This window comes from Streptomyces luteolifulvus, assembly GCF_008806595.1.
Taxonomy (GTDB): Bacteria; Actinomycetota; Actinomycetes; order Streptomycetales; family Streptomycetaceae; genus Streptomyces; species Streptomyces luteolifulvus.
Window position 1 is genome coordinate 339910 of record NZ_VZRB01000004.1, and the last position, 57671, is coordinate 397580.

Here is a 57671-nt window from a genome sequence, read left to right on the forward strand (position 1 = left end):
AACCCATTTGGCCTTCCCCTTCGGGGAAGCCCGGCATCGAGGAACCACAAGTGGTCGCGGACCTGGTGGATGGAAGCCGTCGTCCGACCCGGTCCGGTGGGACAGGATCGTGCTCATGGCGATCTCCGGAACGGATGCGTACGAGACGGCGGTCCAGTTGCCGCCGCTGGTCGAGCGGGCCCTCGCTGCCGCTCGGGACCATGGGTTCCCGTACTCGTGCCGTCCCGAGCAGGGGCGTCTGCTGTATGCCCTGGCGGGCGGGGCCCGAGCGCTCGTCGGGGAGACGGGGACCGGCTTCGGTGTCGGTCTGGCCTGGCTGGCGTCCGGTGCGGGCGAGGGGGTGCGGCTCGTCAGTGTGGAGCGGGATCCGGAGCGCGCCCGCGTCGCGGCCGAGGTGTTCGCCGACCGGCCCGGCGTGGAGGTGCTCACCGGCGACTGGCGGCGGATCGGGGAGCAGGGGCCGTACGACCTGCTCGTGCTGGACGGCGGCGGCCAGGGGAAGGCGGACGGCGATCACGCGGCCGGGGTCGGGCAGCTGCTCGCGCCGGGCGGCACGGTCGTCCTCGACGACTTCACTCCGGCGACGAGCTGGCCGCCGCTGTTCGAGGGGCGGCTCGACCGCGCACGCCGGTTCTGGATGGACCACCCGGACCTCCGGTCCACCGAGCTGCGGCTGGCGCCCGATCTGAGCGCGGTCGTCGGGACGCGGCGGCTGCCGGCCCCGGAGCGGCTGGGCGGGGTGGAGCCGGGCCGGATCGTGCGCGGCAGGGTCACCGGCACCCCGCACTTCGGTGTGTTCGTCGACCTCGGCGACGGTGTCCAGGGGTATGTGAGCCCGGTCGAGATCACCTGGCGGCGGTTCGAGGCGATCGAGGACGTCGTCCGGGTCGGGCAGGAGGTGACCGCCGAGGTGCTCGACGTGGATGCCGAGCGGGAGCAGGTGCGGCTGTCCCTCAAGGCTCTGGAGCCGGATCCGCTGTCCGTCTTCGCCCGGGGCGCCCTGGGACGCATATGCCGCGGTCCGGTCACCAAGGTCGTGCCGTTCGGTGTGTTCGTGCAGGTGGCGGACGGGGTGGAAGGGCTGGTGCAGAGGGATGAGCTCGTCGGGGATCCGCGGGTGGGCGACGAGCTGACGGTCGAGGTGACCCAGATCAATCTCCGCCGGCGGCGGATTTCGGTGACGCTGGTGTAGGAACGGTGATGTTGTCCCCAGGCCCCTGCGACCCCGACGACCCCGAGGAGTCCCGCGTGTCCTCCCTCTTCCCGGCCCTGACGCACCGCCCGGGCGCACTCGTCGCCCTGCGCTTCGGCGAGCGGTCCCTGACCTACGCGCAGCTCGCGGCCGCGGCCGGGTCCGCCGGCGACCGGGTCCGCGGGGCGGGCCGGGTCGCCGTCTGGGCGACCCCGTCCCTGGAGACCGCCGTCGGCGTCGTCGGCGCGCTGCTGGCCGGGCAGGCCGTCGTACCGCTGAACCCGAAGTCGGGGGAGAAGGAGCTCGGGCACATTCTGTCCGACAGTGCGCCGACGGCGGTGCTGGCGGCTCCGGACGACGAACTCCCGGCGGCGGTGAGGGGCTTGGAGCGTATCGACGTCGACGTGTACGGCTCCGGGCCGGTCCTCGACGACGGCTCGGCCGCCGACGACGACCCCGCCCTGGTCGTCTACACCTCCGGCACCACCGGCCCGCCCAAGGGCGCCGTCCTGCCCCACCGGGCGATCGCCACCACCCTGGACGCGCTCGCCGACGCCTGGCAGTGGACCGGCGACGACGTGCTCGTGCACGGGCTGCCGCTGTTCCATGTGCACGGGCTCGTACTGGGCGTCCTGGGCCCGCTGCGGCGCGGCGGCGCCGTCCGGCACCTCGGCCGGTTCGGCACCGAGGCGCTGGCCCGTGAGCTGAACTCCGGCGCGACCATGATGTTCGGCGTGCCGACGATGTACCACCGCATCGCCGAGGCCCTGCCCGAGGACCCCGCGCTGGCCAAGGCGCTCGGCGGCGCACGGCTGCTGGTCTCCGGCTCGGCCGCGCTGCCCGTGCACGACCACGAGCGCATCACGGCCGCGACCGGCCGGCGCGTGATCGAGCGGTACGGCATGACGGAGACCCTGATGAACACCAGCGTGCGCGCGGACGGGGAGCCGCGGGCCGGCACGGTCGGTGTGCCGCTGCCGGGCGTGGAGCTGCGGCTGGTGGAGGAGGACGGGTCGCCGATCACCTCGTACGACGGGGAGACGGTGGGCGAGATCCAGGTGCGCGGCCCCAACCTGTTCACCGGGTACCTCAACCGGCCCGACGCCACGGCCGCCGCGTTCACGGCCGACGGCTGGTTCCGCACTGGTGACATGGCCGTGCGTGATCCCGACGGCTACGTCCGGATCGTCGGCCGCAAGGCCACCGACCTGATCAAGAGCGGGGGTTACAAGATCGGGGCCGGGGAGATCGAGAACGCGCTCCTCGAACATCCGGGGGTGCGGGAGGCCGCCGTCACCGGCGAGCCGGACGCCGACCTGGGCGAGCGGATCGTCGCCTGGATCGTCCCGGCGGATGCGCAGTCCCCGCCGGGTGCCGCGGAGCTGGCCGATCATGTGGCGGGCCGGCTCGCTCCGCACAAGCGGCCGCGGGTCGTTCACTGTCTCGACGCCCTGCCCCGCAACGACATGGGCAAGATCTTGAAGCGGGCGCTGAGCCATGACTGACCGACTCTCCGCGCGCGAGACCCTCGCGCTCGTCACCGACGACTTCACCGAACTCCCCCGTCCGGCGCGGGACGCCAAGCCCGACGGACCCCTCGCATGGCAGGGCTACGACGCCTCCCGGGCCCGCGCCGCCGAGCGCACCGGCGAGACGGAGTCCGTCGTCTGCGGCACCGCGAGCGTCGAGGGCACGCGGGCCGTGCTGATCGCGTTCGAGTTCGGCTTCCTGGGCGGCTCGCTCGGCGAGCGCACCGGGGACCGGCTGGAGGCGGCGTACGCCTACGCCCGCGGGCACCGGCTTCCGGTCGTGCCGCTGGTCGCCACCGGCGGCAGCCGGATGCAGGAGGGCATGCTCGCGCTGACCCAGCTCCAGCGCGTGGCACGGCAGTCGGCGCTCACGAAGGAGGCGGGGCTCCCGCAGATCGCCGTCCTGCGGGACCCCACGACCGGCGGCGGCTGGGCCACGCTCGGCGCGGGCGCCGATGTGATCCTCGCCCTGCCCGGCGCCCAGGTCGGCTTCGCGGGCTCGCGGGTCCGGCCGCCGGACGCGGACCCGGCGGCGTACACGGCCGAGGCGCAGCTGGCGGCGGGCGCGGCCGACGCGGTCGTACCGCCTCGGGCACTGCGTAAGACCCTGGGGCGTTGGCTGCGGCTGCTGACGTCGCCCTCGCAGGCCGAGGCGCCGCCACCGCGGGCCCTCGGCGCCACGGACCTCCCGGTCTCCGGCTGGGACGCCGTCCGGCGGGCCCGTTCGACCGAACGCCCGCGCGCCGCCCGCTACTTGGACGCCTACTTCACCAGCCGGGTCTCGATCGGTGGCGACCGCTGCGGCCACGCCGACCCCGACGGCATGCTCTGCGGCTTCGGCGAGCACGAGGGGCGGACGGTGGCGTACGCCGCCCAGACGGGCACCTCGACCCGCCCGGCCGGTTACCGCACCGCCGCCCGGCTGATCCGCCTCGCGGACCGGCTCGGCGTCCCCGTGCTCACGCTGGTGGACACCCCCGGCGCGGCCAATGACGCCGAGGCGGAGCGGCAGGGGGCGGGTGCCGCGATCGCGGACCTGTTCCACGCGGTGGCGGCGGCGCGGACTCCGGTCACCACGCTGGTGATCGGCGAGGGCGGCTCGGGCGGTGCGCTGGCGCTGGCGGCCCCGGGCAACACCTGGGCCACGCCGGACAGCTACTTCTCCGTCATCGCGCCGGAACTGGCGGCCGCGATACTCAAGCGGCCGGCGGAGCAGGTGGAGGCGACGGCGGACCAACTCCGCATCCGGCCACAGGACTTGGTGGAGCTGGGAGTGATCCGCGGAGTCATATGACACAGCACCTCCCGTGCACGGCTCACACAGCGCTCTCCCCCGCAGCCCGCGGGTTTCGGCCAATCCGGTGATTCCGGCGCAATCGAAGGCGGACATCTCCAAGTACCGTCCGTAACAATGGGGTTCGGCGGAGTCACACACGGCACGGGGGAGCACGCAGCTCATGGACGGCTTGACGGAGTTCAAGACCGAGGACGGCGCGCTGGTCGTCGTGGAGGGGGTCGGCGAGGAGTCCGGGGCCCGTATGGTCTCGCGCGGCGACGGACCGGACCGGGCGGCAGGCACTTTCGAGGGCGCCCTCCACGGCGTACGGGCCGCTGCCGAGTCCGCACTGCGGGTCTTTCGGGACGGCTCGCTCCGGCCCGACTCCGTGGAGCTGGAGTTCGGGGTGAAGCTGAGCGCGGAGGCCGGGGCGGTGATCGCGAAGGGCTCGGCGGAAAGCCATCTGCTGGTGAAACTCAGCTGGTCACCCGGGCAGTCGCCGTCGGATCCGGAGGCCGCCCGCCGGTCATGAGCAACGCTGCCTGGCACGCCCGGATCGCCTGCGGCAACGAGGTGGGCGCGGGCTTCCTGGTCTCCGCACACCGCGTGGTCACCTGCGCGCACGTCGTCCGGTCGAGCGGTACCTCGGCGGTGACGGTGACCTTCCCCAACAGCAGGGGACTCGGCCCCGTCCCCGCCGTCGTGGCCGTCCACGGCGGCTGGTCCGGCGACGCCGCCGACCCCGGTGATCTGGTCGTCCTCGAACTGGACCGCGAAGTGCCCCTGCACCCGGCCGAGTTCGCGCCGCCGGGCGCCGAACTGGGCGAACCCGCCCCCACCCTGGTCGCCTACGGCTTCCCCAAGGGGTACGACGAGGGCATGCTCGCCCGCTACCAGGCCGTGCCCGGCGCCCTGGTCCTGGACGAGTGGCGGCAGCTGGAAGCCGCCACCGCCCACGGGCAGGCCCTGGCCCCCGGGTTCAGCGGCGCGGCGGTGGCCCTCGCGGACGGCAGGGTCGTCGGCATGGTGTCGACCGTCGCGGGCTCGCGGGACGGGCGTGTCGGCCGGATGCTGCCCACCCAGGTCATGGCCCGCTACTGGCCCGAACTCGGTGCCCTGGTTCCCACCCCGGACCACGGTCCGCACGCGGTACGACGGCTGTACGGGCTGGTGCGCCGGGCGGTCGCCGAGGGAGCGGACTGCGACCCCGACCGGCTGTACGTCGATGCCGTGGGCCCCTTCGGACCGCCGCTGCCGGAGGGCGGCTTCGCCTCGCTCGGGGCGGCGGCCGGATATGTGCAGTGGGAGGTTCCCGAGGGCGAGGCGGTCACCCGGTTCGCCGACCGGCTCCAGGAGGTGCTGGACGCGCCGCCGGTACGGCCCGCCGTGGCCGCGTCCTGGTCCCCGATCCTCGTCGAGCTCGACCACAGCGGCGCCGGCGCCGACCAGGTCACCGTGGAGGTGTCCGCGTACCGCGACGGACAGCGCAGACCCGTGGGCTCCCACCGGCTGCCGCGCGGGGCCGTGCGGACCTACGTCCAGGAGCGCATCGACGAGGCGTTCACCCAACTCGCGCCCGACGCCGACGAGCTGATCACCTTCGTACTGCCCCGCGAGTGGCTCAACGAGCCGGTCGCGCACTGGGAGTGCGGCGTCCACGACTCCACACCGCTGGGCTGCGCCTACCCCCTGGTCGTCGTGGACCGCTCCCGGCACCGCAGCGGACGGCTCCGCCATCAGCTGGCCAAGAGGTGGCAGAAGCTGGACGCCTTTCCCGGCGGGCGGCTGCACCGCGTCGACTGCGGCACCGCCGAGCGCCCGCCGAGCCTGCGCAAACGCCTGCGCGACGACGACGCCGACCTGGCCGGCTTCGCCTTCCCGCCCGCCACCGCGCGGCCGCACTTCGAGGTCGGCCTGAACACCCCGGTGCCGGTCCTGCTGTGGCCACGCACGGGCTGCACCGACACCGCCCACCACGGCCCCTGTTCCGGCTCGGCTTTCCTCGACGAGCTCGCCGGTTCCGTCACGGGCGTCCCGCCCGCCGAACTCCCCCGCCACGTCATGGCGTTGCGGGAGACCGCCGACGCCGACGACGACCCCGACCGGCACTGGGCGAAGGACGTACAGCTCCTGTGGGACGATCCGCGCTGCTTCCCCGAGCCCGCCGCCTCCCTCCACTCACCCGTCGCCTGAGCCGCCCCCCACGGAAAGAAGATCCATGCCCCTGTGGCCCGTCTACACCGGCACCAGCGAGCCGCACGACGGCATCACCCGGCTGCCCCCGCCCCCGCCCTGGCGTGCCTTCGACGGCACACCGGCGCTGGCCTCACCGGACGAGGGCGACGCCGCCTCCCCTGACCGCACCCACCGCGCCGAGACGTACCGGGCCACCCCGCAGACCGTGCAGCTCGTCAACGCGGCCCTCTATCTGCGCCGGCCGCTCCTGGTGACCGGGCCGCCCGGCACCGGCAAGTCCTCGCTGGTGTACGCGGTCGCCCGGGAACTGCGCCTCGGCCCGGTCCTGCGCTGGAACATCACCAGCCGCAGTACCCTCGACGACGGCCTCTACCAGTACGATCCGCTCTCCCGGCTCTACGCGGCCCGGCAGGCAGCCGGGCACACCGCCGAGGACATCCCGGAGACCGGCATCGAGGACCATCTGCGCCTCGGCCCCCTCGGCACCGCCCTCCTGCCCTTCGACCGCCCCCGCGCCCTGCTCATCGACGAGATCGACAAGAGCGACCTGGATCTGCCGAACGACCTCCTCAACGTGCTGGAGGAGGGACAGTACGAGATCCCCGAACTGGTCCGCACCGCGCGCCGCACCCCCACCGCCGAGGTGATGATCGACGGCACCGACGAGCGGGTCCCCGTCGAGCGCGGCAGGGTCCGCTGCCGGGCCTTCCCGTTCGTCGTCCTCACCAGCAACGGCGAACGCGAGTTCCCGCCCGCCTTCCTGCGCCGCTGTGTCACCCTGCGGCTGCGGCAGCCCGACGACGGCCAGCTCACCGCCATCGTCCGCGCCCACTTCGACGAGGAGCCCGACGCCTACGCGCAGACCCTCATCACCCGCTTCCTGTCCCGGGTGGGCGGCGGCGACCTGGCCACCGACCAGCTCCTCAACGCGATCTACCTGGCCCGTTCCTCCGACCTCGGCGCCGAGTCCCTGGACGAGCTCGCCGAGCAGCTGATGCCGTACCTGGGCGAGACACCGCAGGCCGATGCCTTCTGACCGCTCCGGCCCACCGGAACCCCTGGCCCGCCTCGCCGACGTCCTGGCCGAGGCGGCCTCCGGGGTCCGCCCGACCCCGCTGGAACTGGCCGAACTCCTGTGGCTGGCCCGGCACATGGAGGCCCCGGAGACCGAGCCCGCGGCGCAGGCCGCCGCCGAGGACGGACACCCCTGCGAACCCGGCGAGGAGACACCACCGCCACCACCGACCGAGCCCGAGCCCGAGCCGCGGGATGGCCGCCCTTCCCCGCCGCCGGAAACCCCGCGCGCACCGCTGCACCTGCCCTCCCCGCCGGGGACCCCCGGTCCGACGGACCGGCCCCACACCTCCCTGCTCGCCCCCGCGCCCCCGATGCTGCGCCACCCCCTGGCACTGCAGCGCTCCCTGCGCCCCCTGAAGCGCCGTATCGCCGCACCCGCCGGCCACGAACTGGACGAACGCGCCACCGCCGACCGCATCGCCCGCCTCGGCGCCGCCCCCGAGTGGTGGCTGCCGGTCATGCGCCCCGCCCGGGAGCGCTGGCTGCGGCTGAACCTGGTGTACGACGCCGGCCCCACGATGCCCGTCTGGCGCCCGCTGATCCGGGAACTGCACACGGCCCTGGCCCAGTCGGGCGTCTTCCGCACGGTGACCCCGTACCGGGCCGAGCCCGACGGCACCGTCCGCGGCGACGGCGCGCACACCCCCGCCGACGGCCGCACCGTCACCCTCCTGATCAGCGACTGCATGGGCCCGCAGTGGCGCCGGGGCCCCGCCGGCACCCTCTGGTACGGCACCCTGCGCCGCTGGGCACACCGGATGCCGCTGGCCGTCGTACAGCCGCTCCCGGAACACCTGTGGCGCACCACCGCCCTGCCGACGACACCCGGCCGGCTGACAGCACCGCACCCGGCGGCCCCCTCCGCGGCGCTCACGTTCTCGCCGTACGAGCCGCGGGAGCCGCAGGAGTCGAGTGAGTCGTACGCCGCCGTCCCCCTGCCCGTGCTGGAGCCCGGCCCCCGGTGGCTGGCGAACTGGGCGGCGCTGCTCGCGGCCCCGGGCGGCACCGAATTCCCCGCCGCCGTCGCGCTGCTGGACCGGCCGTCCGCCACCGCCGCCTCCGAGGACCGTACGGACGTCGGACGGCTGTCCGCCGAGGAGCTGGTGCTCCGCTTCCGTGCGACCGCTTCCCCGGAGGCGTTCCGGCTGGCCGGGCATCTCGCGGTCGGGCGGCCCGATCTGCCGGTCATGCGCCTGGTCCAGGCGGCCCTGGAACCGGACCCGCACCCCCAGCACCTCGCCGAGGTGATCCTCAGCGGCATGCTCACCAGCGCCCCGGGCCCGTCCGGCTCCTACGCCTTCCGGCCCGGCGTACGCGATCTGCTGCTGCGCGGGCTGCCGCGCAGCGCCCGCAGCCGCACCACCGAACTCCTCGACCGGGTGGGCGGCCTGATCGACACCCGGGCGGGACGGGCACCGGGCGAGTTCCACGCGTCGACACCGGCATCGTCCGGCACCCGGACCGGGGTGGACGGCGAGGCGTTCGCGACGGTCGCTCCGGAGAGCGTACGGCGGCTGGCGGGGCCCTCGGCGAACGGGCGTCCGGCGCTCAGCGACCGCTACCGCCTCGTGGAACGGCTCGGGCCGACCGGTTCCCTGTGGCTCGCCGATGATGTCGAGCGAGGGCGGCGCGTGGTGGTGCGGCAGCACTCGGCGCCCGGCGACCGAGAGGGCCTGCGGGCCTTCCTGCGGGCGGCGGAGGCGCTGACCGCCCTCGACCATCCGAATGTGGTGGCCGTCCACGACCACGGGGTCGAGGACGGAGCCCCGTACGTCGTCATGGAGCATCTGGACGGCATCCCGCTCAACTCCCTCGCCTCACCCGGCGGTTACCGCCTTCCGGCGCCGCTCCTGGTGTCGCTGGGCCGACAGCTCGCGCGCGGTCTCGGAGCCGTCCACGAAGCGGGCGTCACGCACGGCGGACTCGGTATGAGCCGTGTGCTGCTCCTGCCCGACGGGACGGCCAAGCTCATCCTCTTCGACCTCGGCAAGACGCCCGGGAAGGAGGGCAAACGGGACGATCTCCGGGCGCTCGGCCAGGTGCTCTTCCAGCTGTCGTCGGGGGTCACCGCTCAGGCCGGCACGCCCGTCACGGCCGACCGGCTCACCTCCCTGCCCGCCTCCCTGCGGCCCGCGTACGCGACCGCCGTCGCCCGGCTTCTGTCCCACCCCACGGAGCAGGAGGAAGGCGCGCTCATCCTCCTCGCCCGCAGCCTGCAGCGTATGGCCGAGGAGGCCTACGAGCCGCTCCAGTACACCCTCCTCGGCCCGCCCTCCGTCAGCCGGGGCCCCGGCCGCCCCCTCGCCGTCGGCTCCCCCGAGGAGCAGGCCATGCTGTGCATGCTGCTCCTGCGTCATGGCCGCACGGTGCCCCGTGCGGAACTCACCGAGGGCATCTGGGGCCGGCAGGTCCCCGCACGTGCCGCCGGTCTCCTCGGCACCTACGCGTCCCGGCTGCGCAACGCCCTGGGCCCCGGTGTGCTGGCCGTCCGGCCGGACGGCCACGCCCTGCACACCAGCGCGGACTTCGTGGACGCGGTCCGCTTCCGGAAGCTGGCCGACGCGGCCGGGGCGGGGCGCGCCGCGGGGAACGCGGAGTCCGCTCGCGCGCAGGCGGACGAGGCACTGGGCCTCTGGCACGGCACCGCCCTCGACGGCGTCCCCGGCCCGGCCGCGAGCGCCGCCCGCACCCGGCTCCTCCAGCTCCGCCTCTCGCTCAGCGCGACCCGCGCCGAACTCGACCTGGAACTGGGCCGGTTCGAGAGCGCCGCGGACGGACTGACCCACCTGGTCCGGGAGTATCCGGACCGCGACGACTTCCGCCGGCTGCTCGCCCGCGCCCTGGAGGCAGGACCGGACACTTCGCGGCCCACCCCACCGCAGCCGCTCCGCCCGGTGGTCCTGTTCGAGGCCGACGGCCTCACCGGCCGCCCCGAGGCCCGTATCACCCTCGAGTACGCGGTGCACCAGATCCTCGACCGGGCCGCCCTCGCCCCACGCGAGGTACAGGTGCGCGACAACGGCTACCTCGTCCTCGCCGAACCCGGCGCCTATGCGCTCCCGGTGCTTGTCGCGGCGATGCGCGGGCTGTCCGAGGCCCTTGCGGGACTGGACGATCCCCCGCGCTTCCGGGTGACGTTCTGGCAGACGCCCGGCGACGCCGAGAGTCCCGTCGTACCGCCGGAGGTGCACGCCCTCGGCGCGAACACGGCCGCCGACATCCTGGTCGTCGTCTCCCCCGCCTGGTACGAGGAGTTCGCCGGCAGCTCGGCCGCCCTCGACCCGCCGCGCTTCCAGCCGCTGCACGGCAACGCGCCCGACACCCCGCCGGTCGCCTGGTACTGCCCGCTGTCGGGGTCGGTCTCCGAGGCCGAGGACCGGGACCTCGTGCGGGGTCCCTTCATCACGCACGACCTCCACGAGCTGGGGATTCCGGCCCCGGGCCGCAAGGCGGTCGTCCACACCCGGCCGGACGGCCCGCTGACCCTGCTCAATCCCGCCCAGCCGCACGGCACCCGCCCGCCCCGCCGCACGACCTACTACGAAGTCGACCTCACCACCCACCAGGCCTTCCACACCGTGTCCCTGCCGAGCCACGGCAAGGGCGCCTTCGCCGCCACGGTCGAGCTGTCCTGGCACGTCGTCGACCCGGTCACCTTCGTTCGGAGCGAGAGCACCGACGTGGCCGGGCGGCTGCTCGACCATCTTCTGGACTCGGCGGGCCGCATCACACGCCGTCACCCCCTGCGCCGGGCGAGCACCGCCCAGCGCACGGTCAACGCCGGACTGCGCAGCTGGCCCGTGCCGGGGCTGGCGATCTCGTACTCGGTACAGCTCGCCCCGGAGGGCACACCACCGCCGGCACCGCAGCGGGCGGCCCCGGCCCAGCGCCGGCCCGCACCCGCCGATCTCCTCGGCGAGGCCGACGCCGTGCTGCTCGGCTTCGACGGGCCGGTCACCCGGCTGTTCTCGGCGAACACCGCGCGCGAGGCCGCGCTCGACCTGCTCTCCGTCGTCGTCGAGTACCGCGATCCCGAGGACGCGCTCACGGGGCGGCCGCTGCCCACCGCGGGACGGGACGCGTTCCTGCACCCGCTGGAGGTGCTCCGCGCCTTCGCCCACGACAGGCTCGGGCCCCTCCTGCGCGAACGTCTCGACGAGCTGGAGCTGCGGGCCGTCCCGGACGCGCCCACAACCCACAACTCCATCGCTCTCGTCCGCACCCTCCACCACTCCGGCCGCCGGGTCTGCGTGGTCACCGACGTCGGCGAACCTGCCGTGCACCGCTATCTGGAGCCCTACCGGCTCCCCCTGGCCGGCGTCCACGGCCGCGGCGCGGACCTCGGTCTGCTGATGCCCCACCCCGACTGCCTGGAGCGCGCCCTGCGCTCCCCCGCCGCACCCGCCCCCACGGGCGTCATGATCGGCTCCACGGTCGCCGAGCTCACCGCCGCCCAGCAGCTCGGGCTCCGCTTCATCGGTCTCGCCCGCAACCACACCGTCGAGCAGAGCCTGCGCGCGGCGGGCTGCGAGGTCACGGTCTCCTCGCTCGCCCCGCTCCTGGACGCGGCCCGCTCCCTCTGACTCGCCCGCTCACTCTCCTCCCCGGCAGGGGCAGAAACCCCCGTTCGGCGGCGCCCCGCCCGGCCCACCAGAAGACGCGGGCGTCCGGTCCTGACCGCACGATGCCAAAGAGGCCCGCCGCCCGGCGGCCCGCACGGTCTGCGCACTCGGGAGGATCTGCCATGACCGCCAGTCTGGAGCAGCTGCGCCGCTGCCACTTCGCCGTCGACCTGGGGGCGGCGAGGACGCGGGTGTATGTGAAGGGCGCCGGGCTCGTCGTCGACCAGCCGTCCGCCGCCGCCGTGAACACGCGTACCGGCGCGCTGATCGCGGTGGGCGAGTTCGCGGAGCGGATGACGGGGCGCACACCCCACTACATCCGTGTGATGCGGCCGGTCTCCGGCGGGACGGTCGTCGACATCGAGATGGCGCAGCGCATGCTGCGGCATCTGCTCGGCGACAAGATCCGCCGCAGTCTGCGCCGCAAGCCCCGGCTGCGTGCCGCTGCCTGCACCCCGCACGACGCCGACCCGCTGGCGCAGCGCGCCGCGATCGAGACCCTGGTCGGCCTCGGCGCCCGCCGGGTCGAACTCGTCGACACGCTGATCGCCGCCGCCGTCGGCTGCGGACTACCGGTCGAGCGCCCCGAGGCCACCATGATCATGGTGTGCGGGGCCGCCGCGACGCAGGTCGCCGTGCTCTCCCTCGGCTCCATCGTGACCGCCGAACGCGTCCCCGTCGGCGGCGAGGCCGTCGACCACGCGATCGTGCAGCACCTGCGCCACGAGCACGAACTGATGCTGCCCAGCCAGTCCGTACGACCGCTGCAGCTCGCCCTCTCCGGCAACGGGCTCACGCAGCAGGGGCCGGCGTCCACGGAGATCCACGGGCGGGACGTGGCCACCGGACTCGCCCGTTCCGTGCAGGTCGACACCGCCGCCGTGCGCGACGCGATCGAGACCCCGCTGACCGCGGTGCTCGACGGCATCGGGAGAGTGCTGCGGGACTGCCCGCCCGACCTGGTGGCCGACCTCGCCGACCGCGGGATCATGATGGTCGGCGGCAGCGCCCTGCTCCCCGGCCTCGACCAGATGCTCCGTGAGGCCACCGGCATGCCGGTGCACATCGCCGAACGCCCCGACGTGTGCGCCGTCCAGGGCCTGGGCTACATGCTGGAGGGCAAGATCGAGCCACTGGTGCTGGATCCGCTGGCGGACTGAGCCGAGCCCGTATATAGCCCGACGAGGTGTACTCCCCCTGGGTGAGGGGGAGTAGGCCTTCTCGTGAAGCCGGCCATCATCCGGATCGGTGTCACCGGGCACCGGTCGATTCCCGCCTCCGTCCTGCCGTCGGTGTGTTCCGGGATGCGCACGCAACTCGGCGTCGAGGGCGAGGTGGAGGCCCTCACGAGTCTGGCAGCGGGCGCCGACCAACTGTTCGCAGACATCGCCCTGGACAGTGGCATCCCGGTCACTGCCGTCATCCCCGGCATGGAGTAAACGAAGTCGCAGGCCTCCGGCGGTGCACAGAGATCACGTCACGGCGCACGGCCAAGGACCATGCGCACTGCTCAACGGCGCAATCGGGGGTGTGAACAGACGGACCATCACATCACGCAACCCTGCGAGGTCCTCGCGCAGTTGTCCGGCCGCGAACCGCGGGCGCGCCGGGTCTGTGCCGCTGGGTCTCGGTCAGTAGGGGAGCAGGCGGCCCGAAGGCGTTCTGCGGTCGATCGGCACGTCGCGGGGAGCGGCGGGACGGCGGATGACGCGAACGCGGGTCTGGCGGTTCATGGCCCTCCTGGTGCGTCGGGGCTCGTGCACGAGCAGCTCCTGGGGAGGACGTCCGCCCCTGCCGCGCTCTTACCCATCCGCACTCCGAGGCATGCCCACGTCAGGGATATGCCGCCGAAACATGCCGGAACATGCGGACGCCGTCGCGGCGGGTCCGGGGGGTCCCCCGTCGCCCCCGACTCCCCCGTCTCCCCCGGTTCCCCGGTTTCCTTGAAAGCGGGTTCTCACGCGCCCCGTTCGGCCGCGACGGCGTCTGCGACCCATGGTGCGCGGGCGGCCTGGCGAGAACCTTGGCAGAACCTTGTCGAGGTGACCCGCACCTGGTGTGATGAGGCGGTTCCTCGGTTTTGAACGTGCCTTCGGCGAACGGCGGAGGGGTGTGATGACGGAGTTTCTGCTGCTGGGCCCGCTGGAGTTACGCGTCGCGGGCCGGGCGGTGGAGCTGGGTCCGCCGCAGCGCCGGGCGGTGCTGGCGGCCCTGCTCGTCGACGCGGGCCGCCCGGTCCCGCTGGAGACCCTGATCGACCGGGTGTGGGGCGAGGACCCGCCGGCGGAGGCCCGGGCGTCGCTGTACTCCCATGCGGCACGCATCCGCCGGACGTTGGCGGCCGCGGCGTCTGCGGCGTCTGCGGAACGTGACTCCGGCTCTGGCGGGGCCGGGGAGGTGGCGGGTGACGGCGCGGGCTCGGGCAAGGCCGCGATCGGGGGCGGTGAGAGCGCCGTCGGGCGGGCGAGGTCCGGCGGTGACGGAGGCTGGGACGGCACCGACACCGACCCTGACACCGGCTCCATTGCAATCGGCGGGGGGCCGGGCTGGGCGGGCCCCGACACCGGTGACCCGGCGGCCGACCGCGCCGGCGACGGCCGGGCTGCAGCGGGCGGCCCCGCCGAACCCGGCGGAGACAGCCCCCGCCGAGGCCCCGGCCCTGTACCCCGGCTCCTGCGCGGTGCCGGTGGCTACCGGCTCGATGTGCCACCGGAGCAGATCGATCTGCATCGGTTCCTAAGGGCCGTGGAGCTTGCCGGGCAGCCCGGGTGCCCGGATGCCGAGCGGGCGGGGCTGTTGCGTGAGGCGGGTGCCTTGTGGCGTGGGGAGCCGCTGGCCGGGCTGGGCGGGGACTGGGCGGCGCGGGTCCGGGAGAGCTGGCGGCAGCGCTACCTGGACGCGGTCGTGCAGTGGGCGCACGCCGAGCTGCGGTGCGGCAACCACGCGGCGGTGACCGGACGGCTGGCCGAACTGGTCGGCGAGTATCCGCTCGTGGAGCCGCTGACCGCCGCCCTCATGACCGCGCTGAGCGCCTCCGGCCGTGCCCCGGAGGCACTGGCCCGCTACGCGGCGCTGCGCGAGCGCCTGGCCGAGGAACTCGGTACCGATCCGGGCCGGGAGACCCGGCGCGTCCACGAGACGATCCTGCGCGGGGATCCGGTGGACCGGCGTCCGGCCGTACGTCCGCGTCCGGCATCGTCACCACCGCTCCCGGAGGCAGTCCGCGCCCGCCCGGCCCGCCCCCTGGTGGGGCGCGCGCCCGAACTGGCCGTGCTGGAACGGGCGATCGCGCACTGCACGTCCTCCGCGAGAACAGCCGGCCCGGCCATCCGCCCCTGGATCCTCGACATCGCCGGCGAACCCGGCATCGGCAAGAGCCGCCTGCTGGACGAACTGGCCGAAAGGGCAGGCCGGCACGGGCTCCTGACGCTCGCGGGCCGCGGTGCGCAGTACGACCCGGCGACACCGTACGGCGCTTTCGTGGACGCGCTCGACGACCACCTCACGTCCGCCGCCACGACCGCCCGGCTGCCCCCGGCCACGCTCCGCCACCTCGGCGCCGTCTTCCCCGCGCTCGGTGACGGCCTGCCCCCGCAGCGCGGTGCCGCCCGCGCCGAGCGCTACTGGCTGCACGGAGCCGTACGGTCGCTCCTCGACGCCGTGAGCGGCGACCGCGGGCTCGTGCTCGCCCTGGACGATCTGCACTGGGCCGACGACGGCACCGTAGAACTGATCGACCATCTGCTGCGGCACCCTCCGAGGGCCGCGCTGCTCCTCGCGCTCGCCCACCGGCCGCGTCAGCTCTCACCGCGGCTGTCCACCGGTCTGGCCCGCGCGGAGGCGGAGGGCCGCGCGGTTCGCCTGGAGCTGGGCCCGCTGTCCGCCGAGGACGCCGCGCCGCTGTACGGCAAGGGCCTGGGCCCTGGACGCTGGCGGCAGTTGTACGAGGCCGGCGGCGGCAATCCCTTCTATCTGGAGGCCCTGGCCCGGCTGCCGTCCGGCCGGCTCACCACGAACGCGCCGCTCGCCCCGGTCACGGACGTCGGTGAACTGCCCCTCCCCGTACGGCACGCCCTGCTCGCCGAACTGGAGGGTCTGCCGGACCGGACCCGGACGGCCGCGCAGGCCGCCGCTGTGCTCGGCGACTCCTTCACGGCGGACGCGACGGCCGCGGTGGCGGACGGCGACCGGGGAGACGTCCTTGCCGCCCTCGACGACCTCGCCGAACGAGACCTGGTCCGCGCGGCGGGTGCCGCGGGCCGGTTCCGGTTCCGGCATCCGCTGGTGCGGGCCGCGGTGTACGAGGGGACGGGCGTCGGCTGGCGGATCGGCGCGCACGCCCGTGCCGCCCGGCATCTGGCGCAGACCGGGGCGCCGCTGACCGCGCAGGCGGCCCATGTGGAGCGCTCGGCCCAGCCGGGCGACGGCCGGGCGGCCGAACTGCTGGCCCGGGCCGCCCGGAGCGTGCTCACCATCGCCCCGTCCTCCGCCGCCCACTGGACCGCGGAGGCACTGCGGCTGCTGGGTGAGGAGGGGCGGCGGCGGACGGACCTGTGGTTCCAGCGGGCCACCGCGCTCGGCACGGCGGGCCGGCTGTCCGACAGCCGTGAACTGCTGCGCGCCCTGCGCCCCTTGCTGCCCGCCGACGCCGGGGCCGACCGCGTCAGGGTGGTGGTGGCCCTGTCCACCATGGAGTGGATGCTCGGCGGCTACGACGAGGCCGTACGACTGCTGCGGCACGAACTCGCCGACCACGGCCGCCCGGAGCTCGCCGGCCGCCGCGGCCCGGGGGTCCCCGGCAGCGCCGGCCCGGAACCGGCCGGCACCACGCAGCTGGAGCAGGTGCTGGCGGCCGTGGCGCAGCGCACCGACGACTTCCCCGCCGCGCTGCACTGGAGCGAACGCGCCCTGCGCTCGGCCGAGTCGGCCGGTGACCCGGTGCAGGCCGCGACCGCCCGCGGCCTGCTCACCCTGGCCTGCACCTCCGCCGGGCAGCACACCCGCGCGCTCCACGAACTCCGGACGCTGGACCGGGCGCTCGACGAGCCGGAACGCGACGAGCCGGGGTACCTCGACGCCCTGATCGTGACCGGATGGACGGATTACCTCCAGGGCCGGTACGAGTCCGCGCTCGTCCGGCTCGACCGCGGGCTCGAACTGTCCCGCCGTACCGGCAACAGCATGCTGCTCACCGACCTCTTCGCGGTCTCCGCGTACGCCCATCTCTCCCTCGGCAACCTCGACGAGGCGGACCGGTGCGCGGACGAGGCGCTGGAGACCGCCTCCTTCGTCGGCAGCGACGAGGCGTCCACGTTCGCCACCGCCGTACGCGCCGCGGTCCATCTGTGGCGAGGCGACGTCCCCGGCGCGCTGAAGATCTTCGAGGACTCGGGAATCGACCGCTACGCCGCCGAGGACGGCCCCGACCCGACCGGGGTGCGGGCCGTGGCGCTCGGGGTGCTCAGCAACACGCTGCTGCTCCACGGCGATCCCCACGCCGCCGTACGCACACTCGTCCGGGGCGGTGGAGGCCCCGCACTGCCCAGGATCGAGGCGCCGACCCGGTCCCTGTGGTTCGCGGTGCTGGTCAGCGCGGAGCTGGCCAGGGGCGACACCGGCGCCGCCGAGGAGTGGGCCGCACGGTCGGCGTCGGCGGTGACGGCGGACGGTCCCCGTCACCAGCGAGCCTTCGTGGACCTCGCGCGCGCCGAGATCCACCTGGCCCGGCGGGACTTCGCCGCCGCCGCGGACCGCGCGCACCGGGCGGCGGCGGAGATGGGTGCCTGCCGTATGCCGTTGTACGAGGCGATCGCCCGGATCCGGGCGGGAGCCGCGCTGGCCGGACTGCCCAGCGGCCCGGCCGCCGCCCGGGCCGAACTGGCCGAGGCCGGACGGCTGTCCGAGCGCTGCGGAGCGCACGGCCTGTCCGCGCTGGCGGAGCTGGAATCCCGCAGGATCGACGGGAGACCCACGGCCTGACCCAGGCCTGATGGATCTTGCCGGTGCAGGTGAGGTGCAGGTGAACAGGACCGCCCCTGCCCCCGGTACCGAGTTGCTACGCAGTCCGGTGACTGAAGGACGCGTCGGCCCGGCGGACCGCGAGGAGCGCCGCGCCGATGTCCGCCGCCGCTCGGGGATCGGAGAGGGAGCGGCCGGTCAGCTCCTCGATACGGCGCAGCCGGTAGCGGACGGTGTTGGGGTGGACGAAGAGACTCCGAGCCGCGTCCGTGGCGGAGCCGGCGGCGGCGTACCAGTGCTCCAGGGTCTCCAGGAGCCGGGCGCGCTCCGCTGCCGGGAGGTTGATAAGGGGCCGCAGGACCACCTCCACGAGGTGTGCGGCCTCGGCCGGTGCGGCGACGACGACCATGGCCAGCGGGTCGTCGTCGAACCGGGCGACCCCGGGGCCGGTGCCCCGCAGCCCGGCCAGGGCCAGCCGGGCGAAGCGCAGCGCCTGTGGGGTGTCCCGCAGCGAGGGGAAGCTGGGGCTGACGCCCACCCGGGCGCGGGCGCGGCGCAGGATGCGCAGGCAGGTGCCCTCCGCCGTGGGCGTGGGCAGGGCGATCAGTCCGATCTGCTGGTCGGGCAGCAGCCGCCAGGCGGACATGACCTGTGCGTGACGCAGCGCGGCTTCCGTTCCCGCCAGCGGCTCCTCGCCGGGTGCGCCGGCCGCGGCGGCGGCGACCACGTAGGGCCCGTGCTCGGGCAGGCCCAGTTCGGCGGCGGCCTCCCACAGGGTGCGGTCGGCGATGACGCCGGTGAACAGCGCCTCCACCAGTGCCGAGCGCCGGGCCTGGCGCTGCGAGGTCAGCTCGGCGGTCGTCTCCCGGTAGGCTGCGGCCACCGCCTCCGCGTAGCGGCCGAACAGCGCCCAGATCTCGGCGGACTGGGACACCAGTTGGGCGTCGGTGACCTCGGGGTGGGTGCGTGCCTCGAGGAGGATCTCCGTCCACAGGAGCTCGAAGCCGATCCGGTACGCGTGCAGGGTGTCCGCCAGGGGCACGCCCTGCTCGGCGCGCAGCCGGCCGGTCTCCCGGGCCGGGCTCGGGTCCTGGGCGACCGCGCGGCTGAGCTGGTTCAGCAGCAGGTCCGCGTTGGCGGTGCAGGAGCGGCGCAGCGAGTCGTACGGGATCAGCGACTCGTCCCGGTAGGCGTCGACGTCCGAGCGGATGCGCCGCGCCATCCGCTCACCCAGTTCCGGCAGCTTCGCATGGAGCGCCGACGCCACCCCTGAGAAGTCCATTCCCGCAGCTTAATGCGATGGTTTTGGTTTCACGAACAATCCGGGCGGGGAGACGCTGTCGTGCCGCACGTAGGCCGTCGCCGCCGACATCAGCACGATGTCGTCCACGTGAACGGCGGATTTCGACGGTGATATGCGTGGAGGCGGGTCATGGCCAATCTGGCGGAGTTCCTGGTGGAGACGGCACGGCGGCAGCCGGAACGTCCCGCGCTGCGCCTCGGGGAGCATGTCACCAGCTACGCGGAGCTCGACGAGCACAGCGCCCGCGCCGCGGCGCTGCTGCGGGCCGAGGGTGTACGACCGGGGGACCGGGTGGCCCTGATGCTGCCGAACGTTCCCGAGTTCGTCGTCCTGTACTACGGCGTGCTGCGCGCCGGAGCGGTCGTCGTACCGATGAACCCGCTGCTGAAGTCCCGGGAGTCCGAGTACCACCTGGGCGACTCCGGGGCGGTGATGCTCTTCGAGTGGCACCAGGCGCCGGGCGAGGGCGCGCAGGGAGCGGCCGCCGCCGGAGTGCGCCACATGGCCGTCGAGCCCGCCGCCTTCGCGGAACTGCTGGCCGGGCACGAGCCGCTGGCCGAGGTGAGCGAGCCGGACGGCGAGGACGTGGCCGTGCTGCTGTACACCTCCGGTACCACCGGCCGCCCCAAGGGCGCCACGCTCACCCACTCCGGGCTGCGGCACAACACCGAGGTCAACACGGTCCATGTGCAGCGGATGACGGCGGAGGACGTGGTGGTGGGCTGTCTGCCGCTGTTCCACATCTTCGGCCAGATCTGCACGATGAGCGTGGCCGTCCGCGCCGGTGCCTCGCTCACCCTGATCCCCCGCTTCGACCCGCAGACCGTGCTGGACGCCGTGGCCCGCGACCGGGCGACGGTCTTCGAGGGCGTACCGACCATGTACGCGGCGCTGCTTCAGCACCCGTCGGAGGCGGACGTGTCGACGCTGCGGATGTGTGTCTCCGGCGGGGCGTCGCTGCCGGTGGAGATCCTGCACGGCTTCGAGGGTCGCTTCGGCTGTGTCGTGCTGGAGGGCTTCGGCATGTCCGAGACGAGCCCGGTGGTCACGTTCAACCACCCCGGCCGGCCGCGCAAGGCCGGGTCCATCGGCACCCCGATCAGGGACGTGGAGGTGCGGCTCCTCGACGACCAGGGCAGGGACGTCGCCCCGGGTGAGATCGGCGAACTGGCCGTCCGCGGGCCGAACGTGATGAAGGGGTACTGGAACCGCCCGGAGGAGACGGCGGCCACCATCCCGGACGGCTGGCTGCGCAGCGGCGACCTCGCGCGCCAGGACGAGGACGGCTACTTCTACATAGTCGACCGCAAGAAGGACATGATCATCCGCGGCGGCTACAACGTCTACCCGCGCGAGATCGAGGAGGTGCTCCACGAGCACCCGGCCGTCGCGCTGGCCGCGGTGGTGGGCGTGGCGGACACGCATCTGGGCGAGGAGATCGCGGCCGCGGTGGTACTGCGCCCGAAGGCACAGGCCACGCCCGACGAGCTCAAGCAGTTCGTCAAGGAGCGGGTGGCGGCGTACAAGTACCCGCGCGAGGTGTGGCTCATGGACACCCTGCCGACCGGCCCCAGCGGCAAGATCCTGAAGAGGGAGATCAGCGCGCCGGCGGGGTGAGACCATCCGCGCATGCCTGAACCGTTGTACGACCGCACGAGCCGGCTCTGCGCGTGGGACGACCTGGATCCCCCGCTGCGCGCCGCCCTGCAGGCTGAGGCCGAGACCGAACTGCTCGGCGACATCGCCGCGGTCCTGGTCGGCTGTGTGGAGACCCGCAGCATGCCCCGCCGCCGTCCCGGCGTTCTCTCCCGCCTGCTCGGCGGCGGGCCGCTGCGCGCATCACGGACCGCCGTGGTGCTGCTGCCGCGGCATCTGCTCGTCGCGGTGACCGATGTGCGGACGGGGACGACCAGCGCCTGCTCCGGACGGCTGGGCGACATCACCGTGACCGAGGTCGATCAGCGGCTTGCCGTCGACAGCGGCGTGTCTGTGACCACCCGCTGGTCGGACTCGTCCGAGGCCTCGTCGCTGCACATCGGTCTCGGCGACGATCCGGCCGGGGCCTCGTTCAGGGGCAGGCTGCGCCATGCCGTCCAGGCGGCGAAGAGCAGCTGAACCGATCACGCTCCGGCAGGCTCATCCTGCCGCTTCTGCTTTTGTTCACTGGATGTTGGCGGGTGAACGCGCGTAGGCGCCGCTTCCGCTGCCAAAGTTCCCGGCGTCGGTTTCGCCTGCAGTCGGGAGGATCCAGTGCAGCCAGGGAGAAGCAGAACAGCACGCCGGTGCGCGGTGGCCGCGGCCACCGCGGCAGCCGTCGGAGGCCTGCTGGCACCGTCCCAGGGCGCCGCGTACGCGGTCTCCTCGGACATCGTGATCAGCCAGGTCTACGGCGGCGGAGGCAACTCGGGCGCCCCGTACACCCATGACTTCATCGAGCTGTACAACCGCGGCACGAGCACCGTGTCCGTATCCGGCTGGACCGTCCAGTACGCCTCGGCGTCCGGCTCCACCTGGTCGACCACCACCCTGTCGGGCAGCATCGCGCCCGGCCACTACTACCTGGTGCAGGAGGCCGCCGGGGCCGGCAGCGGCTCCGCCCTGCCCACCCCGGACGCCACCGGCGGCATCGCGATGAGCGCGACCTCGGCGAAGGTGGCCCTGGTGACCGGCACCACTCCGCTGACCTGCGCGACCGGCTGCGCGACCCAGGCGGGGGTGCGGGACTTCGTGGGCTACGGCAGCAGCGCCGGCTCGTACGAGACCGCGCCGACCGGCACCTTGTCCAACACCACCGCCGCACTGCGAGGCGGCGGCGGCGCGACCGACACCGACAACAACTCCGCGGACTTCACGGTCACCGCGCCCAACCCGCGCAACGCCGGCTCCGGCGGTGGCGACGGTGGCACCCGGATCCGCGACATCCAGGGCACCGCTCACCGCTCCTCCCGCAGCGGCCAGCAGGTCAGCGGCGTGGCCGGCGTGGTGACCGCCGAGTCGGGCACCGGCTTCTGGATGCAGGACCCGCAGCCCGACACCGACCCCGCCACCAGCGAGGGGATCTTCGTCTACACCGGCACCGCCCCGACGGTCGCGGTCGGCGACTCGGTGACGGTCGGCGGAACGGTCAGCGAGTACCGGCCCGGTGGCACCGGCGGCACCAACAACCTGACCACCACCGAGATCACCGCCCCGAGCGTCACCGTCGTCGCGACCGGTGCGACGCTGCCCGCGCCCACGGTGGTCGGCTCCGGCGGTCGCGTCCCGCCCGCCGCCGTGATCGAGGACGACGCCACCGGAGACGTGGAGAACAGCGGCGTCTTCGACCCGGCGAGCGACGGCATCGACTTCTGGGAGTCCATGGAGGGGATGCGTGTCGAGCTCGACGACGCCGCCGTGGTCGGCCCGCGCAACAGCTTCGGCGAGATCCCGGTCGTCCCGCCGGGCAGCACCACCCGCACCGGCCGCGGCGGCATCGTGCTGCAGTCCGGCGACACCAACCCGGAGCGGGTGCTCGTGGACGACGCGCTCACGGCGACCCCGACCGCGAACGTCGGGGACACCCTGTCCGGCGCCACCACCGGTGTGCTCGACTACTCCTTCGGCAACTTCAAGCTGTTCGCCACCGGCAGCCCCACGGTGACCGGCGGCGGCATCGCGGCCGAGACCACCCGGACCGCCACCGCCGGTGAGCTGTCCACCGCCACGTTCAACGTGGAGAACCTCGACCCGTCCGACCCGCAGTCGAAGTTCGACGGGCTGGCCGGGCAGATCGTGACCCACCTCAAGTCGCCCGACCTGGTCGCCCTGGAGGAGGTCCAGGACAACAACGGGGCCACGGACAACGGCACGGTCGCCTGCGACCAGACGATGACCAAGCTGATCGCGGCGATCACCGCGGCGGGCGGCCCCGGTTACAGCTACCGGCAGATCAACCCGCAGAACAACGCCGACGGCGGCGAACCGGGCGGCAACATCCGGCAGGTGTTCCTGTACCGCACCGACCGCGGGCTGGCCTTCACCGACCGCTCCGGCGGGACCGCCACCCGGGCCAACGCGGTCCTCAACAGCGGCGGCGTGCCCTCGCTGAAGTACTCGCCCGGCCGTATCGCCCCGGCCAACTCGGCGTTCTCCTCCAGCCGCAAGCCGCTGGCCGGTGAGTTCACCTGGAACGGCCGGACGGTCTTCGTCATCGCCAACCACTTCAACTCCAAGGGCGGAGACCAGCCCCTGTTCGGGCGCTTCCAGCCGCCCAGCCACTCCTCGGAGACCCAGCGGCACAACCAGGCCACCCTGGTGAAGAGCTTCGTCGACCAGATCCTGGCCGTCGACGTGAACGCCTCGGTGATCGTGCTGGGCGACCTGAACGACTTCGAGTTCTCCGAGACCGCCGACATCCTCACGGCGAACAACGCCCTGGTGGACCTGCCCCGCACCCTGCCCGCCGCTGAGCGCTACACCTACGTCTACGAGGGCAACTCCCAGGTGCTCGACCACATCCTGCTGTCGTCGAGCCTCGCCGCCACGACGTACGACTACGACATCGTCCACGTCAACTCCGAGTTCGCCGGCCAGCTCAGCGACCACGACCCGCAGGTCGTCCGCATTCCGCTGCCCTGACTCTCGGACCGAACCGTCGGGGACGCGTCCGGTCGCTCCGGACGCGTCCCCGACGCGTGTGTTCAGGCGGCCGGCAGTCCGTAGACCCGGTCGAAGTGCTGGGCCACCAGGTGCCCGGCCCCGTCGCAGGAGAGCTGCCAGTTGTTGACGCCGGTCTCCCGGCCGTCGGTGAAGTTCCACAGCAGACGGCCGGGGGCGGCGTCGATCGCGTAGAAGCCGTTCCTGGTCTCGAAGGCCGGAACGTAGACGGCGTGCGCCCCCACGGCGATCGGGGTGTCGACATTGAGGCGGGGCGTCTCGCAGAACCAGCGCCGGGAGCCGTTCGCCGCGTCGAAGGCATGGACTCCATGGGGATCGGTACCGGTGACGTAGACCGTGCTGCCGCCCACTCCGAGCGAGGCGAACGAGCCGCGCTCGGCCCTCGCCCGCCAGCGGAGCTCTCCGGTGCCCAGGTCCAGGGCGATGAGCTCGGAGCCGAGGGCGAACACGGTCCGGCCGAGCACGGCCAGCCCCGGCCGGAGGTCATGGCCCACCGGGTGCCGCCAGAGCAGGCTGCCGCCGTCGCGGGCGTTGCGGACCGAGACGTTGCGCAGTCCGTCGGCGTAGACGAAGTAGTCCGGGGTGATGACGGGGCGCAGATCGACACCGACGTCCTCCCGGTCGATCGGTATGACCAGGGCGCGGCGGGCCCTGAGGTCGACGCCGAAGACGGTGCTGGTGGAGGTCGCGACGCCCTGCTCCGCCGACTGCCGTTGCAGCCGGGCGCCGAGGACGGAGACGGCGTACCCGTTGCAGCTGCCGAGCAGTTGGTCGAACCGGAAGTCCTCGCCGAAGTCGAGGGTGAACTGCTCGATGCCGCTGACCGGGTCGACACCGATCAGTGTCGCGCCGGTGCCGAGCGCGACCGCGGCGCCGTACGTCAGCAGGACGGGGGTGGGCGAGAGGCTGATGCCCCGGTACACCCACTTGGGCCGGGAGCCGTTCTCCAGGTCGAGGCAGACCATGGTGCCGGGGCGGGTCTTCACCAGGGCCGTGCCCTCGTTGAAGACGGCAGGTGCCTGTACGAGCGGTTCGCCGCGGTAGACCCAGCGGGGCTCGGGAGCCGGGCCGAGCCGGCGGGCCCGCTGTCCGCCGGCCGCTTTGAGAGCGACCGCGAGCGCCGGGGCCCCGAGAAGGGCCGTGCCCGCGGCGGCGGCGAGGAGCGTACGCCGGGAGACGCGGGGGCGTGCGGAGGCACGGCGGTGCGCGGCTGCGGGCGCGGGAACCGACGCGGCTGAACGATCCTGCGCAGGCCTCTCCGAGGGGAGAGACGATCCCGCCGAGGGGAGGGCCGGTCCCTCCGGGGGGAGGAAGTCGTCCTGCACCGGCGGCTCGACGGCCAGCCCGACGCCATGACCGCCACCGGCCTCACGACCACCGCCGGCTGCACGGCCCCGACCCGATCCACGGCCCAAACCGGCTCCCCGACCGCCACCGACTACACGTCCACCGTCCGCCCCATGCCCGGCACCGACTCCACGCCCGCCACCAACTGCACGTCCACCGTCCGCCCCACGGCCGCCCTCCGCACGCCCGCCACCGACTCCACGCCCGTCCTCCGCCCCACTGCCACCCTCCGCTCCACGCCCGCCACCAACTCCACCGCCGCCACCGCCCCCACGAGCGCCCCCCGCCCCATCGGCGCCCCGGTCACCGGCGCCCCCCACTCCGTGGACGCCCGTCGGGCAGTCGGTCGCACCGTCCCTGCCGTGGACGGCGGCGGGGTCCTGTGCCGGGCGCCGCACCGTCGTATGGGCCGGCCGGCGCAGACCGGACACGGGCGGAACCGTGCCGGGCGGGTCGGCCCAGGCCTCCACGGGGGCCGGCGTCCGCGCGAGGAGGTCGAGGTCCCTCACGGCCGCCCGGTAGCCGGCGATGGTTTCGGCGACGGGCGCGGGCAGCCAGCCCTCCGTCAGCATCTGTTCGGCGCCGTTCGGTGCGCAGGCCGCGGAGAGCCGGTCGGGGCCGATGCGCAGAGCCGGGTCCTTGGCGAGACAGAGGTTGATGATCTTGCCGAGTGGTTCGGGCACCCCGGTCAGGTCGGGCGAGCCGTGGACCACGTGGTAGAGGAGGGCGGCGGCCCCGGCCCCGCTGAACGGCGCGTGTCCGGACGCGGCGAAGGTGAGCACCGAGCCGAGGCAGAAGACGTCCCCCTCCGGCCCCATCGGATCACCGGTGGCCTGTTCGGGGCACATGTACTCGAGCGAGCCGAACAGGCCGCCGGTGCCGGTGAGTTCATAGCCGTCTCGGGCGCGGACGATACCGAAGTCGATGACCCGAGGGCCGTCCGCGGCGAGCAGCACGTTGGACGGTTTGAGGTCGCGGTGCACCAGCCCCTCGGCGTGCACCGCGATCAGCGCCTCGGCGATGCCCGCGCCCAGCGCGAGGACCGTGTCCACGGGCAGCGGCCCGTGTTCGGCGATCGCCTCGGCCAGGGTGGGGCCGGGGATGTACTCGGTGGCGAGCCAGGGCGTCTCGTCGTCCGGTGCGGCGTCCACCACATGGGCCGTGTAGACGCCGCCGACCGCCGCCGCGGCCTCCACCTCGCGCCGGAAGCGGATGCGGAAGTTCTTGTCCTCCGCCATCTCGGGGCGGAGGACCTTGACCGCGACGGTGCGGCCGGCCGAGGAGACCGCCAGGTACACCCGGCCCATACCGCCGGCTCCGAGCCGGGCGACGAGCCGATACGGACCTAACTGCTCGGGATCTTCTGGGCGCAGTGGTGTCATGCCCTCAGCCGCCTGTTCTCGGTGGGACGGGCGGAGTCCCCCGCACTGTGGGGGGAGAGGCCCGGAGGGGGTCGGGCAACACATTAGAGGCTGCTGTGGCGGACGAGTCCAGTTCGTACGGCTGTTTGCCTTCACCCGAACATCGCTGTCCAGCCCTCGTTTCCGCCCCCGGAAACCGGACTTGACGAGCCATCAGATATCGGGTGACACGTGGCCTCCCTGCGCGAACAGTGCGCCATGAGCAACAAATCCCGGCTGGAGCAGGTCAAACGTCCGACGACCTCCGATGTGTCGAAGGTCACGCCATGTCACCAATGCCTGCACTGCGTTACGTACCGGTAGTTATGAGGCCGGCCAGATGTGACGTCACGGCAGCAGCACCAGCCGCCCCCGCACCCCGCCCTCCGCGAGCCGCGCGTGCGCCTTCGCCGCCTCCTCCAGGGAGTACGTCTGCGCGACCCGGGTCGTGAGCGTCCCCGCGTCGACCAGCGCCACCAGTTCCCCGAGCCGAGCGCCGTCCGCGGTGACCTCCACCGCGGATGTACGTATCCCCCGCACCGAAGCCGGCTTGGCGTGCGGCATCACGCCCGCGTAGGCGCCCTCGTCACGTGCCCACCCCAGGGCCGGCCCGCCGAGGACGGCCGCGTCCAGGACGGCGTCGTGCGCGCCCGGCAGGTCCCCGCGCGCCACGAAACGGGCGGCACCCAGCTGACGTACGAGAGCTTCGTCGGCCTCACCCGCGAGAGCGGTGACCTCGATGCCCTGGTGTGCGGCCAGTTGCACCGCATAGCCGCCCACGGCGCCCGCCGCACCGGTGACGAGCAGTGTCCGGCCCGCCTCGAGGTCCAGCAGATCGAGGGCCTGGGCGGCGGTCAGGGCGTTCAGCGGCAGGGTCGCCGCGTGCACCGCGTCCACCGACCCGGGCGCCGCCGCCACCGCCCTGGCGTCCACGACCGCGAACTCCGCATGCGAGCCCAGCGGTTTCACCATGCCCGCGTGCAGCGCGACCACCGCGTCGCCGACGGCCCAGTCCGTGGCCGCACCGGTCGCGTCGACCGTCCCCGCCACGTCCCAGCCGAGCCCGAGGGGCCCGCTCATCTCGCCGAAGGCGCCGGAACGGACGCCGGCGTCCACCGGGTTGAGCGCCGCAGCCGCGACCTTGATCCGCACCTGACCGGCGGCCGGCTCCGGCACTTCCCTGTCCACGATCCGCACGGCCTCGGGTCCGCCGAACTCCGTCACGACAACAGCACGCATCACACATCTCCTCTGAAAGCCGGAAAGTCTCCGTGGTGATGCAACAACCCTATGGATGGCTACTATCCATGAGTAAGTACGCACCTGAAGGTGCGTACCCCACCCGGAGGTGCCCTCATGGCAACCAGCACCGCGGCGGAGCGCCGCGAGCAGGCGCGGATCGAGTACGACGCGTTCCTCAAGAGCTGCCCGACCCATCAACTCCTCGGCCGCATCAGCGACAAGTGGGCCGGCCTCATCATCAGCGCGCTCACGGGCGGGCCGATGCGCTACAGCGACCTCGGCCGCAGGATCGCGGGCGTCAGCCCCAAGATGCTGACGCAGACACTGCGTTCACTGGAACGGGACGGCCTGGTGTCCCGCACGGTGACCCCGTCGGTCCCGGTCCGCGTGGACTACGAACTCACCGCGCTGGGCACCAGCCTGAGCGGTCTCATGACCGCGGTGAAGGAGTGGGCCGAGACCAACATCGAAGAGGTGAACAAGGCACGGGAGGCGTACGACGCTGAGGCGCCCTCCGGGCGCAGCGCAGTGCCAGGCCTGAACGAACCGGTCCCCGCCGCTTAGCAGGTCTCGTGGAGGTAGCCGCCCGTGCCCTTGGGCACGACCGACTCGTCGCGGCGGACGATGCTCAGTGTGCCGCTCCAGCCGGAGCACGCCTGCGACAGACCCTTCGCCGAGTACTCGACCACGAGCACATTGTTGTCGAACGCCTCGGCGAACTGTCCGCACTCGTTCCACTCGCCGCACTCCTCCACCACGGCGAAGTCCAGGCCCACCGAGGCACGGTCGGCCACCAGCTCAAGGGTGCCCTTCTGGGCGATGGCCAGGCCCTTGTCGTGGGCGTGCGCCGACAGCAGTTTCATCAGCGCCTTGGTCTGGTCCGCCGTGAGGTATTTCGGGAAGCGGGTGAAGGCGTCGTAGTTGTCGGGCTCGACGGCCTTGTACGCCTTGGCCGCGCACTCGTCGATCCAGGCGTTCACCTGGGCGGCGATGCGCTGCCGCTTGGCGTCCGTTCGGATGTCCAGGACGGCCTCGCCCCAGTCCTCGTCATAGACGACATCGCCTCCGGCGTCGCGCAGCAGCAGGTCGGAGTCCCAGTCGCGCTCCGCACCGTCCTGCGCCTGGAAGGCGTTGATGTTGCAGATGTTGTAGGCACCCGGCGAGGGCGCGTCCTCATAGCTGCGGCTGACCACCCGCACACCGGACTGCGGGGCATATGCGCCGCCGATCTGGTAGTCCCACGGCACATGCTTCGGCGGTGGCGTCACCAGGGCGGAGGGCGCGGCGGGCGCGGCGGGCGACTGCGAACCGGCTTTCAGTGCCGTGATGGCCACTGCGGTGACGGCCAGGGCTACGGCGAGACCGAGGAGGATGCGCCGCCCTCGACGTGGCTGTCCGTGCCCGGGTCGAGTGCTGTCCGTTCCGCCCTTCCCCCCGGCGGTGGTCAGGCCTCGCGGCACGGGGCGTGCGGGGGACCCCTGCCGACGGGTTTCCGCCGCGCCGGCCACTCCCGGGACTGTCGGGGCGCCCTGCGCTGTCGGCGCGCCCTGCACTATCGGTGCTGTCGGCGCGCCCGGCGCCTCGGAATCCGGCAGCGCTTGCAGCAACCGGTGCAGTTCGGCGAGTCCGGGCCGAGCGGCCGGGTCCTTTTCCAGGCAGCGTCCGGCGATGCTCCGGAGGGGTTCGGCGACTCCGTCCAGGACCGGTGCCTCGTACATCACCTGATAGCCCGTCAAATAGGGGCTCTCGCCGTCGAACGGGCGGTTGCCGGTGGCCGCGTACACCAGGAGCGACCCCAGCGAGAACACGTCCGAGGCCGGGGTGACGTCCCGCGGCGAGGCGAACTGCTCCGGCGACATGAAGGGCGGGGTGCCGATCAGCCGTCCGGTCACGGTGAGGGTCTGGTTGTCGACGGCGCGCGAGATGCCGAAGTCGATGACGCGGGGTCCGTCCTCGGCCATCAGGACGTTGCTCGGCTTCAGGTCCCGGTGCACCAGGCCCGCCTGATGGATGTCCCGAAGTGCCTCGACCAGGCCCAGCGCGAGCGAACGCAACTCCGGTCCACGCAGCGGGCCGTCCCTGGCCACGGTGTCCGACAGCGTGCTGCCCGGCACATACAGCGTCGCCATCCACGGCTGTTCGGCGTCGGGATCGGCGTCCACCACCGGTGCCGTGAACGCCCCGCTCACCTGGCGGGCCGCCGCGACCTCCTGCCGGAAACGCGCCCGGAACTCCTCGTCCTGCGCGAACTGCGCGTGCACCACCTTGACCGCGACCCGCCGTCCCGAGGTGGAGCGGCCCAGATACACGACACCCATGCCGCCGCTGCCCAGCCGGTCGACCAGTGCATAGTCGCCGATGGAGTCCGCATCGCCGCGGTTCAGCGACATCACCGGTCACCTTTCCCCTGTGCCACGCCTTGAAGAGCTGTACCGGGGCATCAGAGTAGTACCGAGGTGACAGGGCTCCGGGCCGGGTCAGTCCAGTGCGGCCGGGGACTCGGAGTCGGGTACCAGCAGGCGCGGCGCTGTTGTAGGAGTCGCCCCCGACGAAGGTCGTCCATGCCACCATGCGGCCACTGGCCCACACCCGGGCCCGGTTGGGCAGACCGGGGACCGGGAAGGCGCGCTTGTGGCGGAGGTCCCGGTCGAGCACGACGAGGCGGTAGGACCACGGGGAGTCGGGATGGATGCAGACGCCGGTGCCTGCCGCGGCATGGACGCGGACGCACTCCAGCGGGGCGACCGCTCTCGGGCCGCTTCGGGTCGTCCCGGGAGACGGTGACGAGATGGCGGTCGCCGACCACCAGCAGGCGTCGGCCGGGAGCCAGCGTCGGGCGGCCCGCGGTGGTGGTGGCCCGGTCAACGCCGGCGCCCGCCGCGGCCGTGCGGTCGGCGGCCAGCCGGATGTAGCCGGCGGAGACGGCGGCGAGCGGGTTTCTTCGCCCATGGGCCACGACCAAGCGGCGCGTCCCTACGGGGCAAGCATGCCGTCCGCTCGCCACGGCCGTTCTGCCGGGCCAGGACAACTGCGCGCAAAGGTCTTGGCCTTACTGGAGCGGCTGGAACTGGACCGCTTCTCTTCGTCTGTCATCCTTCGGGACTTACGGGACTTGACGATCACCGCGCGGGTGGAAAGCCGAGTTCGACGATCGGGTGGTGGATGAGGTGCTCGGCCTCGCCGTGCCGGCGTCCACCCCGATGAGGGAGTGGACGCCGGGTGCGGTGCGGGCATGCGGGCATGCGGGCATGATCAGACGCACGGAACCGTGGCCTTGTTCACCTCGACGGACGGCCGGGGTGAGAGGGGCCGATGACGAAGGGCCGACTATTCGGGTGCGAAGAGCTGGAAGAACGTCGGGAAAGTGCCCAGGACACCGAGTCCGATCAGAACCAGTGCCACGGTCAGGGCCCGGGCGGTCTCCTGCTCCTTGGTCCTGAACACCGTATGGAGGACCACCCACGACACCAGCCAGACGATCACCGTCATGATGGTCTTGCCGGACAGCGGGCCGACCTGGTCGTTCCATTGCAGCCAGTCCGCCACGCCCTTGCTGGCCTCGGCCAACGTCGTGAAGAGGCCCAGAGCCGCCGCACCGACGCCGGCTGCGATGATCGCGGCGGAGATCGGCCCTTCCGGCCGGTCGCCGTCCACAGTGCCGTCCGCCGCAGCAGGGGCCGGTACGGACTGCTGGTCGTCCGCGCGTTGCGCGCTTTCCTCGTGCTGGGACATCTCGCTCACTCCCTCTCGGCCTACTGGACCGGTGCGACCTTGGTGATGAAGGCGCCGAACGCCCCGGCGATCGCAGCGAAGGCGAAGGCCAGCACGAGCAGCAGCAGCGTGGTGCGCCGTACCCGCTCGTGACGGATCAGAGTGTTGGCGTAGTACAGGACGATGAAGGCGACCACGGTGGCCAGGATCGGGCTGAGCCAGGCGATGTGCTCCTTCCACTCCATGCCGAACTTGTGCCAGTCGGAGGTGTCCGGATTGGCCAGCAGCTTGGACTTGGCACTGTCCGGGGCCGCCTCCCGGTACCAGGGATAGACGACCCAGGTGCCGGTGATCACGGTCCCCCAGGCTGCCACCGCCATCGCCGTGACCCCGACTTTCAGCCGCCGCATTCGCTCGACGACGCCGGTGCCGGTGAGCAGTGCCGTCCTGAGCCCGTAGAGGTCGGCCAGTCCGCCGGCGAATCCGAGCAGAAACACCGCCCCGAGGACCATGCCGTGGATCAGTCCCCACACCTCGCGGTTCGTGAAGCTCATTGCCCACCTCCCTGTGGGTTTGCTGTGAGCATGTTCAACTGGCCGAAAATGTAGGGGCGGGCGTGAACGCTGGACATGGGCCGAACGGCCCACACTGTGGCGTACAAAGACCCATGCCAGAGCTGGCCGATGAGGGGTTGCTCGAAGGGGTGGGCGCGGCCGTCGCCGACTGATCGACGCCACCCCCCGCCGGGCCGGGTGAACGGTGTGCGACACGGTCCTTCGAAGGACCGTGCCCAAGTCCCAACACCCCGCCCCAGCATGCCGTTCGTGAGTGCCCACCACGCCGGGCGGTCGCAGCTCGCCGCCGCTGCAACCACGACGGCTGTCGTCCTCAGGTCTGGGCGAAGGCGTCGAGCAGGCGATCAGCCCGCGGCTCGATCACGCCGACGGACGGGACCGCCGTGGACCAGGCAACCTTCGCCCGTAGCCATCGGCGGTGTCAGCTCGGCCTGAGTGCAGTGACGTGTTCGGCGTCGACGCTGACCGCCCACCGCGGCCCGCTCCTCGGTGACAGAATCGCCGCCGTGTCCAACTCCTGCGCGCAGCCCATTCTGAGAACGGCGGATCTCTCCGAGGGTTTGCGCATTGTCGAGCGGTTGCTCTCCATCGCCGATCTCACGGACCTCGACGTCGACTTCGAGGCCCTGATCTCCTCGGGGGACGTTCTCACACCGCTGCTGGAACTGCTTCCGCATGCCCAGTGGTTCACCGAAGGGGACACGGGCGGCTCGTCGGTGAAGGGGGACGATCCGTCGGCGCACTTCCCCGTCCGGCTGAGGGCCGTGGCCCGGCCGCCGGAGACGGTGGGGCCTTTCCTTGACGTGGTGGGTGACAGCCCCGCCACGGTGCGGTGGGACTTCATGGGCTGGCCCGAGGCCCCGGAGGTGGGCCTGGGTGTCGGTGGCGCGAGGGGTGCGTTCGTGACGCTGTGCACGCACGTCCGTGACCTCGAACTGGAGGAGCCCGCGACCGATCACACCGTCTTCGTCCACGTCAAGCAGGCCGAGGCCGAACGCGCGCCGTGGCTCGCGGCCCTGGTCGGTCTGACGGTGATCGGCGACCTGGAGATGGCCCCGTACTGAACAGGTGTGCCCCGCCGGAGTCCTTGGGTTCTAATGATCGTCGCAACACCCGACCCACGGGATTGCGATGGCGCACGGCGAGGGCGACCACCGAGTCGGTCAGCTTCCGCTGAAGTAGTGGCCTTCGTCCAGGTCTTCGACGAGGCCCTGGTGGGTCGGCTGCCACCCGAGCAGCTGCCGGGTGCGGGTGCTGGATGCCTGCACGTCCAGGCCGAAGAGGAGAGCGAGTCCCCCGAAGTGGGGCTCGGCCGCGTCCGGGGCGACGGACACGGCCGGCAGGCCGAGGCCCCGGCCGATCGCCTCGGCGATGGCCCGGGTCGGCACGCCCTCCTGCGCGACGCCATGCAGCACCGACCCCGTCGGGGCGCTTTCCACCGCGAGCCGGAACAGGCGCGCGGCGTCGAGCCGGTGCACGGTGGGCCAGTGGTTGGCGCCGTCGCCGATGTAGCCGGAGGCACCGTGTTTGCGGGCCATGCCGACCAGGCGCGCGACGAAGCCGTGGTCGCCGTCACCGTGCACCGTCGGCGGGAGGCGCACGCAGCAGGAGCGCACACCCCGGTCCGCGAAGGCCAGCGCCGCCCGCGCCGCGAGGCTGCGCCCGCCGCCGGGCAGGGCGACGTCCGGCACGTCGTCCTCCGTCGCGAGCCTGCCGGGCCGGAGCCCGGCCAGGCCGGAGGCGATGACCAGCGGCCGGTCGGAGCCCGCCAGGACCTCCCCGAACGCCTCGATCACGCGACGGTCGGCGTCCATCGCGGCCGCGAAGTCGCCGGAGAACGCCTCCGCATGCTTGTAGGCGAGGTGAATGACGCCGTCGGACGCTGCCGCGGCGCTCCGCAGGGCGTCGAGGTCGTCGAGCGATCCGCGGTGGACCTCGGCACCGGCGGCCTTCAGGGCGCCGGCCGAGGCGTCGGAGCGGGCGAGACCCACCACCTTGTGGCCCGCTTGCAGCAGTTCGGGGACGACAGCGGAGCCGATCCAGCCGGACGCACCGGTCACGAAGATGCGCACGGGGGACCCCCTGTGGTCGATGGTGCGTCGATGTCATTCACGGACATTCGGGTCACCACGGCACCTCCCCTGCGTCGTCGAAGAACCTGCCGGTCGGGCCGTCGTCGGGCAGGGTCGCGAGCCGGATCGCGATCGCCGCGCCCTGTTCCGGGGTGCGGACGCCGCGGAAACCGTTGAGGTCGGTCGCGCAGAAGCCGGGACAGGCGGCGTTGATCAGGATGTTCGTGTCGCCCAGCTCCTTGGCGTACTGGACGGTGACGGCGTTGAGAAACGTCTTCGACGGCGCGTAAGCCACGGCGATCGGGCCCGTTTCGGCGCCGGGAGTGGTCTGCAGGGTGAGCGAGCCGACGCTGCTGGACATGTTGACGATCCGTGGCGCTACCGAGCGACGCAGCAACGGCAGCATTGCGTTGGTGACGCGGATGACGCCGATCACATTGGTCTCCACGGCCGCCAGCACCGTCGCGGGGTCGACGGTGGTGGGCATCTGTGGCGCGCTGCCGGTTATGCCTGCGTTGTTGACGAGCACGTCGAGGCGCCCGGCCCGGTCCTCGATCAGCCCGGCGGCGGCTGCCGCACTCGCGTCGTCGGTCACGTCGAGGGGCACACCGAACGCGTCGACGCCGCCCGCCCGCAGCTTCGCCACAGCGGCCTCGCGACGCTCCTCGTTCCGGGCGCCGACCCCGACCCTCCAGCCGAGGGCGCCCAGACCGGCCGCGATCTCGTACCCGATGCCCTTGTTCGCGCCGGTCACCAGCGCGATCGTCTGTTCACTCATACGACAGATCCTGTCCGGGCCCGGCGGGAGTTGGCCAACACCGGTTGGGTGTGCAGCGATACCCCACGGGTATCGATCCCGATGGGGGTGAGTACCATCGCGGCGTGGAGACACGTGAGTTGCGGTACTTCGTCGCCGTCGCCGAGGAGCTGCATTTCGGGCGGGCCGCGCAGTGGCTCGGGATCGCGCAGCCCCCGCTGTCGCGCGCGATCCGCCGGCTCGAACGACGCCTCGGGGCGCAGCTGCTGGAACGCACCAGCCGCGCGGTCACCCTGACCGAGGCCGGGTCGGTGCTCCTGCGCGAGGCCCGGGCGGCACTGGACGCGGTCGAGGCCGCCGAGCGTCGCACCCGCCGCGCTGCCCTCGCCGCGACCGGCCATGCCGGCGTGGTCCTCGCCACGAAGGCCGGCGCGTCCAGCGAACTGCTGGCGAAACTGCTCGACGCCTACGCCGCCGAACCCGATGCGGTCACCGTGGATCTGCTCCTGTGCGGGATCGGCGAGCAGGAACGACTGCTGCGCGACGGCCGGGCCGACGTGGCTCTGCTGCACCGGCCGTTCGATGCGACGTCCGGGTTCGACACCGAAGAGCTCCGCACGGAGGGACAGGTCGTGGTGCTGCCGGCCGGGCATCCCCTCACCGTGCGGGCCCACGTCCCGTTGGCCGAGGTCACCGAGCTGCCCGGCCTGCCGCTGCCGCGCTGGCCCCGTCCCGACGGTACGTACCCGGACGGCCCCGGCCCGCAGGCTCGCGACCATGCGCAGTTGCTGCAGCTGATCGCCCTCGGCCGCGCTTGCTGGATCGCGCCGGAGTCGTGCCGAGCCCAGCTGCGCGACGATCTCGCCGCCGTACCGGTGCTGGACGCGCCGACGGTCACGACCGTCATCGCATGGCCGCCCCACAGCCGGTCCCGAGCCGTCGCCGGGCTCGTCCGGGCCGCGACACGTCTCTAGCAGCCGTAAAACGATGATGGGCGCGTCCACTTGAGGCGTCTCCAGCAGATGAGGCCGCAGGCGAGGGGCATTGCCGCTCGTGTCGCGGATCCTGCGGATCCTGCGGATGAGCGTGCAGGTCAGGGCGACTGGGAACGTCCGCCGCTACCTCAAGCCATCCCCGGAGGCGATCGCCGAACTCACCGGTCTGCCGCGCCGGGTGACAGCCGCTGCTGAACGCCGGAAGGGCCGCGCCGGAAGGGCCGGTGCACCCGTCAGGGCTGCCCGGCCGACGGTTTGCTCGTGGATTCCGCGTCCTGCTCCTGTCCGGTTGTGGCGGACCAGCTGGCGAGCAGCTTCAGGCCGTCCTCGGCGGCGGTTCCGGGCGGCGCGCTGTAGACGACCACGCTCAGGCCGCTTTCGTCCGGCAGGCTCATGGTCTCCTGATCGAGTTCCAGGTCGCCGACGAGGGGATGGTTGAGGCGTTTCATGCTCTCGCGGAAGACATGCACGTCGTGGGATCCCCACATCACGCGGAAGACCTCGCTGCGGGTGGACAGTTCACCGATCAGGTTCGACAGCTCCCGGTCATAAGGGTTTTTCCCCGCCTCGATGCGCAGCGCGCCCACAGCGAAGCGGGCCATGCGCTCCCAGTCGGCGTAGAACCGCCTGGCTGCAGGGTTGAAGAAGGCGAACCGGGCGACGTTCGCACCGCAGGTCGGGTCGGCATACATCTCCGAGTACAGGGCCCGGCCCAGCCGGTTGGCGGCCAGCGCGTCGAGGCGGTTGTTCATCACGTACGCCGGCAGCCCCGGCATCCCCTCGACGATCCGCGCCACGCTGGGCCGCACCGTCGGCCGAACCGCCCGCTGCCGTGCCCGCGCCTGGGGCGCCGGTCCCGCGGCGCGGGCGAGGTCGTACAGGTACATGCGCTCGGTGTCGTCGAGCCGCAGGGCCCGGGCGAGGGCGTCCAGCACGCTGTCGGAGACACCTTGGAGGTTGCCGCGCTCCACGCGGGTGTAGTACTCGACGCTCACCCCGGCGAGCGTCGCGACCTCACCTCTGCGCAGTCCGGGCACCCGCCGCTGACCGTACGCCGGCAGACCCGCCTGCTCGGGGGTGATCCTGTCGCGTCGGGAGCGGAGGAATGCACTGACTGCGTCCCGGTTGTCCATCAGGACAGGGTAGGCAGGCCGCGCAATGGGTGGGGGACCCTGTCAGTACCCCTCACAGCAAAGACTCCCCCGTCACGACCGCCTCCCGTTACATGGTGCGTGCCCCGATCCTCCGGGGCCCGACCGGTGCGAGGACGGACACGCCCCCGCCGGCCGACCTTTCCCGTACCGAGTTCCGGATGAGGGCTTGAGTACCTGAACAAGATGAAAGGGCACACAAGATGAGCGACCAGACCGAGACGGTGACGGAGAGCCCCGCGGATGTCGTGCGAGGCCTGTATGACGCGTTGAGCAAGGGCGACGTGCCGGGTGTCCTGGCCAAGCTCAGCCCCGAGGTGATCGTCGACGAGCCGATCCAGCTCCCCTACGGCGGCGTGCACCAGGGCCGCGAGGTGTTCGTGCAGTCGATCCTGGGCGCGATGACGGGCTACGCCAACATCGCCATCACCGATGCCGAGGTGTTCGAGGGCCCGGCCGGCGTCATCGGAACGCTCACGGGAACACTCACGGCCCACACCACCGGTGAGGAGTTCCCTCTGACCATGGTCGAGATCCACCAGGTCGAGAACGGCACGGTGCGCAAGATCGACGTCTACACCAAGAACCCTCACGAGCTCACCGCGTTCTACGCGCGCGCCGAGGCGGGCACCCGCTGACGACGACACTCTTCAGAGTCCGGCCGAGCCACCTGACCACGGCGGGATCGGGTCGGCCGAATCATGCACAGTCCCGGCACCCCCCCCAGGCGGTACGAGGCGGGATTCCGGGGCCCGCTATCTTGAACCGGACATCCGACATGTGGAGCTGGTGTGCAGACGACAGCTGAGGTCGCGGTCGCCGACGCCTCGGCGGGCGACGACGTCCCCGTACGCGGCTGGCCCCGCTACTGGCCGCTTCTGCTGCTGGCCGCTGCCGCCCTGCCGGGCCTGGCGCTCTTCACCCTCGGGCGGTGGGGGGACGAACCGGCCTTGCGCGCCTGGCGGACCGTGTGTCTCGCCATCGTCATGCAGGCGATGCCCTTTCTGCTGCTCGGTACGGCCCTGTCCGGCGCGATCAACGCGTTCGTGCCGGCGCGGGTGTTCAGTCGTGTCCTGCCCCGAAGGCCTGCGCTCGCCGTCCCGGTGGCCTCGGCCGCCGGAGTCGTACTGCCCGGCTGCGAGTGCGCGTCGGTTCCGGTCGCGAACAGCCTGATCGGCCGGGGCGTCACCCCGGCCGCCGCCTTCGCCTTCCTGCTGTCCGCCCCGGCCGTCAACCCGGTGGTGCTGACCGCGACCGCCATCGCCTTCCCCGGCAGCCCCGCCATGGTGCTGGCCCGGCTGCTCGCCTCCCTCGCCACCGCCGCCGTGATGGGCTGGCTGTGGCTCTTCCTGGGCCGTGAACAGTGGCTCAAGCCTGCCGTACGGCACACCGGGCACCGGCCGGGGCACAGCCGCTGGACGGAGTTCCGGCAGGGCTTCCAGCACGACTTCCTGCACGCGGGCGGCTTCCTGGTCGTCGGCGCCATGGCGGCGGCCACCTTCAACGTGGCCGTCCCGCGCTCCGTGCTCGACACCTTCTCCGGCTCGCCCTGGCTGTCCGTGCTCTTCCTGGCCGCTCTCGCCATCCTGCTCGCGGTGTGCTCCGAGGCCGATGCCTTCGTCGCCGCCTCGCTCACCGGCTTCTCGCCGCTCGCCCGGCTGACGTTCATGGTGGTCGGCCCGATGGTCGACCTGAAGCTGATCGCTCTTCAGGCGGGCACGTTCGGGCGGGCCTTCGCAGCCCGTTTCTCCGCGGCCACGACGGTCGTCGCGATCCTGTGCAGCACGCTGATCGGAGGGATGCTGCTGTGAAACGGCCGCTCCAGGTGACCCTGCTCGTCCTCAGCGGCCTCGGTCTGCTCCACGGCTCGCTCTTCACGGACCTGTATCTGCGCTACGTCAAGCAGGGCATGCGGCCGCTGCTCATCGGGTCGGGCGTGCTGCTGCTCGTGCTGGGCGCGGCGGAGGCGTGGTCGTGGCGCACACGCCATGACGGGCACGAGGGGCACGGTGATGGTCACGGTCACGACGGTGACGGCCACGTCCACGACCACTCCGGGGTGCCCAAGGTCGCCTGGCTGCTGTTCCTGCCCGCGCTGAGCCTGCTCTTCTACGCCCCGCCCGCCCTCGGCGCGTACACCGCCTCCCGCGAACCGGCCAAGGCCGTCACGGAGCAGAAGCAGGAGGACTTCGACCCGCTGCCCACTGCCTCGCCGCTGCCGATCACCCTCCGCGACTTCACCCGCCGGGTGCAGCAGGACCGTTCCCGGGCCATCGACGGCCGTACGCTCCTGATGACCGGGTTCGTCACACCGGCCGAGGGCGGCGACGGCTGGGACCTGACCCGGATCATGCTCTCGTGCTGTGCGGCGGACGCCCAGTCCGTGAAGGTGCGGATCCACGGGGTCACAGCGCCGCCCGCCGACACTTGGGTGACGGTCACGGGCACCTGGCACACGGGCGGCACGCTCGGCACCAGGTCCGCGCAGGTCGCGCTGGACGCCCGTGCCGTCAGGAAAGTCGCGCGCCCGGCGAACGGATACACCGACGCGCTTCCCCTCGCCCCCTCCTGACGGCGGCCAAGGCGCGTCATCGACCTCGACGACGAGGCGCTGGAAGAAGCGGCCAAGGAACTCGGCACCACCACCAAGCGCGACACCGTCAACACCGCCCTGCGGGAAGTCACGGCCCGCTACCGGCGTCTGCGCGCGCTCGACGAAGCCCGCACCCTGGCGGCCGACGGCGCGCTGGACATGGACCTCCTCCTGGACAAGAGCAAGTACCGGCCCACGAGCGCGGCAGACGACGTCCGCGACGGTGGAGTGGATGAGTGACCGTCGCCGACCACCTCATTGACACCTCTGCACTCGCCCGCGTCCTGTTCCGCCAGAACACAGCCGAATGGGACGACAGGATCGGCGCCGGCCTCGTACGTCTACCGCCGCTCCCGCATCGTCCAGGAACAACCGACCGCAAAGGGGGAGCACCGCAGCGCAGGCCTGGTCGATCTTCTTGTGGCCGCCGCCGCCGAGGAGGCGGGGCTCACGCTGCTCCACTGCGACCGCGACTTCGAAGCCATCGCCCGTACGACAGGGCAGCCGGTCCGCATGATCGACCTCAGGCAGTAGAACTCCGCGAGCCAGCGTCTCGTCCAGCGAGTCGAGGCAGTCGGTGGTCGGTGGCCGGCGGTCTCCTGGCGAAGTGACGCCAGGTCACGCTTTCACGAGTTCTTTCCTGATCAGGCTCTCGGCAGTTGCGAGGATGGCGGCCTCTGGACTGTTGCGGGGCTGCCATCCCAGCACGCGGTGGGCTTTTGCGCTGGTCATCTTCCTGGCGAAGCCGAGGTCGGGCACGATCGGACGGAGCTCCTTGCTGAAGAGGGAAACCAGGCGTACGACGGCATTGGGGATGGACCGGGCCGGGACGTGCTTGGCTGCGTCACCGAGGTTGGCTCTGAGGACGGCGCCGATCTGCTTCATCGAGATCGCTGGTCCGCTGGCGGTGAGGAAGCGCTGACCAGCAGCTTCAGGGGTGGTCATGGCCAGCAGGTGCGCGCTTGCCACATCGCGTACGTCGACGATCGGGATCCACAGATCGGGATAGCCAGGCATCGCCCCGTCGAGGCTTCGCTGAATGAGGTGGTTCGATCCGGAGATTGCCCTGCCCATCACGGGTCCCATGACTGCGACGGGAAGGATCGTGGCGAGTTCCGTCGAACCGCCCTCGGCGTCGATGAAATCCCACGCGGCGCGCTCGGAGAGCGTCTTGCTCTTGGTGTACGCGGTGGCACCTGGCCCGTCGAGGACGCTCCAGTCCTCCTCGGTGAACTGGTGGTCGGTGCGCGGGTACCCGTAGGCGACCGCATGGAACGCGGAGGTGAGGACAACCCGTTCGACACCGGCATCGCGTGCTGCACGCAGCACGCGCAGAGTGCCTTCACGCGCCGGAACGATGACCTCGTCCTCGTTCTCGACATGCTCCACGTGCACGGGAGAGGCCACATGCAGAACAAAGTCGCACCCGGCGACGGCATCGGCCCACCCTGCGTCACTCGTGAGGTCCGCTGCCGCGAAACTCAACGCGCCGCCGTTCACCATCCCGGCGTCGCTGAGCTGCGTCCGGACCTCGGACTCGCGCCCGAGGGTGCGCACGGTCGTGCGCACCCGGTATCCCTGCTCCAGCAGCTGGAGAATGCAGTGTCCGGCGATGAAGCCGGACCCGCCGGTGACGAGGACGCGAGGCTGCGACGCGGTCATGACTGCACCTCTGGGGGCGGTGTGGTGACCATCTGTCTTCCTTCCTTGCTCGCCCAGCTCACTGGGCCATTGACAACTGTTCGGACCATCAAGCAGCCCGGACCGGAGCCCGCCCGCTGGAGGGCCGGGCGACTGCGGGCCTTACCGCGCTGACACGGCCGCCGGTTCGATGCTGCGGACATGCTGGGTAAGGAAGAGGGCTGCCCGCTCCAGTGCCTCGTCGGCCTCGTCGAGAACGCCGGCGAAGGACTGGAACACGTGCGGCACGTCGGCGGTGATGTCGAGGATCACACTCACGCCGGCGGTGCGGGCGCGGGCGGCCATGCGGGTCGAGTCGTCCAGGAGGACCTCGTTCGTGCCCGCTTGGAGAAGCATCGGTGGGAAGCCGGTCGGGTCGGCGGACAGGGCCGGGCTCACCATGGGCTGGCGTGGGTCCTGACCCGCGAGGTACAGGGGCGCGATGGTTTCCTTGAGGTACTCGCGGGTGAAGATCGGGTCGATACCCGCCTTGGTGTCCATGCTCTCGCCCGACCCAGTAGCGTCCAGGGAGGGCGAGAAGGCCACGATCGCGGCGGGCAGCGGGAGCCCTGCGTCGCGGGCGGCGAGGCAGGTGGTGACGGTGAGGGCGCCGCCGGAGGAGTCCCCGGCGAACGCGATGGCCGAAGGGTCCTGCCCGCTGTCGAGGAGGGCGCGGTAGGCGCTCAGCGCGTCGTCGATCGCGGCCGGGAAGGGGTGCTCGGGGGCAAGCCGGTAGTCCAGCGAGTACGACGTGAACCCGGTTTTGGCCACGAGATGTCCCGTCATCGCCAGCGCGGTCTCCGGGGAGCCGGCCACCCAGCCGCCGCCGTGGAAGTACAGGATCGTCCCGCGGCGCGGGTTGTTGTCCGGCGCGACGTGCAGTGCGGGTCGGTCGCCGAGCGTCGTTTGCGTGGTGCGGAGGCCGCCCGGCACGATCATCTGAGCCATCGTCGACTTGAATCGGCCTCTGAACGCCTCGACCGACTGCGGGCCCCGGGGCCGGGGCTGCCTCAGCATCGTGTCGACCCGGACGCGCTGTTCCCTGCTCATACGAATCGGTCCTCTCGGCCGCCGGCCGTGGTGGCCGGGGTGCGGCTCTCGTGGAGCCAGGTCATGGTGATCCGCACGATGCGCCACACCCCGTCAGCGCCGTGCTGGGCCCGGTACTGCGAGCGGCAGGCGGAGGCAATGTCGGCCTCGACCCCGTCGACATCGATACGCCGCTCGATGACCAACGGCAGCTCCATTGGCGCGCGGTCCTGATCGATGCCCACGGTCGGCGGGCCCGGGTGGTGGACCGCAAGGTCGCCGCGGTCGGCCATGTCCCGGGTCGCCCGGACGAAGCCGGCGCCGCTGCCGGAGAACCGGCTCATCTTTACGACCGAGTCCTCGGTGAAGCAGGCCGCCATCTCCTCGTACCAGCCGCGATCCCGGCTCTGCCGCTCACGCAGCACCGGCTGCGCGACTTCTTCTGCGCTCATGGCGGCCCTTTTATCCGTTGCCGACGGGTGGGATGAAGAGGAACTTCAGGGGTTGAGCCGGCCCAAGAGGCCGGGCAGCCCGCGAGCGCCGGTGAGTCCCCGTGCGGTGACAGCGGCGCAGGCGATGCCCGCCTCGCTCATGGCCTGGTCGAACAGCTCCATGTCCAGCGCCTCGACGGCGGAGAGGTGCTCGACGGTGTCGGGGGTGACCATGGTGTTCAGCAGGGTCAGGGCGGCACTGGAGGCGCTGCCCCTTTTCAGCACATCGACCAGCTGAGGCACGTTCAGCTTCAGCTGGGTGGCCAGGTCGACGATGTCCACGATGGCGGCCTGGTTCAGCATCAGCAGCGCGTTGTTGAACAGCTTCGCCGTCTGCCCGGCCCCTGCAGGGCCGAGGTGGACGACGTGGCGGGAGAAGGAGGCGAAGACCTTCTCGCACCGCTCGGCCACCGGCAGCGGTCCGCCGACCATGGTGGTCAGCCGGTGCTCTTCAGCGGCCGGCCGGCCGCCGCTGACCGGGGCATCCAAGACCCCGACGCCGGCCGTGGCGCACACCTCGGTGAGCCGCACGGCGGCGCTGGGCAGGCCCGTACCGTGATTGACGACGACCGCCCCCGGACGCAGCCCGTCCAGCAACTGCTCGGCCACCCGCAGAACGTCGTCGTCCGTGCCGACGCACAGGGCGACGATGTCGCTCTCGGCGGCCAGGTCCGTGATGCCGTTGTGGCGGATGTGCGGCACACCGCTCAGCCCGTCCAGGGAAACGGGCCGTCGGGCCCAGGCGTGCAGGGGGAACCCGGATTCGGCGATGGCCCTCGCCATGGGCAGGCCCTGGTCGCCCAGTCCGATCCAGCCCACTGCGGGGGCGGCAGATGTTCCTGTCGCTGTCATGTCTCCACGATGGGCACAGAGCACAGGAACAGGCAGTAGACCCGTCTTCATAGGACTGTCAGTACCAGGCGCGCCTTGTGGCACATGAGCCAGACTGTCCGGTATGGCAACGACGGAACTCGGCGCAGCCCTGCGGCGCTGGCGTGACCAGGTCTCCCCCGAGACGGCAGGCCTTCCCGCAGGCGGCCACCGGCGCGCCGCGGGGCTGCGGCGCGAAGAGCTGGCCCAGCTGGCCGGTATCTCCGTCGACTACGTCACCCGCCTCGAACAGGGCCGGGCCACCAGCCCCTCCCCGCAGGTCGTCGAAGCCCTCGCCCGGGCCCTGCGGCTCACCAGCGACGGGCGCGCCCATCTCTTCCAACTCGCCGGTCTCGTTCCCCCGGGTCCGGAGAAGGTCCCGGCGTACATCACGCCCAGCATCCAGCGGATGCTGGACCGGCTCGCCGGCACACCCGTCGTGGTCTTCGACGCCGCATGGACCCAACTGCTCGCCAACCCCCTGTACACGGCGCTGATGGGGGAATGGCACGGCAACGACCTCAACGCCGTGTGGCGCAGCTTCCTCGGCACCGGCACCCGCGTACGTCACACTCCCGAATCCCGGAGCGCACTGCGTGCCGCGCAGGTCGCCGACCTGCGCAGAACAGCAGGCCGCTACCCGGCCGATCAGAGACTGCAGCACCTCGTCTCCCAACTACGCGCCAAAAGCGCCGAGTTCGATGACCTCTGGGAATCCGGTACCGTCGGCCGGCACGAGTCCGCCCGCAAAACCATCGACCACCCCCACGTCGGCGCTCTCACGCTGGACTGCGACGTACTCGTCGTCGCCGGCAACGACCTGCGCATCATGATCTACACAGCCGAACCCGGCAGCCAGGACGCCGAACGCCTCGCGCTCCTCGCCGTCATAGGGACCCAGGCACTCACCGGATAGCCGACAATCCGTCGGCCAATACTCACACTCCCGGCCTTCGTCACGCTCGCACCGAGAGACCCGCGTGGTCCACCGCGACGCACCCCTGACCGAGATCGGGGGACCTGCTGCTGTGGTACTGACGAACCGCGAAGTCGCCCGATGACCGACGATCTTGACGGGAGCCATCCCGCCCGCGACCAGCAACTTCACGATGCACACCGCTCAGCGACCAGCGTCGCTCGGTCACGACGTCCAACCGAGGGCAGCCAGAGGGCAAACGAGCCCGCCTTGAAAAGTCGAGCTCAATCCCCGTGCGTCGGGCAGCGTGGTGGCTGCTCGGAGTGCAGACGTGCTGCCGGGCTGCCCTACCCACGGGTCCCGCACCTGGTGACTGGCCGAAGCAGATCCTCGCCGGATGATCGTCCGTCACCTCGCCGACGTGTCCTGAATGGGGCCAGCCCCGATGCGATGGGGAGCGTTCGCGCTCTGCCGGCGTGCGTCGACGACAACAAGCACATCTTCCGCAGCGTATGAGGCTGCTCCTCTCGCCCCATGACGACTCCCGCCCACAGTGACTCCGCCGACCTCAATCCGCCAACCGATTGACGTCCGTAGCGGGTCGAGGATCGCCCTCCGGGGTAGCTGGGACGATTCGCGCATGGCACCCAGAGCGGACACTGCTGAGGTTTCGGCAACGGCGCGAATCGTCCTTCTGGCCCTCGCGGCCGGTCAGTTCCTGATGGCGCTGGACAGCTCGGTCATGAACGTCTCGATCGCGACGGTGGCCGAAGACGTGGGCACTACGGTGACAGGGATCCAAGGCGCGATCACGGCCTACACCCTCGTGATGGCGATGTTCATGATCCCCGGCGGCAAGGTAGGGGCGCTGATCGGCCGCAAACGCGCGTTTATGATCGGCTGCGCCATCTACGGCTGCGGCTCCCTCACCACGGCGCTCGCGCCGAATCTGCCCGTGCTGCTGCTCGGCTGGTCGTTCCTCGAGGGGATTGGGGCGGCCCTCATCCTGCCCGCGATCGTGGCGCTCGTGGCAAGCAACTTCGCCGCTGAACGCCGTCCCGCCGCCTACGGGCTCGTCGCGGCCGCAGGGGCCGTGGCGATCGCGGTCGGACCGCTCATCGGGGGTCTCGCGACGACCTACTTCTCCTGGCGGTGGGTCTTCGCCGGTGAGGTCGTGATGGTGCTCGGCATCCTGGTGCTCACCGGCCGCATCGCTGACGCACCGATCGGCGAACGCCCTCGCATCGATCTCCTCGGTACCGTGCTGTCCGCGCTCGGGCTCGGGATCTTCGTCTACGGCGTGCTCCGTTCGGACGAATGGGGCTGGTTCCAGCCGAAGCCCGACGCGCCCTCGTGGCTCGGGGTTTCGCTGGTCGTGTGGCTGATGCTGGCCGGTCTGCTTCTGGTCTGGCTCTTCCTCCGCTGGGAGGCCCGCATGGTGGAGCGGCACAGGGAGCCGCTCATCGACCCGGGCATGCTGCACAACAAGCAGCTCACCGGCGGACTGACGATGTTCTTCTTCCAGTACCTCGTTCAAATGGGCGTGTTCTTCGTCGTACCGCTCTATCTGTCGGTCGCCCTGGGCCTGTCCGCGCTCATGACCGGCGCCCGCATCCTGCCGCTCTCAGTGACGCTGCTGGCGGCCGCCGTCCTGATCCCCCGCTTCTTCCCGGACGTCTCGCCGCGGCGGGTGGTGCGGCTCGGGATCCTCGCGTTGCTCGCAGGCGCGGTGGTCCTGATGGCCGCGCTCGACGCGGACGCCGGCGCGGAAATCGTCACCATCCCCCTCCTGTCGATCGGGCTCGGCATGGGCGCGCTGGCGTCCCAGCTCGGGTCGGTCACCGTGTCCGCAGTGCCTGAAGCGCAAAGCGCAGAAGTCGGCGGCGTCCAGAACGCCGTGACCAACCTCGGCGCCTCGATCGGTACGGCGCTCGCCGGGTCGATCATGATCGCCGCGCTGACGACGTCATTCCTCACCAGCGTGGACCAGAATCCGGCGATCCCGGCCGAGGTCAAGAGCCAGGCAACTGTCGAACTGCAAAGCGGCGTACCGTTCTTGTCGGACACCCAGCTCAAGTCCGCCCTGGACGAAGCAGGCACGAGCACGGAGGTGACTCAAGCGGCACTCGACGCGAACGCCGACGCCAGGATCGACGGTCTGCGCGCCGCACTCGCCGTCCTCGCCTTCACCGCTCTCATCGCGATGTACTTCACCTCTCGGATCCCGAAGGCCCAGCCCCGTTCGACGGAGCCATAGCCGTGGGACGGCTGGAACCGAGGCGTCGTTGCTTCAGCTCCGGGGAACTTAGAACGGAGCACACATCACGAAGCCGTTGATCGCGATCAGGAGGACGGCCCAGAACGGCGCGTAGGGGATCCCAAGGAAACTCGCGAGCATGGCCAGCCCCACGCCGACGACCCCGGCCCGGGTGGCGCCCGGGAACTGGGCGATACCGCCGAGAGTCATGACCAATCTCGTGATCGCGACTTCAGACTCGCCGCTCCGCCGTGCCGCGGCAGCCGCCGCCCCGTCTGGCTTCGGTCCTGACGGAGATCTCGTGATGCCGTCCGGCTGAGCTGACCCTATGAGGGCCGGGGCTCCCCATCCCGCGGGTGCGGCTGCACCTTCGGGCATCCAGGCAGCACCCTCCAGGCCGAGACTGCCACCAGCTGGGATGACCTCCCCGCGAGTGTGCGCCGAGAGCTCATTCGGCAGGACCGCGAAGTGATCCGCCGCCGCTGGATCCTGAGTTGAGCAGACCCTGAGACGGGGACAAGAAGATGAAGCGGGGGCGCAATACCGTGCCGTCGCGCTGGACCTTCACGGACGCCGAGGGGCCGAAACCGCGACCCCGACGGCTGATGCCAGGAGCACCAGGTGCGACAGCGAAGTCCCGCGTCCGGCCTGGCGAGAGCGGTCAGTTGCCGCCATGCCGACTCGGCCGCGCCGGCGTCGGGCTGGGCGAGGGAGGCAGCGGTGCCCGGCGTTCGTCGGTGCGGATCACGTGGGTGCGGGCAATCCGGCCGGGTGGAAAGCCGAGTTCGAAGATCGGGTGGTGGATGAGGTGCTCGGCCTCGCCGTGCCGGCGTCCACCCCGATGAGCCGCCCGCCCGCTGAGACGTTTCCGCAGGTCAGGGACCTGCACGGTGGGGCGGGTGGTTCGAACCCACGGCCGACGGATTATGAGTCCCTTGGAGATCTTGGCGGCCCTTGCCGATCAGGGTCCGTTCGTGACGTTTTTGCTGGTCAGACGGGGTGTGTCGGGTCGCCGTGCCTCCGTCTTTGTCGATCTGTTCCTATCCTTGCGTCCCGACCTCGCCCCGGAGCGCCATGGACACCGGACTTTCGGGCGACAGCGCCGGCTCGGAGGAGGGCTTCGAACCCGTTTTCAGCGGATTTCTTTTCTTCGCCTTTCTGCGTCGGGAGGGAGCCACTCCCCTACGCCACCGATGGAGATCATGGTGGCCGCGCGGGCCGGACACGAGTCGGCGTGATGGCGCCCGTACACCCTGCCGCAGACCACCTGGCCGCCCCGGCCGGTCCCCGGGACGGCCGCGGCGTTCGCCCGGTAGCCGACTGGACGTCATGATGTGACGTCCACCAGTACCTTGCCGACCGCGCCGCTCTCCACCGCTCGGTGCGCGTCGGCGGTACGGTCGAGGGGGAAGCGGATCAGCGGCAGGCCGTGCTCCTCGCCGACCGGCAGGGCGCCGCCGCGGACGGCGGCGGCGACGTCCTGGGCGGCCGCGGCGCGTGCCTCCGGACCGGCCGTGTAGAGCACCAGGAACTGGAGGCGTGTGTTCAGCACCATGTTCTGCAGCACGTCCAGTTCGACCGGCTTGCCACCGTCGTTGGCGTAGGTCGCGATCGTGCCGCGCGTCCGCAGCACGTCCAGGTCCAGTGCGAGGTTGGCGCCGAGCGCCACCTCGGCGACGATGTCGACGCCATCCGGGGCGATCTTGCGAATCTCGGCGCCCGGGTCGCCCTCGCGATAGTTGATCACGTGGTGGGCCCCGGCGGCGGTGGCCAGCCGTGCTTTCTCCGGGCCGCTGATCGTGCTGATCACGGTGGCACCGGCCCATCGGGCGAGCTGGATCACCGCGTGCCCTACCGCCCCGGCCCCGCCTGCGGCGAGCACCACCCTGCCGTCAAGTGCCCCGGGCTGCAGACGGCGCGGCCCGCCCTCGGCGACGGTGAGCGCGCGGTGCGCGGTGAGCGCGGGGACGCCGAGTGAGGCGCCGACGTCGAACCCGGCCTGGTCGGGCAGCGGCACGGCCCGATCGGCGGGCACGACGGTGAACTCGGCTGCGGTGCCGGTGGGCCGCCCGGCGGCGGCCATGAACAGCCAGACCCGCTGACCGACCCGGCTCTGATCGATCCCCTCACCGACGGCGTCGATCGTGCCGGCGCCGTCGAGGTGCGGGGTGACCTCGGAGAAGTGCTTGGGGTGGCCGACGCCGGAGCGGGCCTGCCCGTCGGTCGGGTTGACCCCGGACACGGCGACCCGGACGCGAACCTCGCCGGGGCCGGGGGCGGGCAGGTCACGGTCGACGAGCTGAAGAACGTCGGGGGCGCCGTTGTCGCGGTAAATGATGGCCTTCATGATCCGTCCTCAGGGGTCCTTGCAGGTGTGGTCGCGGCCCGGGTCGTGTGGGTTCCGGTCAGCCGATGGGGACCTCGTTGGAGCGGGACTCGATGGCATCGAGGGTGGCGAGGGTCGCGGCGTCGAAGGTGATCGCGCCGGCCGCCATGTTGGCCTCCAGGTGGGCGGCGTCGGCGGTGCCAGGGATGAGCAGCACGTTCGGGGCACGGTGCAGCAGCCAGGCGAGGCCGACCTGGGAGGGCGTGACGCCCAGGGACACGGCCACGGCGTGCACGGCCGGCTCGTCGGCCGCTTTGGGCAGGCCCGGGAAGGCCCCGCCGAGCGGGAAGAACGGCACCCAGGCGATGCCCTCGGCCTCGCACAGCTGCAGCATGTCCTCGTCGTCGCGGGAGACGAGACTGTACGCGTTCTGCACGCAGACGACGCCTGCCGGCAGGGCGCGGCGCAGGCCATCGAGGGTGACGCTGCTCAGGCCGATCGCGCCGATCTTGCCCTCGTCACGCAGGGCGGTCATCACCGCGAGCTGGTCGTCGAGGTCGACGACCTGGTCGCCCTCGGGACGCAGCCCGGGGCCGGTGTCCAGGCGGCGGAGGTTGACGACCGCGAGCCGGTCGATGCTCAGGCTGCGCAGGTTGTCCTCGACGCTGGCGCGCAGTTGCTCGGGCCGCTGTGCCAGACGCAGCGGCAGGTGCCCGCCGGGGTCGGGGTCAGCGCCGACCTTCGTGACGACCAGGACGTCGTCCTCGGGGCGCAGTGCCTCGCGGATCACGTCGTTGGCGAACCCGAAGCCGTAGAACTCGGCGGTGTCCACGTGGTCGACGCCCAGCTCGACCGCGCGGCGCAACAGCGCGACGGCGTCGCCGCGGCGGTCGTGCAGGCGCTCGAGCTGCAAGGCGCCGTAGCCGATCCGGAAAACGGTGCGGGCGGCTAACGAAGCGGTCGCGGTGGTCATGACGCTGTCTCCTCGGTCGGTGATCGCAAGGCGGTGTACAGCAGTTCGGCCTGGTAGAGCGCCATGACCCGGTGGGCGATCGGAGTGGCGCGCTCCCGGGCCTCGGCCGGTTCGTGGTGCTCGACCTTGACCAGCCACGCCATGACGCAGTCGTGCAGCATCGCGCGCATCCGGTCAGTCATGTCGACCACGATGTCGCGGATGGCCGGGTCGGTGGTCGCCTCACCCCAGGTCTGCACGCCGACCCGGGCCTCGGCCGGGTCGATCGCGGCGATCAGGCGGGAGAGCAGTTCGTCAGGGCCGGGCGGGGCGTCGCCCGCGGCGTACTCGCCGAGGACGTCGGCGCGTCTGGCAAGCACCTCGCGGGCGGCGGCCCGAACCAGGTCGGCCTTGTTGCGGTAGTGCGCATAGATCGAGCCGGCCGAGAGGCCGGACTCGGCGGTGATGTCGGCGATCGAGGTCCGCTCCAGGCCGTTGCGGCCGAAGCAGCGTACGGCGGCCTCGGCGATCTGGGTACGCCGGAGTTCCTTGCGCGCGTCGGTGAGCCGCGGCACCACACCCCCACAAAAAGAATATGTGTTCTGCTTGCAGAGGCTCACACTAACAGAATGGCTGTTCCTTTTGTAGTGGGTGAGTCGCGTACGAACAGGCCCGGTCGTGACGGCCTGGGCCTGTTCGCGATGGGTTCGTCAGACGGAAGGCAGCCAGTCGGTGCGCGTGGGCTCGGCTGTCGCGCTCTCCGGATCCCGTTCCGCGGCGGCGGCGATCCGCTCCGCCGAAGACGGTCGAACCGGGAGTCATAGGTAGTGGCTCCGAGCCGGACCGCTGTACGCGGTATGGCCCGCGCCTGCCCGTCCTCGCCGTCGCCCATCTCGTCGTCACTGTGCGGTCGCACAGCTGCCGCAGGCCGAGCGCCCGCGGCCGTGACGGCATACCGGCCAGGCGGCGAGGAGCCCGTCGGCGGCCGGGAAGCCGTCGGCGGCCAGCCGCTTGACGGCCGCGTCGATGCAGAGGCGTTGAAGCTCTCGACGACGGCCGAACGCTGACCCGGGCGATGAGGTTCGGGTGGCACGGTGCTCGGGGCATAGGTGGCGCCACGGCCCCACACCTCCGCCACCTCCAGCGCATCGAAGAAGGAACCGCGTTCCATGATCCAGGCACGGTGAGCCGAGGGGGGGTCCCCGATGTTCTCGCAATGATCGACTGAGACCCGACCCAGCCGTTCCCGTACCCTTCCTCGGAGCCGCCGCGCATGCCCGGCTCGGGAGGGGGACACGGACAACCGCGAGGGAGACGGTATGGGAGCCGCTGACCGGCAGAGCACCGGAGACTGGAACGGGGTTGGCAACCAGCCCCGAGCCAGGGGTGACCGTACGAGCGAGTACGGCCATGGCTACGCAGGTCCTCCCGAGGCAGCACCCCACCCTGACTACGGCCCCGATACCGGCGCCGGCCGTGTCCCCTCTCTGCCCGTACGCCGGGGGCACGCCCCCAGGACGGGCAACGGGGACGCCCCAGTGACTGGCACCGGACATGGCCCCGACCACGGCCCCCGAGCGGGCGCCGGCGGTCACGGACACACGCACACCCACGGCCACGGGCCTGCCGCGCCGGTCTCCCGGCACCTGCGCAAGGTCATCGCGGCGGTCTTGATCCCCTTCACCGCCGCGGTAGTGGTGGGGCTCGTGGTGCTGTGGCCGAGTGGGGGGCCGCCGCACAAGCGCACAGGTGTCGGCTTCGACCAGCAGAGGCAGCAGGCCACGGTCACCAAACTCGTCGAGGTGAGCTGCAGCTCGGTGAACGCCTCCGGCGAGACCCCCACCGGCGACACCTCGACAGCCGAGGGAAACTCAGCGGTGCAGGAGGCGAACGGCACCTGCAAGACGGCCACGATCCGCGTCGACACCGGCAAGGACAAGGGCCGTACGTTCACCGAGATCGTGCAGCCCGACCAGTCACGCCAGCTGCACGAGGGCGAGAGGGTCGTGGTCGCCTACGAGCCCTCCGCGCCCAAGGACCTTCAGTACTCGGTCGCCGATGTGAACCGCCGATTCCCGATGGGCCTGCTGGCCGGTATCTTCGCGCTCGCCGTCGTGGTCGTGGGTCGGCTGCGCGGGGTGATGGCGCTGGTCGCGCTGGCCATCAGCTTCATGGTGCTGAACTTCTTCATTTTGCCGGCGATCTTGCAGGGTGCGAATCCCCTACTCGTGGCGGTGGTCGGGTCGAGCGCCATCATGCTGATCGCCCTGTACATGTGCCACGGCCTGTCGGCCCGGACGTCGGTGGCGGTGCTCGGCACGCTGGCCTCGCTCCTGCTGATCGGAATCCTCGGCTCGCAGTTCATCGGCTGGGCCGCGCTCACCGGCGACACGGACGACAACACCGGGCTGATCCACGGCCTGTATCCGTCGATCGACATGAGTGGTCTGCTGCTGGCCGGCGTCATCATCGGTTCGCTCGGTGTCCTGGACGACGTCACGGTGACGCAGACCTCGGCGGTCTGGGAGCTGCACGAGGCAAATCCGTCGATGGGCTGGCGCGGGCTGTACCGGGCAGCTATCCGCATCGGCCGCGACCACATCGCCTCCGTGGTCAACACCCTCGTCCTCGCGTACGCCGGTGCCGCCCTGCCTCTGCTGCTGCTCTTCTCCATAGCGCAGAGCGGCGTGGGCACGGTCGCCAACAGCGAGCTGGTCGCCGAGGAGATCGTCCGCACGCTGGTCGGATCGATCGGCCTGGTCGCCTCGGTACCGATCACCACGGCCCTTGCGGCTCTGGTGGTCTCGGCGGACCGGCGCCGTCAACAGACGGAAACGGCGACAGCGGGCCCGGCTGCGGCTGCCGGAGCGGCTGCGAGCCGGGGCGGGCGTCGACGGAAGCGTTGAAAGCGATCTCTTCGAGGTGGGCCTCGGGCACGAGTTGCACGTCATGACCGGCCGGTGTGCCGGCCTCCTGCCGGCGCAGCACATCCTCCACCAGCAGCCCTGCCAGGACGGCCGTCGCAGCGGTTCCGGGCCACGGCACCGGCGGCAGGGTGTCCCCGTCCAGATAGGCCCAGTGCGCGGCCGGTTCGTCGGGCAAGTCGGCGGCGGCGAACAGACGACCACGGGTGTCGGCGTACGAGACGGTCCGCCCGGGAACGGACATGGGGCCGAGGACGAAGCGCAGCCCTTCGGCACGGCAGCGGTGCCAGGTCGTCGAGTTCAGCGCGCACCGCGTCAACCCGCTGCCAGTGCGCGTCGGGTAGCCATCCGGCGCACCAGATCACAGCATCGGCGGCCTGCACGGCGTCCTCGTCAACCGGACTGGTGGCGATGCACGTTCCGGACGGCAGCAGCGCGGCGACCGCGTGGGCGACCGGGTTGTCGCTCTCGATATGAACGCTCAAGGTGCCCGAGGCCAGCCGCTCCTGAGCGGTGGTCAGTGTGCCGCGCTCGTGGAGTGCCGCGAGCAGGGCCTGACCGTGCTCGCTCTCCAGGGCGGGATCGACCGGTCCCCCCTCGACCCCGTAAGCGAGCCACTGGGCTGAGTGAGCAGTTCGTGCGGACCGCGGATCCGGGTGAAGCGCCCGTCCGGCTTCTGAGCCGCCAGCTTCCGTCGGGGCCTGCATACAGATGGTGTCCGGGTGCGATGCGATCCATGGAGAGTGCCTTCCTGGAGGGGCCGCCCGCCCCGTGGCCTGGCCACGGGGCGGGCGGCGTGGTGACTGCTCAGGCGGTCCAGGCGAACGGGATGTGGACCAGGGCGTTGGTGCCCGGACCTGCGGCGCCGCGAGCGAACCGTCGGAGCCATCCATCGCGCCGCGACACCAGCAGTCTTCATGCACACCTGGGACCTGGCACGGGCCACCGGCCAGGACGAACACCTCGATCCCGCCAAATGTGCCCAGTTGCTCGACGGGATGCTGCCGCTCGACGACGTTCTCCGTGCGAGCGGGCAGTACCAACCGCGGGTCGAGGTGCCGGAGAGTGCCGACGTCCCGTCTCGCTTGCTTGCTTTCATCGGCCGCAAGCCCTGACGAGCCGGAAGGCACCGTCGGCGGGCCGGTGCAGGGGCGCGCAGAGGCCCCGACCCGGTACACGGGTCGGAGCCTCCGTGGTCGTCCCAGCAGGCCAGAACGTCGACGTACAGGTTGCCGACCGATGAGCTCGGCGGGCGCGCCCGCGTCTCCCCTCCACGGACATCCTGCTGCGGTCGGACACGGCGCCTGTGGAGACGGCCCCCAAGGTCAGGCGGTGGCCGGCGCCGGGCCTACCAGCTCGGACAGGACGTCCTCCATGGTCACGAACCCGAGGACCGCGCCCGTCTCGCCGGTCACCGCGGCCAAGTGGCTGCCGTCGGCTCGCAGAGCGGTCAGGGCGTCGTCCAGCGGCGTGTCGATGCGGACCCCGGTGATGGGGTGCAGGGCAGTACGCGGGAACGGCTGGTCGCGGTCGGTGACGCCGAGTGTGTCCTTGATGTGCAGGTAGCCCAGCAAGGTGCCGTTGGAGCCGGTGACGGGGAAGCGGGAGTAACCCGCGGCGGCCGCGGTCCGCTCCAGCTCGGCAGGGGTGATCGTGTGGCCGACGGTGCGCATCTTCTGCGCAGGGACGAGGATCTCGCCCACTGGGCGGGTGCCCAGTTCCAGCGCGTCGCGCAGCCGTTCGCCGTCGGCCGGGCTGAGCAGGCCGGCCTCTCTGGAGTCGACGACCATGCGGGCGAGCTGGTCGTCGGTGAAGACGGACTCGATCTCGTTCTTGGGTTCGACGCGCAGCAGCTTCAGCAGCGTGTTGGCGAAGGCGTTGATGCCGAAGACGACCGGACGGAGCGCCCGGGTGAGGGCCACCAGAGGCGGGCCGAGCAGCAGCGCGGTGGGGACCGGCGCGGCCAGGGCGATGTTCTTCGGGACCATCTCGCCGATCAGCATGTGCAGGTACGTCGCCACGGTGAGCGCGATGACGAACGCGATCGGGTGCACCAGGCCGTGCGGGATGTGGGCCACCTCGAAGCCGGGTTCCAGCAGGTGCGCGATGGCTGGTTCGGCGACCGCGCCCAGCACCAGCGAGGAGACGGTGATGCCGAGCTGGGCGGTGGCCAGCATCGCCGAGATGTGCTGCAGGCCCCACAAGGTCATCCGGGCTCGCTTGTTACCCTCCTCGGCGCGCGGTTCGATCTGGCTTCGGCGCACCGAGATCAGGGCGAACTCGCCGCCCACGAAGAAGGCGTTGGTCAGCAGCGTCAGGGCGCCGATGGCGAGCTGCAGGACGGTCATCGGGGCTCCTCCCCCGCCTGGACCGGCACCGGGGCCGGTTCGGTGATGCGGATCCGGTCGGCGCGGTGGTGCTCGACCTCCAGGACATCCAGTTGCCAGCCGTCGAGGCCGACGGAGTCCCCCTTGGCGGGAATGCGGGCGAGGCGGGTGGCGATGAGTCCGGCCACGGTCTCGTACGGGCCCTCGGGCGCAGTCAGTCCTATGCCGGTGAGCTGGTCGAGGCGGACGCCGCCGTCCGCCTCCCACACCGAGCGGCCCTCCGCTGTGGCGGGGGCGGGGAGCAGGTCGGGGACCTCGACGGGGTCGTGCTCGTCGCGGACCTCGCCGACGACCTCCTCGACGATGTCCTCCATCGTCGCCACTCCCGCCGTGCCGCCGTACTCGTCGATGACGACGGCCATGGTGCGGGTGGCCCGCAGCCGCTCGAGCAGCCGGTCGGCGGTGAGGCTGTCGGGCACCAGGAGGGGCTCGGTGGCCAGCTCGGTGACCGGTGTGACCGTCCGTATGGCCGGTTCCAGGGCGAGGACGTCGCGGATGTGGACGGAGCCGATGACCTCGTCCAGGCTGTCGCGGTAGACAGGGAAGCGGGACAGGCCGGTGGCGTGGGTGAGGTTCGCGGCGTCGGCGGCGGTCGCGTGCGCTTCGAGGGCCTTCACGTCGACGCGCGGGGTCATCACGTTCTCGGCCGTGAGCTCGCTCAGGTGCAGGGTGCGCACGAAGAGTTCGGCGGAGTCCGCCTCCAGGGCGCCCTCGGCGGCCGAGTGCCGGGCCAGCGCGATCAGCTCCTCAGGGCTGCGCGCGGAGGCCAGCTCCTCGGCGGGCTCCAGACCGAAGCGGCGTACGAACCGGTTCGCGGTGTTGTTCAGGTGCCGGATGAAGGGGCCGAAGGCGGCGGTGAACCCGCGCTGGGGACCGGCGACCACCTTGGCGACGGCCAGCGGGCGGGAGATCGCCCAGTTCTTCGGGACCAGCTCGCCCACCACCATCAGCACCACGGTGGAGACTGCCACGCCCAGCACGGTCGCCACCGACGAGGCGGCACCGCCCAGGCCGACGGACTGCAGCGGGCCTTCGAGGAGCGCCGCGAGGGACGGCTCGGCAAGCATGCCGATCACCAGCGAGGTGACGGTGATGCCGAGCTGGGCGCCGGACAGCTGGACGGTCAGCCGGCGTACGGCCTTCAGCGCGCCCTCGGCGCCGTGCTCACCCGCCTCCGCGGCCCGCTCCAGGTCGCCGCGCTCGACGGTGGTCAGGGAGAACTCGGCCGCGACGAACACCGCGCAGGCCAGTGTGAGCAGGAGGGCCAGCAGGAGCAGCAGGACCTCGGTCACCGTGCCACCCCCGATCCGTCAGTGGCCGCATGTCGCGGACGACGGGGTGTGGCACGGCTGGTACTGGGAGGCTCACCCATTGCGGGACCGTGGCTCCTTCGTGGTTCGGAGGGCCGCGAGGGCCCTGCTGCGTTCGGGGCCATCAGCAGCCCTCAGGTAATGGTAAAGGGCAAGAAAAGCGAGCCGGTCAAGCCCTTGACGACCGCCAGGTTGCGACAGTTTTCGGACTTTCCCGCGCTGGGGGCCGCGCCGCCGCCTCCGACGGGCCGGGCAACCCTATGCTTCTACTCGCCTGTAGAGAACGCCCGGGCCTTCCCGGTTGTTCCGCGTGCCGCACCCGACGAGCGGCGACGGCACCGCCCGACAAGACGGACGCACGAAAAGGAGTGAACGCCGCGATGGTGTTCAAACGACTGCTTGGTTCGCTCGGCGTGGGCGGGCCCACCGTCGACACGGTCCTCGATCCGGGCGCGACCCGCCCCGGCGGCGCGCTCACCGGTCAGGTCCATCTCAAGGGTGGCAGTGCCGACTTCGACATCGAGCACATCGCCCTGGAACTGATGGCGCGCGTCGAGGCCGAGCACGAGGAGGGCGAGAGCGAGGGTGTCGTCGCCTTCGACCGGTTCCTCGTCGGTGGCGGCTTCCGGCTGGCCGAGGGCGAGGAATGCAGCGTGCCGTTCAGTGTGACGCTGCCGTGGGAGACCCCGATCACCGAGCTGTACGGGCAGGGCCTGGGCGTCGTACTCGGAGTGCGGACCGAGCTGTCGGTGGCCGGCGCGAAGGGCAAGGGCGACCTGGACCAGCTCACTGTGGCTCCGCTGCCCGTCCAGGAGGCCGTACTGGAGGCCCTCGGGCAGCTCGGCTTCGGCTTCAGGACTGCCGACCTGGAATACGG

43 protein-coding genes and 3 pseudogenes (1 of these 46 running past the window's edge) are annotated in these 57671 nt (G+C 71.9%); 27 read left to right on the plus strand and 19 right to left on the minus strand.

Annotated elements, in window-relative coordinates:
- Positions 1 to 115: 115 nt before the first annotated feature.
- From F7R91_RS42565 to F7R91_RS42575, 11 genes and pseudogenes are all read left to right on the plus strand, one after another.
- A pseudogene (locus F7R91_RS42565) lies at positions 116 to 946 on the plus strand (S1 RNA-binding domain-containing protein); the annotation flags it as partial.
- A complete protein-coding gene (locus F7R91_RS44215; protein ID WP_408056018.1) occupies positions 941 to 1192 on the plus strand; it encodes a S1 RNA-binding domain-containing protein in 252 nt (83 codons plus the stop codon). The pseudogene F7R91_RS42565 and the gene F7R91_RS44215, both read left to right, overlap by 6 nt.
- A 56-nt stretch (positions 1193 to 1248) precedes the next feature.
- The gene (locus F7R91_RS08560) at positions 1249 to 2697 is read left to right on the plus strand and encodes an acyl-CoA synthetase (RefSeq protein ID WP_150946276.1); all 1449 of its coding nucleotides are present in this window, start codon (positions 1249 to 1251) and stop codon (positions 2695 to 2697) included.
- Complete coding sequence (locus tag F7R91_RS08565; protein WP_150946154.1) at positions 2690 to 4015, plus strand: carboxyl transferase domain-containing protein; 1326 nt, start codon at positions 2690 to 2692, stop codon at positions 4013 to 4015. Before F7R91_RS08560 ends, F7R91_RS08565 begins: the two co-directional genes overlap by 8 nt.
- 163 nt (positions 4016 to 4178) lie before the next feature.
- On the plus strand, positions 4179 to 4529 hold the full coding sequence (locus F7R91_RS08570) for a CU044_2847 family protein (RefSeq protein WP_150946155.1): 351 nt from the start codon (positions 4179 to 4181) through the stop codon (positions 4527 to 4529).
- The gene (locus tag F7R91_RS08575; protein WP_150946156.1) at positions 4526 to 6190 is read left to right on the plus strand and encodes a VMAP-C domain-containing protein; all 1665 of its coding nucleotides are present in this window, start codon (positions 4526 to 4528) and stop codon (positions 6188 to 6190) included. Before F7R91_RS08570 ends, F7R91_RS08575 begins: the two co-directional genes overlap by 4 nt.
- A gap of 25 nt (positions 6191 to 6215) precedes the next feature.
- A complete protein-coding gene (locus tag F7R91_RS08580) occupies positions 6216 to 7229 on the plus strand; it encodes an AAA family ATPase (protein WP_150946157.1) in 1014 nt (337 codons plus the stop codon).
- Positions 7219 to 11853, plus strand: coding sequence for an SAV_2336 N-terminal domain-related protein (locus F7R91_RS41920; protein ID WP_191971405.1), 4635 nt, complete (start codon positions 7219 to 7221; stop codon positions 11851 to 11853). The genes F7R91_RS08580 and F7R91_RS41920 overlap by 11 nt, the downstream gene beginning before the upstream one ends.
- Positions 11854 to 12014: 161 nt before the next feature.
- On the plus strand, positions 12015 to 13052 hold the full coding sequence (locus tag F7R91_RS08600; RefSeq protein WP_150946158.1) for a rod shape-determining protein: 1038 nt from the start codon (positions 12015 to 12017) through the stop codon (positions 13050 to 13052).
- 75 nt (positions 13053 to 13127) lie between these two features.
- Positions 13128 to 13328: pseudogene (locus F7R91_RS08605) on the plus strand (hypothetical protein); the annotation flags it as partial.
- 679 nt (positions 13329 to 14007) lie between these two features.
- Positions 14008 to 17871, plus strand: a complete 3864-nt coding sequence (locus F7R91_RS42575) for a BTAD domain-containing putative transcriptional regulator (RefSeq protein WP_225320570.1) — start codon at positions 14008 to 14010, stop codon at positions 17869 to 17871.
- Between the two features lie 76 nt (positions 17872 to 17947).
- Here the strand turns inward: F7R91_RS42575 and F7R91_RS08620 are convergent, their stop codons facing one another.
- Complete coding sequence (locus F7R91_RS08620) at positions 17948 to 19117, minus strand: PucR family transcriptional regulator (RefSeq protein ID WP_150946278.1); 1170 nt, start codon at positions 19115 to 19117, stop codon at positions 17948 to 17950.
- Between the two features lie 165 nt (positions 19118 to 19282).
- Here F7R91_RS08620 and F7R91_RS08625 point away from each other — a divergent pair, with 165 nt between their 5' ends.
- From F7R91_RS08625 to F7R91_RS08635, 3 genes are all read left to right on the plus strand, one after another.
- Entirely contained in the window at positions 19283 to 20770 is a 1488-nt protein-coding gene (locus F7R91_RS08625; RefSeq protein ID WP_150946159.1) for a long-chain-fatty-acid--CoA ligase, read from the plus strand.
- A gap of 12 nt (positions 20771 to 20782) precedes the next feature.
- Entirely contained in the window at positions 20783 to 21268 is a 486-nt protein-coding gene (locus tag F7R91_RS08630) for a hypothetical protein (RefSeq protein WP_150946160.1), read from the plus strand.
- Between the two features lie 174 nt (positions 21269 to 21442).
- Positions 21443 to 23770 (plus strand): lamin tail domain-containing protein, encoded by a 2328-nt coding sequence (locus F7R91_RS08635; protein WP_150946161.1) that lies wholly within the window; start codon positions 21443 to 21445, stop codon positions 23768 to 23770.
- Positions 23771 to 23832: 62 nt separating this feature from the next.
- Here F7R91_RS08635 and F7R91_RS08640 read toward each other — a convergent pair whose 3' ends face one another.
- Together F7R91_RS08640 and F7R91_RS08650 are read right to left on the minus strand one after the other, a co-directional pair.
- The gene (locus F7R91_RS08640; protein ID WP_225320571.1) at positions 23833 to 26538 is read right to left on the minus strand and encodes a protein kinase domain-containing protein; all 2706 of its coding nucleotides are present in this window, start codon (positions 26536 to 26538) and stop codon (positions 23833 to 23835) included.
- Between the two features lie 366 nt (positions 26539 to 26904).
- Positions 26905 to 27795: an NADP-dependent oxidoreductase gene (locus F7R91_RS08650; protein ID WP_150946162.1), complete on the minus strand. Its 891-nt coding sequence runs from the start codon at positions 27793 to 27795 to the stop codon at positions 26905 to 26907.
- A 117-nt stretch (positions 27796 to 27912) separates the two neighbouring features.
- Between F7R91_RS08650 and F7R91_RS08655 the strand changes: the two genes are divergently transcribed.
- Entirely contained in the window at positions 27913 to 28362 is a 450-nt protein-coding gene (locus tag F7R91_RS08655) for a winged helix-turn-helix transcriptional regulator (protein ID WP_150946163.1), read from the plus strand.
- Here the strand turns inward: F7R91_RS08655 and F7R91_RS41930 are convergent.
- The 3 genes from F7R91_RS41930 to F7R91_RS08685 form a co-directional block, all read right to left on the minus strand.
- Positions 28359 to 30188 carry an endo alpha-1,4 polygalactosaminidase gene (locus tag F7R91_RS41930; protein ID WP_191971406.1) on the minus strand — a complete coding sequence of 610 codons (1830 nt, stop codon included), beginning with the start codon at positions 30186 to 30188 and terminating at the stop codon, positions 28359 to 28361. The two genes, F7R91_RS08655 and F7R91_RS41930, sit on opposite strands and share 4 nt — an antisense overlap.
- A gap of 937 nt (positions 30189 to 31125) precedes the next feature.
- Positions 31126 to 31530, minus strand: a complete 405-nt coding sequence (locus F7R91_RS08680) for a hypothetical protein (RefSeq protein ID WP_150946164.1) — start codon at positions 31528 to 31530, stop codon at positions 31126 to 31128.
- A 20-nt stretch (positions 31531 to 31550) separates the two neighbouring features.
- Positions 31551 to 32063 carry a hypothetical protein gene (locus tag F7R91_RS08685; RefSeq protein ID WP_150946166.1) on the minus strand — a complete coding sequence of 171 codons (513 nt, stop codon included), beginning with the start codon at positions 32061 to 32063 and terminating at the stop codon, positions 31551 to 31553.
- 527 nt (positions 32064 to 32590) lie between these two features.
- On the opposite strand from F7R91_RS08685, the gene F7R91_RS08690 reads away from it, so the two are divergent.
- Positions 32591 to 33148, plus strand: a complete 558-nt coding sequence (locus tag F7R91_RS08690; RefSeq protein ID WP_225320572.1) for a hypothetical protein — start codon at positions 32591 to 32593, stop codon at positions 33146 to 33148.
- 99 nt (positions 33149 to 33247) lie between these two features.
- Here F7R91_RS08690 and F7R91_RS08695 read toward each other — a convergent pair whose 3' ends face one another.
- Positions 33248 to 34156, minus strand: a complete 909-nt coding sequence (locus tag F7R91_RS08695) for an SDR family oxidoreductase (protein ID WP_150946168.1) — start codon at positions 34154 to 34156, stop codon at positions 33248 to 33250.
- Positions 34157 to 34208: 52 nt separating this feature from the next.
- A complete protein-coding gene (locus F7R91_RS08700) occupies positions 34209 to 34934 on the minus strand; it encodes an SDR family oxidoreductase (protein ID WP_150946170.1) in 726 nt (241 codons plus the stop codon).
- Between the two features lie 104 nt (positions 34935 to 35038).
- Here F7R91_RS08700 and F7R91_RS08705 point away from each other — a divergent pair, with 104 nt between their 5' ends.
- Positions 35039 to 35887: a LysR family transcriptional regulator gene (locus F7R91_RS08705; protein WP_150946172.1), complete on the plus strand. Its 849-nt coding sequence runs from the start codon at positions 35039 to 35041 to the stop codon at positions 35885 to 35887.
- 254 nt (positions 35888 to 36141) lie between these two features.
- On the opposite strand, the gene F7R91_RS08710 is transcribed toward F7R91_RS08705, so the two are convergent.
- Positions 36142 to 37041 (minus strand): helix-turn-helix transcriptional regulator, encoded by a 900-nt coding sequence (locus F7R91_RS08710; RefSeq protein WP_150946174.1) that lies wholly within the window; start codon positions 37039 to 37041, stop codon positions 36142 to 36144.
- A 221-nt stretch (positions 37042 to 37262) separates the two neighbouring features.
- Between F7R91_RS08710 and F7R91_RS08715 the strand changes: the two genes are divergently transcribed.
- From F7R91_RS08715 to F7R91_RS08735, 5 genes and pseudogenes are all read left to right on the plus strand, one after another.
- Complete coding sequence (locus F7R91_RS08715; RefSeq protein WP_150946175.1) at positions 37263 to 37697, plus strand: nuclear transport factor 2 family protein; 435 nt, start codon at positions 37263 to 37265, stop codon at positions 37695 to 37697.
- Between the two features lie 153 nt (positions 37698 to 37850).
- Complete coding sequence (locus tag F7R91_RS08720) at positions 37851 to 38870, plus strand: permease (RefSeq protein WP_150946178.1); 1020 nt, start codon at positions 37851 to 37853, stop codon at positions 38868 to 38870.
- Positions 38867 to 39631 (plus strand): TIGR03943 family putative permease subunit, encoded by a 765-nt coding sequence (locus tag F7R91_RS08725; RefSeq protein WP_150946180.1) that lies wholly within the window; start codon positions 38867 to 38869, stop codon positions 39629 to 39631. The genes F7R91_RS08720 and F7R91_RS08725 overlap by 4 nt, the downstream gene beginning before the upstream one ends.
- A gap of 18 nt (positions 39632 to 39649) precedes the next feature.
- The gene (locus F7R91_RS08730) at positions 39650 to 39892 is read left to right on the plus strand and encodes a type II toxin-antitoxin system VapB family antitoxin (RefSeq protein ID WP_150946285.1); all 243 of its coding nucleotides are present in this window, start codon (positions 39650 to 39652) and stop codon (positions 39890 to 39892) included.
- Positions 39889 to 40186 (plus strand): annotated as a pseudogene (locus F7R91_RS08735) (PIN domain nuclease). Before F7R91_RS08730 ends, F7R91_RS08735 begins: the two are co-directional and overlap by 4 nt.
- Positions 40187 to 40270: 84 nt before the next feature.
- Here the strand turns inward: F7R91_RS08735 and F7R91_RS08740 are convergent.
- From F7R91_RS08740 to F7R91_RS08755, 4 genes are all read right to left on the minus strand, one after another.
- Positions 40271 to 41314 carry an SDR family oxidoreductase gene (locus F7R91_RS08740; RefSeq protein WP_150946182.1) on the minus strand — a complete coding sequence of 348 codons (1044 nt, stop codon included), beginning with the start codon at positions 41312 to 41314 and terminating at the stop codon, positions 40271 to 40273.
- Between the two features lie 141 nt (positions 41315 to 41455).
- A complete protein-coding gene (locus tag F7R91_RS08745) occupies positions 41456 to 42382 on the minus strand; it encodes an alpha/beta hydrolase (protein WP_150946183.1) in 927 nt (308 codons plus the stop codon).
- Positions 42379 to 42813: a nuclear transport factor 2 family protein gene (locus F7R91_RS08750; RefSeq protein ID WP_150946185.1), complete on the minus strand. Its 435-nt coding sequence runs from the start codon at positions 42811 to 42813 to the stop codon at positions 42379 to 42381. The genes F7R91_RS08745 and F7R91_RS08750 overlap by 4 nt, the downstream gene beginning before the upstream one ends.
- Positions 42814 to 42858: 45 nt before the next feature.
- Entirely contained in the window at positions 42859 to 43704 is an 846-nt protein-coding gene (locus F7R91_RS08755) for an NAD(P)-dependent oxidoreductase (protein ID WP_150946187.1), read from the minus strand.
- A gap of 103 nt (positions 43705 to 43807) precedes the next feature.
- Here F7R91_RS08755 and F7R91_RS08760 point away from each other — a divergent pair, with 103 nt between their 5' ends.
- Complete coding sequence (locus F7R91_RS08760) at positions 43808 to 44638, plus strand: helix-turn-helix transcriptional regulator (RefSeq protein WP_150946189.1); 831 nt, start codon at positions 43808 to 43810, stop codon at positions 44636 to 44638.
- Between the two features lie 640 nt (positions 44639 to 45278).
- On the plus strand, positions 45279 to 46895 hold the full coding sequence (locus tag F7R91_RS08765) for an MFS transporter (protein ID WP_150946287.1): 1617 nt from the start codon (positions 45279 to 45281) through the stop codon (positions 46893 to 46895).
- Between the two features lie 48 nt (positions 46896 to 46943).
- Here the strand turns inward: F7R91_RS08765 and F7R91_RS41935 are convergent, their stop codons facing one another.
- From F7R91_RS41935 to F7R91_RS08780, 4 genes are all read right to left on the minus strand, one after another.
- On the minus strand, positions 46944 to 47105 hold the full coding sequence (locus F7R91_RS41935) for a DUF7144 family membrane protein (protein ID WP_191971407.1): 162 nt from the start codon (positions 47103 to 47105) through the stop codon (positions 46944 to 46946).
- Positions 47106 to 48222: 1117 nt separating this feature from the next.
- Complete coding sequence (locus F7R91_RS08770) at positions 48223 to 49242, minus strand: NADPH:quinone reductase (RefSeq protein WP_150946191.1); 1020 nt, start codon at positions 49240 to 49242, stop codon at positions 48223 to 48225.
- Between the two features lie 58 nt (positions 49243 to 49300).
- Positions 49301 to 50194: an aldo/keto reductase gene (locus F7R91_RS08775; RefSeq protein ID WP_150946192.1), complete on the minus strand. Its 894-nt coding sequence runs from the start codon at positions 50192 to 50194 to the stop codon at positions 49301 to 49303.
- Positions 50191 to 50748: a TetR/AcrR family transcriptional regulator gene (locus F7R91_RS08780; RefSeq protein WP_191971408.1), complete on the minus strand. Its 558-nt coding sequence runs from the start codon at positions 50746 to 50748 to the stop codon at positions 50191 to 50193. Before F7R91_RS08780 ends, F7R91_RS08775 begins: the two co-directional genes overlap by 4 nt.
- Positions 50749 to 51711: 963 nt before the next feature.
- Here F7R91_RS08780 and F7R91_RS08785 point away from each other — a divergent pair.
- On the plus strand, positions 51712 to 53079 hold the full coding sequence (locus F7R91_RS08785) for a YibE/F family protein (RefSeq protein ID WP_225320574.1): 1368 nt from the start codon (positions 51712 to 51714) through the stop codon (positions 53077 to 53079).
- Between the two features lie 935 nt (positions 53080 to 54014).
- Positions 54015 to 54212 carry a DinB family protein gene (locus tag F7R91_RS08790; protein ID WP_225320575.1) on the plus strand — a complete coding sequence of 66 codons (198 nt, stop codon included), beginning with the start codon at positions 54015 to 54017 and terminating at the stop codon, positions 54210 to 54212.
- A 210-nt stretch (positions 54213 to 54422) separates the two neighbouring features.
- Here the strand turns inward: F7R91_RS08790 and F7R91_RS08795 are convergent, their stop codons facing one another.
- Both F7R91_RS08795 and F7R91_RS08800 read right to left on the minus strand, forming a co-directional pair.
- Complete coding sequence (locus F7R91_RS08795; protein ID WP_150946196.1) at positions 54423 to 55445, minus strand: hemolysin family protein; 1023 nt, start codon at positions 55443 to 55445, stop codon at positions 54423 to 54425.
- Complete coding sequence (locus F7R91_RS08800) at positions 55442 to 56776, minus strand: hemolysin family protein (protein ID WP_150946198.1); 1335 nt, start codon at positions 56774 to 56776, stop codon at positions 55442 to 55444. The genes F7R91_RS08795 and F7R91_RS08800 overlap by 4 nt, the downstream gene beginning before the upstream one ends.
- 398 nt (positions 56777 to 57174) lie before the next feature.
- Here F7R91_RS08800 and F7R91_RS08805 point away from each other — a divergent pair, with 398 nt between their 5' ends.
- Positions 57175 to 57671 carry the 5' portion of a sporulation protein gene (locus tag F7R91_RS08805; protein WP_150946200.1) on the plus strand. 490 nt of this gene lie beyond the right edge of the window, so the window shows 497 of its 987 coding nt (coding positions 1–497); the start codon lies at positions 57175 to 57177; its stop codon lies beyond the right edge, outside the window.

What these genes read in the sequence shown, in the direction of transcription:
- F7R91_RS08565 (WP_150946154.1), top strand. Translation starts at nt 2,690, where the DNA reads ATGACTGACCGACTCTCCGCGCGCGAGACCCTCGCGCTCGTCACCGAC.
- F7R91_RS08570 (WP_150946155.1), top strand. Translation starts at nt 4,179, where the DNA reads ATGGACGGCTTGACGGAGTTCAAGACCGAGGACGGCGCGCTGGTCGTC.
- F7R91_RS08575 (WP_150946156.1), top strand. Translation starts at nt 4,526, where the DNA reads ATGAGCAACGCTGCCTGGCACGCCCGGATCGCCTGCGGCAACGAGGTG.
- F7R91_RS08580 (WP_150946157.1), top strand. Translation starts at nt 6,216, where the DNA reads ATGCCCCTGTGGCCCGTCTACACCGGCACCAGCGAGCCGCACGACGGC.
- F7R91_RS41920 (WP_191971405.1), top strand. Translation starts at nt 7,219, where the DNA reads ATGCCTTCTGACCGCTCCGGCCCACCGGAACCCCTGGCCCGCCTCGCC.
- F7R91_RS08600 (WP_150946158.1), top strand. Translation starts at nt 12,015, where the DNA reads ATGACCGCCAGTCTGGAGCAGCTGCGCCGCTGCCACTTCGCCGTCGAC.
- F7R91_RS42575 (WP_225320570.1), top strand. Translation starts at nt 14,008, where the DNA reads ATGACGGAGTTTCTGCTGCTGGGCCCGCTGGAGTTACGCGTCGCGGGC.
- F7R91_RS08625 (WP_150946159.1), top strand. Translation starts at nt 19,283, where the DNA reads ATGGCCAATCTGGCGGAGTTCCTGGTGGAGACGGCACGGCGGCAGCCG.
- F7R91_RS08630 (WP_150946160.1), top strand. Translation starts at nt 20,783, where the DNA reads ATGCCTGAACCGTTGTACGACCGCACGAGCCGGCTCTGCGCGTGGGAC.
- F7R91_RS08640 (WP_225320571.1), bottom strand. Translation starts at nt 26,538, where the DNA reads ATGACACCACTGCGCCCAGAAGATCCCGAGCAGTTAGGTCCGTATCGG.
- F7R91_RS08650 (WP_150946162.1), bottom strand. Translation starts at nt 27,795, where the DNA reads ATGCGTGCTGTTGTCGTGACGGAGTTCGGCGGACCCGAGGCCGTGCGG.
- F7R91_RS08655 (WP_150946163.1), top strand. Translation starts at nt 27,913, where the DNA reads ATGGCAACCAGCACCGCGGCGGAGCGCCGCGAGCAGGCGCGGATCGAG.
- F7R91_RS41930 (WP_191971406.1), bottom strand. Translation starts at nt 30,188, where the DNA reads ATGTCGCTGAACCGCGGCGATGCGGACTCCATCGGCGACTATGCACTG.
- F7R91_RS08680 (WP_150946164.1), bottom strand. Translation starts at nt 31,530, where the DNA reads ATGTCCCAGCACGAGGAAAGCGCGCAACGCGCGGACGACCAGCAGTCC.
- F7R91_RS08685 (WP_150946166.1), bottom strand. Translation starts at nt 32,063, where the DNA reads ATGAGCTTCACGAACCGCGAGGTGTGGGGACTGATCCACGGCATGGTC.
- F7R91_RS08700 (WP_150946170.1), bottom strand. Translation starts at nt 34,934, where the DNA reads ATGAGTGAACAGACGATCGCGCTGGTGACCGGCGCGAACAAGGGCATC.
- F7R91_RS08710 (WP_150946174.1), bottom strand. Translation starts at nt 37,041, where the DNA reads ATGGACAACCGGGACGCAGTCAGTGCATTCCTCCGCTCCCGACGCGAC.
- F7R91_RS08715 (WP_150946175.1), top strand. Translation starts at nt 37,263, where the DNA reads ATGAGCGACCAGACCGAGACGGTGACGGAGAGCCCCGCGGATGTCGTG.
- F7R91_RS08740 (WP_150946182.1), bottom strand. Translation starts at nt 41,314, where the DNA reads ATGACCGCGTCGCAGCCTCGCGTCCTCGTCACCGGCGGGTCCGGCTTC.
- F7R91_RS08745 (WP_150946183.1), bottom strand. Translation starts at nt 42,382, where the DNA reads ATGAGCAGGGAACAGCGCGTCCGGGTCGACACGATGCTGAGGCAGCCC.
- F7R91_RS08750 (WP_150946185.1), bottom strand. Translation starts at nt 42,813, where the DNA reads ATGAGCGCAGAAGAAGTCGCGCAGCCGGTGCTGCGTGAGCGGCAGAGC.
- F7R91_RS08755 (WP_150946187.1), bottom strand. Translation starts at nt 43,704, where the DNA reads ATGACAGCGACAGGAACATCTGCCGCCCCCGCAGTGGGCTGGATCGGA.
- F7R91_RS08760 (WP_150946189.1), top strand. Translation starts at nt 43,808, where the DNA reads ATGGCAACGACGGAACTCGGCGCAGCCCTGCGGCGCTGGCGTGACCAG.
- F7R91_RS08765 (WP_150946287.1), top strand. Translation starts at nt 45,279, where the DNA reads ATGGCACCCAGAGCGGACACTGCTGAGGTTTCGGCAACGGCGCGAATC.
- F7R91_RS41935 (WP_191971407.1), bottom strand. Translation starts at nt 47,105, where the DNA reads ATGACTCTCGGCGGTATCGCCCAGTTCCCGGGCGCCACCCGGGCCGGG.
- F7R91_RS08770 (WP_150946191.1), bottom strand. Translation starts at nt 49,242, where the DNA reads ATGAAGGCCATCATTTACCGCGACAACGGCGCCCCCGACGTTCTTCAG.
- F7R91_RS08775 (WP_150946192.1), bottom strand. Translation starts at nt 50,194, where the DNA reads ATGACCACCGCGACCGCTTCGTTAGCCGCCCGCACCGTTTTCCGGATC.
- F7R91_RS08790 (WP_225320575.1), top strand. Translation starts at nt 54,015, where the DNA reads ATGCACACCTGGGACCTGGCACGGGCCACCGGCCAGGACGAACACCTC.
- F7R91_RS08795 (WP_150946196.1), bottom strand. Translation starts at nt 55,445, where the DNA reads ATGACCGTCCTGCAGCTCGCCATCGGCGCCCTGACGCTGCTGACCAAC.